Below are 46844 nucleotides of genomic sequence, written 5' to 3'. Positions count from 1 at the left end.
CAAGCTGCACCGGCCGGTTTGACTGCCTATACGGCAGTCAAACTCTACCGCGCGGGTCTGGTTTAAAGATACAAGAGAGTGGTGATGTCGGCTTTCCAGGGTTCAATTTTCATTTGTCTTGCGGCCTGATGCCAGAGTCAAATCGAATCGTCGGCTGGTTCTCGAGCTTGACGACCTCGGCCATGAACTGCACTCGGGACATTTCTTGTAGATCCTCATCCATTGATTCTCTCCGTGCCATGGAGTGCAACATCGCGCCTGACGCAAAGCTTCAGCGGACGGCAAAATGCAGAGCATCCTGGCGATCCGCTTCCCATCATTGCAGCGTCGTACCGGTGATTCGATACCGCGTAGTCACGGCATACCCGCTTCGTGGCTCAAGGCCACTTCCGCCGCCGCGCCCGCATGGATCGCCGTGGTGTCGAACAGCGGAACCGTCGCGTCCTGTGCTCCCACCAGCAGCGAAATCTCGGTGCATCCCAGGATGATGCCTTGTGCACCGCGCTCGACGAGGCGTGCCATCACGCTCTGGTACGCCTTCCGCGACGCCTCCTCGATACGGCCGAGGCAGAGTTCCTCGTAGATCACGCGATGCACGACGTCGATGTCGCCCTGCTCGGGAATGAGCACTTCGATGCCATGGCGCTCCTCCAGGCGGCCGCGATAAAAGGCCTGCTCCATCGTGAAGCGAGTGCCGAGCAAGCCGATGCGGGACAGGCCGGCCCTGCGGATCGCCATCGCCGTCGGATCGGCAATGTGCAGCAGCGGAATCCTCACCGCGGCCTCGATGGCGGGGGCGACCTTGTGCATGGTGTTGGTACATAACACGATGAAATCCGCGCCGGCGCGCTCCAGTGCCTGTGCGGCATCGGCAAGCACGGCAGCGGCTGCGTCCCAGTCGCCGCAGTGCTGCAGGCGCTCGATCTCGGCGAAGTCGACGCTGTACAGCACGATCTTCGCCGAGTGCAGCCCGCCCAGCCGGGCCTTCACGGTTTCGTTGATCTGGCGGTAGTAGGGAACGGTGGATTCCCAGCTCATGCCACCGAGCAGGCCGATGGTTTTCATCGGGATGGGACGGCACAGGATGTCATGGCGATCGTGGCCGTGCGTATATGAACTCGATGCAGAGCTAGGCGGCTTTGCGCTGTTCGGTTGCCAGCCGGACAGCCAGTCCCGCAAGCACCGTCCCCATGACGTATCGTTGAGCAGCCAGCCAGCGAGGGCTGCGGGCGAACCACAAGGCCAGCCTGGCAGCGGACAGCGCGATGCACAGATTGACCGTGAAGCTGATGACGATCTGGGTAAGCCCCAGTTGGACACTCTGTGCCAATACCGAGCCGTGCTCCGGCGAAACGAACTGGGGGAAGATCGAAAGATAGAAGACGGCGATCTTCGGATTCAGGAGATTGGTGATGAATCCCATCAGAAACAGCTTTCTCGGCGGATCCACCGGAAGATCGCGAGCCTCGAACGGCGAGCGTGCGCCCGGCCTGACAGCTTGCCAGGCAAGATAAAGAAGATATGCCGCCCCTGCCCACTTGAGCGCTTCGTATGCGAACGGAACAGCCACGAAGAGGGCCGTCACGCCGATGGCGGCAGCAAACATGTGCACCAGGAAACCGGCAATGACGCCGAACAGTGACAACACCCCGGCTCGCTTGCCCTGACAGATGGAGCGAGAGACAAGGTAGATCATGTTGGGTCCCGGCGTCAGGACCATCAGCAAGGCTGCACCGCCGAACAGCAGCAGGTCGTTCAATGGAACCATGATCGTCTTTCCGTGGGTTGCGTCGCAACGATCTTACAGGGAGTGGCTGCCGCAGGCACTCCCGTTCGCCGCCGATACGTAGGGATCAGACCGAGACCGGTTCAGCCCCCTGCCGCCACCGTCCACAGATGCGCCGCAACCAGCGCACGCCATGGCGAGAAGGCTTCGAGCCATTGCCGCGTTTCCGCCTCGCCGACCGCATCCTCCCGGCCGAGCAGCCGCCGCAGGCCACGGCGGACCGCGACGTCGCCGTGCAGCGAAGCGTCGAGCCAGCCGAAGCCGCGCAGCAGGGCGTAGTTGATCGTCCAGGGGCCGATGCCGCGGATCGCGAGCAGGCCGGCGCGGATGTCCTCGACCGGCAGGGTGCGCAGCCATTCGTCGAGCGGGAGCTGCTGCTCCCGCTCCGCGCGGGCGAGCCCGAGCAGCGCATCGGCCTTGGTCTGCGAGCAGCCTGCGGCGCGCAGCGTGGCGGCATCGAGCTGCAGCAGGCTGGTCGCGTCCGGGTAGCAGATCAGCCCCGAGGAATGGCGCCGGTCCGCGGCCTGGATCAGCCTGCGGCGCAGTGCGACCGCGGCGACCAGGCTGATCTGCTGACCGAGGATGGCCCAACTGAGAGCTTCGAAGGGCGTCGCCACCTGTGGGATGCGCAGGCCGGCATTGCGCCGGACCAGCGGCCCCAGTTCCGGATGGCCGGCGTGGGTGTGCTCGAAGGCCTCGATCGGCTGATCGAGGCCGAGCATGTGGCGCACGAGGCCTTCGAATGCTGCCTGATCCGGATCGCCCTCCCCCATGGCTCCGCCCGTCGTGCCGGATGCGTCGTCGATGAGACACTCGACCCGCACATGGCCGCACTGGAGCACCCCGCCTTCCGTGACCTCGCCCTCGAAGCGGAAGGCCATGCAGGCCGGATGCCCGGCCCAGACGAAGGCCTTGTCGAGCCCAAGCGCCGGCCCTTCGTCCAGGATGCGCTCGGCGATCTGCTGCGGGTCGCGGCGGTGAAACGCGAGCACGTCCACCGTGCGGAAGCCCGCGGGCAGCGGCAGATGGACGCTCAGGCGGGTCATGCCTCGACCCTCAGCTTGCTTATCCGCTGCTCGCGTGCGGCGAAGCCGATCCTGATTTCGCGCGCCCGCAGTTGGCCGCAGCCGGCGTCGACGTCCTGCCCGGCGGAGCGCCGCAGCTTGGTCAGGATGCGGTGCTGGTGCAGCCAGCGGGCGATCTCGGCAGCCTTTTCCCAGCTCGGCCGCCGGAAATCCAGGCCTTCCACGGCATTGAACGGAATCATGTTCATCACCGCGTACTTGCCTTGCAGCAGGCGGACGATGCCTTCGAGTTCCTCGGCACCGTCGTTGATGCCGTCGATCAGCGTCCATTGGTACTGGATCGGATAACCGGTGGCGCGTGCATAGGCTTCGCCGCGTTCGACCAGTTCTTCCGGCGTCATGCGCGGCGCACGCGGCAGCAGGCTGGCACGCAGATCGGCGCGGCTGGTGTGCAGCGACAGCGCCAGCGCGGGTTTGACCCGCATCTGCGGCAGGCGCTCGAACACGCGCGGATCGCCGACGGTGGAGAACACCAGGTTCTTGTGCGGAATCGCGCCGTCGGTGCCCAGGACCTCGATCGCCTCGACGACGTTGTCGAGGTTGTGGGCCGGCTCGCCCATGCCCATGAACACCACCTTGTGCACCCGGCGCAGGCTGCGCGCCAGCGCCACCTGGGCGACGATCTCGGCGCTGCCGAGCTGGCGCAGCAAGCCGTCCTTGCCGGTCATGCAGAACACACAGCCCACCGCACAGCCGACCTGAGTGGAGACGCACAGCCCGTCGCGCGGCAGCAGCACGCTTTCCACGGTCTGGCCGTCGGCCAGTTCGACCAGCAGGCGCGAGGAGCCATCCTCGCCCGGATGCTGTGAACGCAGGCGCGCCAGGCTTTCGAGCCTGGCGGCGATGTCCGACAAGGCCTGGCGCACGGCCAGCGGCAGAAAGTGTTCGAGCGGACGCGGTCCGCCTTCGAGCGGCTGGCCTTGCAGCCAGGCCCGCATCAGGCGGTCTTCGTGGCAGGGTTTGGCGCCCAACTCCCGCAGGCTGGCGCGAAGATCTTCGATACGCATGGAGCCGGCATGCTAGCACCGGCAGGCAGCGCCGTCAGCGCTTCGTATATAGCCCCTGCTGGGCGCCGAACCAGGCGGCGAGATCGGCCATGTCCTGCTTCGACAGGGCTTCGACCTGCACGGCCATGATCGGGTCCTTGCGCCGGCCCGCCTTGTAGTCGAGCAGCGCCTGCAGCAGATACTCGGGATGCTGGCCGCCGATGCGCGGGAAGGTCGGCAGCGGGCTGTTGCCGTCGGGGCCGTGACAGGCGGCGCAGACCTCCGCCTTTTCCTTGCCGCGTTGCGGGCTGCCGCTCACCTGCGCCGGCGCGGCGGCGGATTCGGCGGGCATTGCGCCGTAGTAGGCGGCGAGGTCGGCCATGTCCTGCTCGGACAGGCCGCCGGCAATGCTCTGCATCGTGGGGTGACTGCGATCACCCGACTTGTACACCTGCAGTGCGGCCATGATGTATTCCGGATGCTGACCGCCCAGTTTGGGGACCGGATACACCGTGGGGAAAGCGGTTCGGTAGCCATCGATGCCATGACAGCCGATGCACATGGAGATCTTGCCCTTGGCCGCCTCTGCATCGCCTTCGACTGCCGCTGCAGGCAGGGCACCGAGCGCGAACGCCAGGCCGCAAACCAGATATCGTCTCCGCATGTCGAGCCCTCCGTCGGGGTGCTGCACAAGCCGTTTCCGGCCGTCCCCATCCAATCCTGCATGGTGCCTGCAGGACTGGAACACAGCCCGGGGGAGAAACACACCCCCGGGGCTGCGGACGCGCCGCCGGTTTTTCGTAACGCTAGTCTTATAATCGTCAGGGAATAATCAGAGGAATCCCGCATGTCCACGTTGCGCTTCGAAGGTACCCGCGATTACGTCGCCACGCCCGACCTGATGCTGGCGGTCAACGCCGCCATCCGCCTGCAACGGCCGCTGCTGATCAAGGGCGAGCCCGGCACCGGCAAGACCATGCTGGCAGAGGAAGTCGCCGCCGCGCTCGGGCTGCCGCTGCTGCAGTGGCACATCAAATCCACCACCAAGGCTCAGCAGGGCTTGTACGAATATGATGCGGTGTCGCGCCTGCGCGACTCGCAGTTGGGCGACGACCGCGTCAAGGACATCGCCAACTACATCGTCAAGGGCGTGCTGTGGCAGGCCTTCGAGGCCGAGCAGCAGACCGTGGTGCTGATCGACGAGATCGACAAGGCCGACATCGAATTCCCCAACGACCTGCTGCGCGAGCTCGACCGCATGGAATTCCATGTGTACGAAACGCGGCAGACGGTGCGGGCGCGCAACCGCCCCATCGTCTTCATCACCTCGAACAACGAGAAGGAGCTGCCCGATGCCTTCCTGCGCCGCTGCTTCTTCCACTACATCCGCTTCCCCGACCGCGACACGATGCAGCGCATCGTCGATGTGCATTTCCCCGCCCTCCGCAAGCAGTTGCTGAGCGAGGCGCTGGAAGTCTTCTTCGGCCTGCGCGACATTCCCGGGCTGAAGAAGAAGCCCTCGACCTCCGAACTGATCGACTGGCTCAAGCTGCTCGTTGCCGAGGACATCCCGCCCGAAGCCCTGCGCAGCCAGGACGGCAAGACCGTGGTGCCGCCGCTGCATGGCGCGCTGCTGAAGAACGAGCAGGACATGCACCTGTTCGAGCGCCTGGTGATGATGGCGCGCAACAACCGCTGACATCGCATGTTCAAGGCCCTTCTCGACTGGCTGTTCGGACGCCGTCCCGCCGCCGCCCGGACCACCGCACCGGCGGCCGCGCGCCAGGATTTCGAGCAGCTCAACCGCAACGCGCCGCTGCGCGAGGCGGCCGGCGGCGACGCCCACGGCGAGGACGGCGCTGCCACCGTCACCTATCTGTGCCGCGAGGCGGTACTGGGGCGCGACCAGCGCATCGCCGGCTACCAGTTCATGCTGCACGAAGGCACGCGCAACCGCATCCGCCACGGCAGCCGGCGGATACACCACCTCTACGCCGAGGTGCTGGTACGCAACCTCGTCACTGCCGACATCGGCCGGCTGCTGGGCCACCGCCTGGCTTTCATCGAGATACCCGACTCCTTCCTGTCCCACCCCTGCCTGGCCGAACTGCCGGCACGGAACATCGTTCTCATCCCGATGCCCCACGCCGAAGCCGGCGGTCCCGCGGTCGACACGCTGGGCGGCGCGATGGCGCAACTGCGCCAGGCGGGTTTCCGCTTCGGCCTGCCCGACCCGATGATCTTCAGCGAGTTCGTGCCGCTGCTGCCGCAGGCGGACGTGATCGTGCTGCGAGCGCCCACCCTGGACGCACGCCGCGGCCTGCAGCTCGGCCAGATGCTTGCCGACGCCGCGCCGCAGGCACGCCTGCTGGTCCGCGACCTGCCTTCGCTGGAGGATTTCCGCTTCGCCTTCAAGCTGGGTGCCAGCCTGTTCCAGGGGCCGTTCATCACCAGCCGCGAGGACTGGAGCGAGCATGAACTCGGCCCGAACACCGCGCGCATCGCCACGCTGATCGGCCGCCTGCGCCTGGACGGCGACAGCCGCGAGATCGCCGCGATGCTCAAGCAGGACGGCGCTTTGTCGCTGCGCCTGCTGCGCTACGTCAATTCGGTGGCTGGTCCCCATGCCGAGCCGATTTCCTCGATCGAGCACACCCTGGTGATGCTGGGCCACGACCGCCTGTACCGCTGGCTGGTGCTGCTCGCCTGCAGCACCGACGGCAGCCAGGGGCGCGCCGCCGCCGCGCTCGAGACCGCGCTGGTTCGCGCGCGCATGATGGAGCTGCTGGCCGAAGACCAGCCGGTGGCGCAGCGCGAATCGCTCTTCCTGGTCGGCCTGCTGTCGCTCGCCGACGTGATCATGCAGGTGCCGCTGGAAAAGGCCCTGGCACCGCTGGCGTTGGCGCCCGACGTGCAGGCGGCGCTGCGCGACGGTCAAGGGCCGCTGCGCCCCCTGCTCGAACTCGCGATCGCCTGCGAACGCGGCGGCGCCGACAGCGAACAGCTCCAGACTGTCGCCGAACGCTGCGGCGTCACACCCAGGCAGGCCTCCCGCTGTCACATCCAGGCCTTGCTGTGGGCGATGGACATCCAGCAGTGAACAGGACGCGACGATGCTGATCGACTTCTTCCTGCATCTGAAGGCACACAAGCTGCCCGTCTCCACGCGCGAGTTCCTGACCCTGCTCGAAGGCCTGCGCGACCACGTCTGCGGACCCTCGATCGACGATTTCTACGTCTTTTCGCGCGCCTGTCTGATCAAGGACGAATCGCTCTACGACCGCTTCGACCAGGCTTTCGGCGCCTACTTCAAGGGCGTCAGCGAAATTCCCGGCCTGGAAGCCGAGCTGCCCGAGGAATGGCTGCGCGCGATGGCGAAGAAGCACCTGACGCCCGAAGAGCACGCCCGGCTCGAAAAGCTCGGCTGGGACAAGCTGATGGACGAGTTCCGCAAGCGCCTGGCCGAACAGAAAGGCCGCCACCAGGGCGGCAACAAGTGGATCGGCACCGGCGGCAGCTCGCCCTTCGGCAACAGCGGCACCCACCCCGAAGGCATCCGCGTCGGCGGCGAATCCGCCGGCAACCGCAGCGCGGTCAAGGTGTGGGACAAGCGTGAATTCCGCAACCTCGACGACTCGGTCGAACTGGGCACGCGCAACATCAAGGTCGCGCTGCGCCGGCTGCGCCGCTTCGCCCGCGAAGGCGCGGCCGAAGAGCTGGACCTCGGCGGCACCATCGCCGCCACCGCGCGCAACGCCGGCTGGCTCGACCTGCTGATGCGCCCGGAGCGCCACAACGCGGTCAAGGTGCTGCTCTTCCTCGACGTCGGCGGCTCGATGGACGACCACGTCAAGGTCTGCGAGGAGCTCTTCTCCGCCTGCCGACTGGAGTTCAAGCACCTCGAGTACTTCTACTTCCACAACTGCGTATATGAAGGTGTCTGGCGCGACAACCGCCGCCGCTTCAGCGAGCGCACCCAGCTGCTCGACCTCATCCACAAGTACAGCCCGGACTACAAGCTGATCTTCGTCGGCGATGCCACCATGAGCCCCTACGAGATCCTGCACCCGCACGGCTCGATCGAGCACATGAACAGCGAAGCCGGCGCCACCTGGCTGCGCCGCCTGCTCGACGCCTACCCCGCCGCCGCCTGGCTCAACCCGGAGCCGGAGCGCCTGTGGGAATACCGCCAGTCGATCGGCATCGTGCGCCAGATCATGGGCGAGCGCATGTACCCGCTGACGCTGGACGGCCTGGCGCGCGCGATGCAGGGGCTGTCGCGCAAGACCTAGGCCGGCTGGGGATCAGCGCAATGGCGCTCACCACTGACGGCACCGGATCGCCCGCACTGCAAGCGGCTCTCTGCCTGCGGCCCCCAAGCGGGCTGGCTTTGAATTCGTTATATACAAGCGTATATTACAATTCCTGACAGAATGTTGCGAAAGCCGGCAGCCCGCCGCTTTCATGCAGCCGGTATCGGCCGTGGATCGTTAACCTGCCCGCGGCCCGGTACGAAGCGCCGCCATGAGCGCCATTTTTTGCCAACCGTTATATACGGTTGAATATTTCGATTCATCAGGGGAGAGTCCGGAACATGAAGAAGAAGCTGTTGTGCTGTTCGATCGCGATGTGTTTCCCGCTGGCCATCCCCGGCGCCGTGCACGCCGCGCAGGACGAACGCGTATTCACGCTGGGCCAGATCACCGTCACCGGCCGGCCCGATGATGCCAGCCAGGCAGTCGGCACCAGCACCATCAGCCGCGAACAGATGGACGAGTTCGGCCGCGAGGACCTGCTCGACGCCCTCGACCTGCTGCCGGGCGTCAGCATCTCGCCGGGCAGCGGCTCGCGCAACGAAGGCAACTTCCGCATCCGCGGCTACGATTCCTGGCGCGTGCCGCTGATGATGGACGGCATCCGGCTCTACCTGCCCTACGACAACCGCATCGATATCGGCCGCTTCCTGACGCCCGACCTGTCCGAGATCCAGGTCTCGAAAGGCTATGTCTCGGTGCTGAACGGACCGGGTGGCATGGGCGGCGCGATCAACCTGGTGACGCGCAAGCCGGTCAAGACCTTCGAGGCCGAAGGCCGGGTGTCGATGCTGCTGGGCGAAGGCGGCCAGCGCGGCGGCATGACGTACTACGCCAATGTCGGCGGCAAGCAGCAGGACTGGTACTGGCAGGCCAGCTTCGAACAGCGCGACATCGATCACTGGCGCATGTCGCGCGACTACAAGTCGACCAGCATGGAAAACGGCGGCGACCGCAACCGTTCCGACTCGGACGACAAGCGCCTGAACCTGAAGCTGGGCTACACCCCCAACGGCACCGATGAATACTCGATCAACTTCGTCAAGCAGGAAGGCGAGAAGAGCGCGATCCTGAGCACCCGCCCGGGCAATCGCGACCGCGACTGGGACTGGCCCAAATGGGACGTCTGGAGCCTGTACTGGCTGTCGCACACCCAGTTGTCCGATACCACCTACCTGAAGACCAAGGCGTATTACAACCAGTTCGACAACGAACTGATGATGCACAACTTCGATACGCTCAGCACCTACGACGACACCTCGTACGGCCTGTCGCTGGAAGCCGGCACGACCTGGTTCACCCGCAACACGCTGAAGGCAGCAGTGCACTACCGCAACGACCAGCACACCGGCCAGGACAAGGAATACTCGCCCTTCTTCCTCGCGCCCAAGCAGGATGCCGAGGAAGAGACCTGGTCCTTCGGCCTGGAAAACACCTTCCATGCCACCTCCCGGCTCGACCTGATCGCCGGCGTCAGCTACGACACCCGCGATACCAAGAAGGTGGAGCAGTTCAGCAAGGGCCAGAACCCGGAATTCTTCGAGTACGAGACCAAGGACAAGTCGGCCTGGAACTACCAGGGCGCAGTGGTCTATCGCTACAGCGACTCCGGCAGGCTGAATTTCTCGGCTTCGCGCCGTATCAGCATGCCGACGATGTTCCACCGCTTCAGCTCGCGCTTCGGCGGTGCCACCTCGAACCCCGGCCTGAAGCCGGAGAAGGCGATGAACTTCGAACTGGCGCTGTCCGACAGGATCGGCGACGGCTGGTTCGGCGAGATCGCCTTCTTCCACAACGAGATCGACGACCTGATGCAGGGCGTGGACATCGAATATCCGGCCGGCTCGGGCCGCTTCTACACGCAGAACCAGAACGTCGGCAAGGGCAGCTTCAAGGGTGTCGAACTGTCGCTCAACGGTTTCATCGAGCCGACGCTGGAAGTCGGCGGCAACTACACCTACACCCATAGCGACATCGACCTGGATCGGACCGCGGTCAACAGCACGCTGACCCGCAACGAGATCCCGCGCCATGCCGGCATGCTCTATGCCAAGTGGACGCCGACGGCCCAGCTCAGCGTGATGCCCTACATCGAGTCGGCAAGCAGCCGCTGGTCGCCCCACATCATGAGCGGCAACGCCGACGTGAAGACCGGCTCCTACACGCTGGCGAACCTCAGGGTCGGCTACCAGGTGACGTCCGATCTCGACGTGTCGCTGACCGCGCGCAACCTGTTCGACAAGAACTACGAACTGAAGCACAGCTACCCGGAAGAAGGCCGCAACTTCATGCTGACCGCGCGCATCCGTTATTGATCGCCAGCGGGGGGGGGGGGGGGGGCGGCCGGGCCGCCCCCCCCCCCCCCCCCCCCCCCCCCCCCCCCCCCCCCCCCCCCCCCCCCCCCCCCACTCCCGTCTCCCTCCCTCTCCTTCAATGGAGATTCGGCATCCCGCTTTGGCGGGGTGCCATTTTTTTGTCTGCATGATGCCGGCGCCGCTGGCCCGCCCCGCTTCGCGGCCGGCCCCGGCTTCGCGGTATACTCGCGTGTTTCCAACGCTTTCGAGCCCGCACGCACACCCATGCAGGACAAATACCAGCCCGCCGCCGTCGAGGCGGCCGCCCAGCAGCACTGGGACTCCACCGATGCCTTCCGTGCGACCGAAGACGCGAGCAGGCCCAAGTACTACTGCCTGTCGATGTTCCCCTACCCGTCGGGCAAGCTGCACATGGGGCACGTGCGCAACTACACCATCGGCGACGTGCTCGCGCGCTTCCACCGCATGAAGGGCTACAACGTGCTGCAGCCGATGGGCTGGGACGCCTTCGGCCTGCCGGCCGAGAACGCCGCGATCAAGAACAAGGTGCCGCCGGCGAAGTGGACCTACGACAACATCGCCTACATGAAACAGCAGTTGCAGTCGCTCGGCTTCGCCATCGACTGGAGCCGCGAGCTCGCCACCTGCCAGCCGGACTACTACAAGTGGAACCAGTGGCTGTTCCTGCGCATGCTGGAAAAGGGCATCGCCTACAAGAAGACCCAGGTGGTCAACTGGGACCCGGTCGACCAGACCGTGCTCGCCAACGAACAGGTCATCGACGGCCGCGGCTGGCGTACCGGCGCGGTGGTCGAAAAGCGTGAGATTCCCGGCTACTACCTGGCCATCACCCAGTACGCCGAAGAGCTGCTGGGCGACCTCGACGAACTCGACGGCTGGCCCGAGCGGGTCAGGACCATGCAGGCGAACTGGATCGGCAAGAGCACCGGCGTGCGCTTCGCCTTCGGCCACGAGGTCCGCGACGAGACCGGCGAGCTGATCGGCGACGGCAGGCTGTGGGTGTTCACCACCCGCGCCGACACCATCATGGGCGTCACCTTCTGCGCGGTCGCCGCCGAGCACCCGCTGGCGACGCAGGCCGCGCGCGACAACCCGGAACTGGCCGCCTTCATCGAGAAGTGCAAGCACGGCTCGGTGATGGAAGCCGACATGGCGACGATGGAGAAGGAAGGCCTGCCCACCGGCCTGAGCGTCGTCCACCCGCTGACCGGCGAGCGCGTGCCGCTGTGGGTCGGCAACTACGTGCTGATGAGCTATGGCGACGGCGCGGTGATGGGCGTGCCGGCGCACGACGAGCGCGACTTCGGCTTCGCGCTGAAGTACGGCCTGCCGATCAAGCAGGTCATCGCCGTCGGCGACAACGCTTTCTCGACCGCGGCCTGGGCCGACTGGTACGGCTCCAAGGACGGGATCTGCGTCAATAGCGGCCGCTACGACGGCCTCGGCTACGCCGACGCGATCGAAGCGATCGCCGCCGACCTCGCCGCCGCCGGCGGCGAGAAGAAGGTCCAGTGGCGCCTGCGCGACTGGGGCGTGTCGCGCCAGCGCTACTGGGGCTGCCCGATCCCGATCATCCACTGCGAGCACTGCGGCGACGTGCCGGTGCCCGACGAGCAACTGCCGGTGGTGCTGCCGGAAGACTGCATCCCCGATGGTTCGGGCAACCCGCTGCTCAAGCGCAGCGACTTCATCGACGTCGCCTGCCCGAAATGCGGCGCGGCGGCGAAGCGCGAAACCGACACCATGGACACTTTCGTCGATTCGAGCTGGTACTACGCCCGCTACTGCTCGGCCGGCAATGACAAGGCCATGGTCGACGAGCGCGCCGGCTACTGGATGCCGGTGGACCAGTACATCGGCGGCATCGAGCACGCCATCCTGCACCTGCTGTATTCGCGCTTCTGGACCAAGGTGATGCGCGACATGGGCCTGGCCACGGTCAAGGAGCCCTTCGCCCGCCTGCTGACCCAGGGCATGGTGCTGAACAACGCCTGGCTGCACAAGCCGGAAGGCGGCGGCAAGAACTACTACTGGGAAAGCGAGGTCGAGGTCGTCCGCGACGCCAAGGGCCAGATCACCAGCGGCCGGCTGAAGGCCGACGGCACCGTGCTCGAGCACGAACTGACGACGATGTCGAAGTCGAAGAACAACGGCGTGGACCCGCAGGCCCTGATCGAGCAGTACGGCGCCGACACCGCGCGCTTCTTCATGATGTTCGCCAGCCCGCCGGAACAGACGCTGGAATGGAACGACGCCGGCGTCGAAGGCGCGCACCGCTTCCTGAAGCGGGTGTGGTCCTTCGCCCACGCCTACGCCACCGAGCTGCGCCCGGCGCTGCCGGCCAGCCCGACGCTGGGCACGGCCAAGCTGCCGGCCGAGCTGGCCGAGCTGCGCCGCGAGCTGCATCTGGTGCTGAAGCAGGTCAGCTACGACCTCGGCAAGCAGCAGTTCAACACCGTCGCCTCCGGCGCGATGAAGATGCTCAACGCGCTGGAGAAGGCGCCGCGCAGCGGCGCCGATGCCGCCGAAGTGGCCGGCGAAGGCCTGTCGATGCTGCTGCGCGTGCTGTCGCCGATCTGCCCGCACATCGCCCACGTGCTGTGGCGCGACTGCGGCTTCGGCGACGACATCCTGGACGCGCCGTGGCCCGAAGCGGCCGAATCGGCGCTGGTGCAGGACGAGGTCGAGCTGATGCTGCAGGTCAACGGCAAGCTGCGCGGCAGCGTACGCGTGGCCGCCGATGCGGGCAAGGACGCCATCGAAGCGGCCGCGCTGGCTTCCGAAGCGGCGCAGAAGTTCATGGAAGGCCGGCCGGCCAGGAAAGTGGTCGTCGTGCCCGGCCGCCTGGTCAACATCGTCGCCTGAGGACAAGGCCATGCCCCACGCTTCGATACCCACCCTGCCGGTCGCCACCGCCGCCACGCCCTCGCGCAGCCGGCGGCGCCTGCTGCTCGGCGGTGCCGGCCTCGCCGGCCTGCTGCTGTCGGGCTGCGGCTTCAAGCTGCGCGGCCCGCAGCAGCTGGATTTCGCCACGGTGCACATCAACGTCAGCGAGCTTTCGGAACTGGGCGCCAGCCTGCGCCGGCTGATCGCCACCACCGGCAGCACCACCGTCGTGGACGACCCTGAAAAGGCCGATGCCCGGCTGCAGATCCTCGCCAACAACCGCGGCCGCGAGATTCTCAGCCTGACCGGCGCAGGCAAGGTGCGCGAGTACCAACTGACGCAGACGCTGCGCTTCCAGCTGCTCGACAAGAGCGGCGCGGTGCTGCTTCCACCCACGGCGATCTCGGCGGCGCGCGAATACACTTTCGACGACTCCCAGGTGCTGGGCAAGGAGCAGGAAGAAACCCTGCTCTACAACGACATGCAGCAGGATCTGCTGCAACAGTTGATGCGCCGGCTCGCCAGTGTGCAGCGCGCGCACTGAACGCCCGGACCGGCAGCACGCCGTGAATCTGCGTCCGGCTCACGCGCCATGAACCTGCGCCCCGACCAGCTCACCGCCCAGCTCGACAAGGCGCTCGCCCCGCTGTGGCTGCTGCACGGCGACGAGCCGCTGCTGGTACTCGAAGCCGCCGACGCGATCCGCGCCGCGGCGAAGCGGCAAGGCTTCGAGGAGCGCGAGACCCTGGTCGTCGGCCAGGGTTTCAAATGGGATGCGCTGGCGCTCGCCGCCGGCAACCTGTCGCTGTTCGGCGGTGCCAAGCTGATCGACCTGCGCATTCCCGGCGGCAAGCCCGGCCGCGACGGCGGCGAAGCGCTGCAGCGCTACGCCGCCAGCCTGCCGGCGCAGACCCTGACGCTGATCACGCTGCCCGAGCTCGACTGGCAGGCGCGCAAGACCGGCTGGTTCAAGGCCGTGTCGGAAACCGGCATCTGCGTCGAACTCAATGCGCCCGAACGCGAGCGCCTGCCCGACTGGATCGGCCGCCGGCTCGCCGCGCAGAAGCAGACCGCCAGCGCCGACGCCCTCGCCTTCATCGCCGAGCACGTCGAAGGCAACCTGCTCGCCGCCCACCAGGAGATCCTCAAGCTCGGTCTGCTGCACCCCGAAGGCCCATTGAACCTGGAGCAGGTGCGGGAGGCGGTGCTCAACGTCGCCCGCTACGACATCGACATGCTGCGCCAGGCCGTGACCGAAGGCGAGCCGGCGCGTTGCGCGCGCCTGCTCGAAGGCCTCAAGGGCGAAGGCGCGGCACCACCGCTGGTGCTGTGGACGCTGGCCAGCGAAACCCGCACGCTGGCCAGCCTGTGCGCCGGACGCGACGCCGGCCAGCCGTTGCCGGCGCTGTTCAAGGCCGAACGCATCTTCGACCCACGCCGCCAGCAGACGCTCGGCCGCGCGCTGGGGCGCCTGAACCAGGGCGCGCTGCGCGCGGCGCTGATGCACGCCGCCCGCATCGATCGCATGATCAAGGGCCTGGTCGCCGGCGACATCTGGGACGAGTTCCTGCGGCTGGCGCTGCGGCTGGCACGCCGCACATAGCCCGCGGGCGACGTTCGGTGTTTTAATTGGGTTTTGGGCTGCCACGCCCTCATCTCACCAGACACCGCGATGGACATCCAGAACTACATGCAGACTCTCGGCCGCCAGGCCCGCGCCGCTTCGCGCGTGCTGGCCGCCGCCTCCACCGCCACCAAGAACGCCGCGCTGCTGGCGATGGCCGCCGAGATCCGCGCCCGTAGCGAGGCACTGCTCGCCGCCAATGCGCAAGATCTTGCCGAAGCGCGCGCCGCCGGCCTCGAGCCCGCATTGATCGACCGCCTGACGCTGACCGACAAGGGCGTCGAAGCCATGGCCGAAGGCCTCGAACAGGTCGCCGCGCTACCCGACCCGGTCGGCGAGATGACCGACATCAAGCGCCGCCCGTCCGGCATCCAGCTCGGCAAGATGCGCGTGCCGCTGGGCGTGATCGGCATCATCTACGAAGCCCGCCCCAACGTCACCGCCGACGCCGCCGCGCTGTGCCTGAAGTCCGGCAACGCCGCGATCCTGCGCGGCGGCAAGGAGGCGATCAATGCCAACCGGGCGATCGCCGCCTGCGTGCGCAGCGGCCTGCTCGCCGCCGGCCTGCCCGAGCATGCGGTGCAGGTGGTCGAGACCACCGACCGCGAAGCCGTGGGTGCGCTGATCGCGATGCCCGAGTTCGTCGACGTCATCGTGCCGCGCGGCGGCAAGGGCCTGATCGAGCGCATCTCCAGGGACGCGCGCGTGCCGGTGATCAAGCACCTCGACGGCAACTGCCACGTCTATATCGACGACGAAGCCGACCCGGCCAAGGTCGTGCCCATCGTCGAGAATTCCAAGACCCAGCGCTACGGCACCTGCAATACCGCCGAATCGCTGCTGGTCTCGCGCGGCGTCGCCGACATCTATCTCGCCGAAATCGGCCGCATGCTGGCCGGCAAGGGCGTCGAGATGCGCTGCTGCGCCGATTCGCTGGCGCTGCTGCGCGAAGCCGGCATCGACGCCGCCAAGCTCATCGCCGCCACCGAAGCCGACTGGCGCGAGGAATACCTGGCGCCGATCATCGCCATCAAGCTGGTGGACGGCCTCGACGAGGCGATCGCCCACATCAACGGCTACAGCTCGGGCCACACCGAAGCGATCGTCACCGAGAACTACAGCCACGCGATGCGCTTCCTGCGCGAGGTGGATTCGTCCTCGGTGATGGTCAATGCCTCCACCCGCTTCGCCGACGGCTTCGAATACGGCCTGGGCGCGGAAATCGGCATTTCCACCGACAAGATCCACGCTCGCGGCCCGGTCGGGCTGGAAGGCCTGACCAGCCAGAAGTGGGTCGTGTTCGGCAACGGCGAGATACGCAAATAAGACGCAAGTAAGACGAAACTGAAACACAAGCGAGTGACGCAACCGAGTCGCGCCTGATTTCCAGGCGCTCTGACGGAGCCTTCCCTGATGAAAGCACTTGTCCGTACCCTGCTGGCCGCCATCTTGCTGTCGGCCAGCCTCGCCCAGGCAGTGGAAGTGGCGGGCATCGACTTCGCACCGCAGACCCAGGTCGACAATGGCACGCTGAGCCTGAACGGCGCCGGCCTGCGCACCCGGCTGACCTTCAAGGTTTATGCGATGGGGCTCTATCTGCGCAGCCCGAGCACCAGCAGCGCCGACATCCTGCAGGACGGCGGCGAGAAGCGCATCCGCATCGTCATGATCCGGGACCTCGACGGCAAGCAGTTCGCCGACGCGATGCTCGACGGGTTGAAGCGCAACCATGACGACGAAATGCTCGCGGCACTGAAACCTTCCATAGACGCCCTGCTCGCCGCAGTGCAGGGCAGCGGCGAAGCCAAGGCCGGCACCGAAGTGATCCTCGACCGGCTCGCCAGCGGCGCGACGCGCCTGCTGATCAACGGCCAGCCGCAGGGCAGCGACATAAGCGATCCGGCCTTCTACCCCGCCCTGCTGCGCATCTGGCTGGGCGAGCGGCCGGCCGACTCCGGCCTCAAGGCGAGCCTGCTGAAACCCGCACAATAGACAGCAGGCGCGCAATGCGAACTCCGGACTCCTCGACGGACATCGATTTCGACGCGGTGATCGCACTGCCCTTCGGGCCGTTCGGCATCCGCGCAGCCGACGGCGCCGTCGGCGAACTCGTCTTCCTGCCGCCGGACACGCCGCTTCGCGCGCCGACGAACGACACCGCCCGCATCGCAGCCGAAGCCCTGCACGACTGGATCGAGCATCCGGAACAAGCCTTTCCGCTGCCGCTGCGCGAATGCGGCACGCCGTTCCAGCGCCGGGTGTGGGCGGAGATCAGCGCCATTCCGGCAGGCCGGACGCGGACCTACGGCGAACTGTCGGCCCGGCTCAGCAGCGCGGCACGCGCGGTCGGCCAGGCCTGCGGCGCCAACCCCTATCCGCTCGTCGTACCCTGCCATCGCGTCACCTCGGCCAGCGGCCTCGGCGGCTTCGCCAACGCCACCGGCGGCTGGCTGCTCGACGTCAAGCGCTGGCTGCTGAGGCACGAAGGCGCGACATGACGGCGCGCCTGGCCGCTGCCGAAGCCGGCTTGGCCGCCGAAATCCGCAGCGAACTCGACCGCTTCACCGACAGCCTGTGGCTGGAGCACGGTCTCGCGCGCAACACCCTCGACAGCTACCGCAGCGACCTCGCCCTGTTCGCGGCCTGGCTGGCGGAACGCGGCCTGTCACTGCCGCGCGCGCGGGCGGGCGAGCTTGCCGCCTATCTGGCCGAATTCAGCCTGCGTGCCCGCCCGGCCAGCCAGCGCCGCCTGCTGTCTGCCTGGCGGCGCTATTACCGTCATCTGCTCGCGAACCGCGAGATCGCCGAAGACCCGACGCTGATGCTGGACCCGCCGCTGCCCGGCCAGCGCTTTCCGAAGACACTCAGCGAAGCCCAGGTCGAAGCACTGCTCGCCGCGCCCGACCTCGGCACGCCGCAGGGCCTGCGCGACCGCTGCATGCTCGAAGTGCTGTACGCCGCCGGGCTGCGCGTATCCGAATTGATCGGGCTGAAGCTGTTTGCCGTCAGCCTGGACCAGGGCGCGCTGCGGGTGATGGGCAAAGGCAGCAAGGAAAGACTCGTGCCGCTCGGCGAAATCGCCGCCGACTGGCTCGTGCGCTACCTGCGCGAAGCCCGCCCGGCGCTGCTCGCCGGCCGCAGTTGCGACGAAGTTTTCGTCACCCGCCTCGGCAGCGGCATGACACGGCAGATGTTCTGGCGCATCATCAAGCAGAACGCACTGCTGGCCGGCATTCCCCAGGAGCGCATTTCCCCCCATACGCTGCGCCATGCATTTGCGACCCATTTGCTCAACCATGGGGCCGATCTACGCGTTGTCCAATTGCTGCTCGGCCACGCCGACATCTCGACCACCCAGGTGTATACCCATGTGGCACGTGAAAGACTCAAGCAACTGCATGCCAGGCATCACCCTCGGGGCTGACGGCGGCGCTGTTCTCCCGCCCCGCTCCATCTCTCCAGCTTTTCCCGGATTCCGATCATGAGCCGACACGATATCCGTCCGCCGGAGACTCCGGCGACCCGTTTCCTGAAACAGCACGGCCTGGCCTATTCGAGCCATCTTTACGAATACGAGGAACACGGCGGCACCGCCGTTTCTTCCCGCGAATTGAATGTCGACGAGCATGCGGTGATCAAGACCCTGATCATGGAAGACGAAAATGCCCGCCCATTGATCGTGCTGATGCATGGCGACCACAAAGTCTCGACAAAGGACCTTGCCCGCCAGACCGGGCGCAAGCACATCGAGCCGTGCAAACCCGAAGTCGCCAATCGCCATACGGGCTACCTCGTCGGCGGCACCTCGCCTTTCGGCACCCGCAAGGCCATGCCGGTCTTCATGGAGAGAAGCATTCTCGACCTGCCGCTGATCTATATCAATGGCGGCCGCCGCGGCTATCTCGTCGGCGTTCATCCGCACGACATTCTTCGAATCCTGCGGGCCGAACTGGTCGAAGTGGCGAATTGATTGCCTCGAATGGCGCGGGCACCACAATCGAATCATTCAAAATACAAAAAACCATCGTATTGTGCCGCAATTACTGGCAGAATCCGGACGTGGCTGCCCGGCACTGCTGATTCGATTGCTTGCCGGCCCAATTGTTTGCCGGCCAGACCCGGCATGAATTCATCCAATTCCAACTCGCACAACCAACGAGGACACACCATGGACCTTTCGAGCTATTCGCTTCCCGAACTGCGCCGCCTGCAGGCAAAGGTCGAGACTGAAATCCGGCGCCGCAGCGATTCCACGCGCCGCACGCTGTTGAAACAGGTGCAGAAACTGGTTGCCGAACAAGGCCTCACCCTCGACGACCTGATCGACTCCCCCGCTACCGCTGCCGCCGCGGCACCGGCCAAGACGTCTGCCACCAAGGCCAAGCGCGGCACCGCCAAGAAGGCCAAGACGCCTTCCGTCATCAAGTACCGCAATCCGGCCAATCCCGAGCAGGGCTGGAGCGGCCATGGCCGTCGCCCCCAATGGGTGCTCGACTGGCTGGCCCAGGACAAGCCTCTGGAAGAACTGGCGGCTTGAGTGCGCCGAACATGCGATGAAAAAGCCGGGCCCACGAGCCCGGCTTTTTCATTTTCTGCGGCGAAACACGCAAGGCGGCAAGCCTGCCGCAGCCCGGAATACCGATTCATTCGGACCAATGAATGCGCGGAATGCATCCATCGCCAGGTGAAATTACCCGTGCTTCAAACTTCCGCGGGTGGCGGCGCCGTGCCGTCCCGCCCACGCTGGATGAAGACCCCGACCCGACGCACGTCCTTCATCACACCGATCTTCGCCACGCGCAGTTTCACCCAGGGCGCGCCGAACTCATCGAACAGCAGCTTGACGACGAATTCGCCCAGGCTTTCGATCAAATTGAAATGGCGCTGCCCCAGTTCCTCACGAATGCGCTGGGTGACGACTGCATAATCGATGGTGTCAGCGATATCGTCCCGCTCGGCCGCAGTATCCGGAACGCCGAAGGTGAGATTGAGTTCGACCGTCTGCTGCCCGGTTTTCTCCCGTGCATAGACGCCGACCCAGGCCTTGACCCGCAACTCCTCGATGAAGATGAAATCCATGCTGGTTCCCGTTTAGAATCGCTGCGATTCTATCCTGTGCGCAGACGCCGGCCGCGGCCGAAGATGCGCTTTCGCCACGCTGTCCTGAACATTTGATGCATTCGCCTCTTCCGATCCGGAGAGGCGCGGAGCGAAGATGTCCCTCATTGCCCTGCTCCTCGGAGCCTATCTGCTCGGCTCGATTCCTTTCGCCGTCGTTACCAGCAAGCTGCTCGGCCTGGAGGATCCGCGCCGCTATGGCTCGGGCAACCCGGGAGCGACCAATGTGCTGCGCAGCGGCAACAAGGGCGCTGCGGCGCTGACCCTGATCGGCGACTGCCTGAAAGGCTGGCTGGCAGTATGGGCGGCCACCCGGCTGGGCTTCGGTCCGCAGGAAGCCGCCCTGGCCGGCCTGGCCGCCTTCCTGGGCCATGTGTTCACCATTTTCCTGCGCTTCAATGGCGGCAAGGGCGTGGCGACCGCGCTCGGCGTGCTTGCCGGTGTGGATGGGCGCATCGCCATCCTGTGCGCGCTGGTCTGGCTGGCGGTGGCGTTCACCACCCGCTATTCGTCTGCCGCGGCGCTGTCGGCTGCCGTTGCCGCCCCCGTTGCCGGACTGATCTTCCTCGGACCGCGAGCGAGTGTGCTGGTGCTGGCGGTGATGGCCGCACTGCTGATCTGGCGCCACGCCGCCAACATCCAGCGCCTGCGGGACGGCACCGAAGGCAGGATCGGCGGCAGCAAGAAACCGAAGACGGACTAAAAACCACTCAGGCTGCTGCCGCCTGCGGCGGTTTCAGCTCGGCCAGCGGCCAGCGCGGCCGGATGCGCACCGACGGCTCGCCAGCCACAGCCTCTCCGGCGGCAAGGCGCATCGCGCCGGCGAAAGCGATCATCGCGCCGTTGTCGGTGCAGAGCGCCGGCTCCGGGTAATGGACCCGTCCGCCCCGCTGCTGCAGGGCGGCATCCAGCGTCTGCCGCAGATGCAGGTTGGCGCCGACGCCTCCTGCCACGACCAGGGTCTTCAGCCCGGTCTTCTTCAGTGCCGCCAGCGCCTTCGCGCACAGCACCTCGACCACTGCCTGCTGAAACTCCGCGGCCAGATCGGCCATGCCGGCCGGATCCCAGTCGGGGCCCGAAACGACATTGAGCACCGCGGTCTTGAGGCCGCTGAAGCTGAAATCGAGATCACCCGAATGCAGCATCGGCCGCGGCAGGCGGAAGCGGCCGGCCACCCCTTGTTCGGCAAGCCGGGCAAGCTGCGGCCCGCCGGGATAGCCCAGGCCGAGCAGCTTGGCGGTCTTGTCGAACGCCTCGCCGGCGGCGTCATCGACGGATTCGCCCAACAGCACGTAATCGCCCACGCCCCGTACCCGCATCAACTGGGTATGCCCGCCGGACACCAGCAGCGCGACGAAGGGGAACTGCGGCGGATCGGCCGACAGCAGCGGCGACAGCAGGTGGCCTTCGAGATGATGGACCGGCAGCGCGGGAATGCCGCGCGCCAAGGCGAAGGCTTCGGCCACGCTCGCGCCGACCAGCAGCGCACCCGCCAGGCCGGGCCCCGAGGTGTAGGCCACGGCGTCGACATCGCGGTTTTCCAGCCCGGCCTGCGCCAGCGCCTGCTTCATCAGCACCGGCAGGCGGCGGATGTGGTCACGCGAGGCGAGTTCGGGCACCACGCCGCCATAGGCCGCGTGGAGATCGATCTGCGAATGAAGGCAGTGCGCCAGCAGTCCGGCCTCGGTGTCATACACCGCGACGCCGGTCTCATCGCACGAGCTTTCGATTCCCAGCACTTTCATGGCTTGCATCCGTTTGATTCGGTGCGCCATTTTAACCTTCGCCGGACATTTTCCGTGCACCTGGCCCTTGCCATCCGGACAGGCGTGGTTTATATTCGCCGTCTTTCTGCCCACAAGACACCCAAGGAAGTCCGCAATGCCCGGTATCCGCGTCAAGGAAAACGAGCCGTTTGAAGTTGCGATCCGCCGCTTCAAGCGCACCATCGAAAAGACCGGTGTGCTGACCGAACTGCGCTCGCGCGAGTTCTACGAGAAGCCCACCGCCGAGCGCAAGCGCAAGCTGGCCGCCGCCGTGAAGCGCAATCACAAGCGCCTGCGCAGCCAGACCCTGCCGCCGAAGCTGTACTGATTGCCGCAGCAGCCGGAGCCCGGCTGCTTGAGCTCGCCGGCTGCCCCGGCAGTCGGCCATACGCCGGAAGGAGATCGAACGAGACGATCTTCTGCCGGCGTTGTGCATTTCCGCCTGCGCAACTCGTCTACGGTCGCGTACGATGATTCCCCAGTCCTTCGTCCAGGAACTGCTGTCGCGCGTCGATATCGTCGACGTCATCGAACGCTACATCCCGCTGAAGAAGAGCGGTGCGAACTATTTCGCCTGCTGCCCTTTCCACGGCGAGAAATCCGCTTCGTTCTCGGTCAGTCCGTCCAAGCAGTTCTATCACTGCTTCGGCTGCGGCGTGCACGGCAGCGCACTCGGCTTCCTGATGGAGTACAGCGGCCTCAGCTTCGTCGATGCCGTCAAGGAGCTCGCCGGCCAGGTCGGTCTGCAAGTCCCGGACGACGGGCGCAGCGCCGGCCCCAAGGACGACGGCAGCGAACGCCTGTACGAGGCAATGAACCTGGCCGCGCGCTTCTACCGCGATCAGCTCAAACCCACCCGCCGCGCCGTCGACTACCTGAAGCGACGCGGCCTGTCGGGCGAGATCGCCGCGCGCTTCGGCCTCGGCTACGCCCCCGACGACTGGCAGGCACTGCAGAAAGTCTTCCCCGACTACCAGGCGAAGATTCTGGCCGAAGCCGGCCTGGTCATCGACAACGACCAGGGCCGGCGCTACGACCGCTTCCGCGACCGCATCGTCTTTCCGATCCATGACCGCCGCGGCCGCATCATCGCCTTCGGCGGCCGCATCCTGGACAAGGGCGAACCGAAGTACCTGAATTCGCCGGAAACCCCGCTGTTCGAGAAAGGACGCGAACTCTACGGTCTCTACCTGGCACAGAAGCCGATCCGTGACGCAGGCTTCGCCGTCGTCGTCGAAGGCTACATGGACGTCGTCGCGCTGGCGCAGTTCGGTATCGCCAACGCCGTCGCCACCCTCGGCACCGCCACCACGCCGCAGCACGTCCATACCCTGCTGCGCCAGACCGACCGCATCGTGTTCTGCTTCGACGGCGACGCTGCAGGCCGTCGCGCCGCCTGGCGCGCCCTGGAGAACGCGCTCGAATCCCTGCGCGACGATGCGACGCTGGCCTTCCTGTTCCTGCCGGCCGAACACGACCCCGACTCCTTCGTCCGCGCCGAAGGCACCGACGCCTTCCGCAAGGCGGCGACCGGCGCCAAGCCGCTGGCGCGCTTCCTGATCGAGGAGTTGCGCAGCCGCCACGACATGGATGCGGCCGAAGGCCGCGCCGCCTTCGTGCATGAGGCTGCACCGCTCGTCACCCGCATCGCCGCCCCGCTGCTGCGCCTGCAGGTGATCAAGATGGTCGCCGAGGAAAGCGGCCTGACCCAGGAGGAAGTGGAGCACGCCTTCGGCGTCATCGCCGCCAACCCGAGGCAGGGCCGCCAACGTGCGCCGCAGCCGACGGCGCCCCCGGAAGACGCTCCCCGCCCCGCCTTCCAGGGCAAGCGGCGCAGCGGCGGTCTCGCCGGCATGCGTCCCGCCGGCCGCCGCAAACCGCCCTCGACCGCCGCCACCCTGCTGCGGCTGATCATGCAACACCCGGCCTGGGCGGCGCGCATGCCGGTCGACCTGGTGCCGTCGGACAGCGCGGAAGGCCTCGCCCTGATCGCCATCATCGACATGACGAGCCTCGGCGAACCCATTCCGCCGGGCGGGCTCGGCGCGCTGATCGAACGCTTCCGCGACACCCCTCACAGCGAAACACTGTCACGCGTCGCCGCGGAACTCGTCGACGCCGAATTCGACGAAAGCATCGTCGAGACCCTGTTCGAGGACAGCCTGCGAAAACTCCACGCCGACAGCCTCTCCACCGAAATCGATGCCCTGCTCCGCCACGACCGCGAGCACGGCCTCGATGCCGCCGGCCGGCACCGCCTGGCCGAACTGCTGATGGACAAGCGCAAGCTGGCGGAAGCATCGAAAGCCTCGGATTTATAGTATAATTTTCGGTTTACCGTTTTCTTACTCCCTCACCTGAGGAGTGCTATGGCACGCGAAACAGCCAAGGATTCGCCGCGCAAGACCAGCCCCAAGGGGCGGACATCCAAAGCGAAGGACAAGGCCGCACAGGTCGTCGAAAGCCCCGTCGCCGCGCCGCTGGACGCCGAAGTCCGGCGTACGCGGCTGAAGACGCTGATCACGCTCGGCAAGGAGCGCGGCTACCTCACTTACGCCGAAATCAGCGATCACCTGCCCGACGACGTCGCCGACGCCGAGCAGATCGAAGGCATCATCGCCACCTTCAACAACATGGGCATCCAGGTCTACGACGAGGCGCCGGCCGCCGAAGACCTGCTGATGTCGGACAGCGTCGCGAGCAACGTCGACGAGGACGTCGCCGAAGAAGAAGCCGAACAGGCACTGTCGTCGGTCGACTCCGAGTTCGGCCGCACCACCGACCCGGTGCGCATGTACATGCGCGAAATGGGCACGGTCGAGCTGCTGACCCGCGAAGGCGAGATCGAGATCGCCAAGCGCATCGAGGACGGCCTGAAGCACATGGTCCAGGCCATTTCGGCCTGCCCGACGACGATCGCCGAAATGCTCGAGATCGTCGACCGCATCGTTGCCGACGAAGCCAAGATCGACGAACTGGTCGATGGCCTGATCGACCCGAACTCCGGCAGCGAAGAGGCCGCCAGCGACGACGGCAATGACGACGCCGACGCGGACGAGGCGGGCGACGACGAAAGCGACGAATCGGACGGCGACGACGACGAAGGCGACGAGGACAGCGCCGAGCGGGCCAATGCCGCATCGCTGCTGCAGCTCAAGAACGATTCGCTGGCGCGCTTCGCAGCCATCCGCGAGCTTTACGCCCAGAAGATGGACGTACTGGGCAAGAAGGGCTCGCAGGACACCCAGTACCTGCTGCTCCAGCAGCAGATCTCGGACGAGCTGCTCAACATCCGCTTCACCGCCAAGGCGATCGAGCGCCTGTGCGACTCGGTGCGCCACATGGTCGAGCAGGTGCGCGGCCACGAGCGCCAGATCCTGCGCCTGTGCGTCGACCGCTCCGGCATGCCGCGCCAGCACTTCATCAAGAGCTTCCCGGGCCACGAGACCGACCTCGAGTGGCTGAAGAACGAGATCGCCGCCGGCAAGAACTACGCCGAGAACCTGCTGCGCGCCCACCCCGCGGTGCTCGAAGAGCAGCAGAAGCTCATCGACCTGCAGGACAGGCTCGGCATTCCGCTCAAGGAACTCAAGGACATCAACCGCCAGATGTCCACCGGCGAAGCCAAGATGCGCCGCGCCAAGCGCGAGATGACCGAGGCCAACCTGCGCCTGGTGATCTCGATCGCCAAGAAGTACACCAACCGCGGCCTGCAGTTCCTCGACCTGATCCAGGAAGGCAACATCGGCCTGATGAAGGCGGTGGACAAGTTCGAATACCGCCGCGGCTACAAATTCTCGACCTATGCGACGTGGTGGATCCGCCAGGCCATCACCCGTTCGATCGCCGACCAGGCACGCACGATCCGCATCCCGGTTCACATGATCGAGACGATCAACAAGATGAACCGCATCAGCCGCCAGATCCTGCAGGAAACCGGCGCCGAGCCGGATCCCGCGACCCTGGCCGAGAAGATGGAGATGCCCGAGGAGAAGATCCGCAAGATCATGAAGATCTCCAAGGAGCCGATCTCGATGGAAACGCCGATCGGCGACGACGACGACTCGCATCTGGGCGACTTCATCGAGGACACCGCCACCCTGGCCCCGGCCGAGGCAGCGATGTACTCCGGCCTGCGCGACGCCACCGGCGAAGTGCTCGACTCGCTCACGCCGCGCGAAGCCAAGGTCCTGCGCATGCGCTTCGGCATCGAGATGAACACCGACCACACGCTGGAAGAAGTCGGCAAGCAGTTCGACGTCACCCGCGAGCGCATCCGCCAGATCGAAGCCAAGGCACTGCGCAAGCTGCGTCACCCGAGCCGCTCCGAGAAGCTGCGCAGCTTCCTCGACAGCGACCAGTAAGACGTTTTCCGGGCCTCTAGCTCATGCCTGGTTAGAGCAGCGGACTCATAATCCGTTGGTGCTGGGTTCGACTCCCAGGGGGCCCACCAGAAGCAGAAAACCGCCGATCCGCAAGGGTCGGCGGTTTTCGTTCGGGCGTTCGGAACGGAAAGGGGATTCGCTTGCGGAAGCAAGCGACAAGGGCGAACAAAGCCGTAGACGTGACGATGGGGACCGAAGTCCCCACCGGCTGTCTTGGGTAATAAGGCTTCAGCGGCCCCAGCTGTGCCGGTTAGGCGGCAACAGCGAAACGCTCATCGTTGGCGTTTGTGGTTTTGCGCGGATTACGTCCGTCGCCTCTCGGGTTGCCTGCGCACCTTTGCCCGCCCTGTCGAAACCAGTACACCCCCACCCAAACACACTCACGATCGGCACAATGCACTTGGGTGGAGGTGAGGGGAATCGAACCCCTGTCCAGAACGCCTCCGGGTTGCCGGAATTACAACCATGGGCGCTATGGTACGCAGACGGACGTGTGCGTCAAGCCCCATCCCTACCTTTCGCGGCCGGAGTTGTAAGCACAGCTGTCGCACAGCCACCCGATCGCGCAGCAAAGGCCGGCCGGGCGGCGTGCATCCATGCGGCAGATCCGCAGGCACGCTTAGGGGAAGCCCGGGGCTGGGACGAATCGGCGACTCGGGTGATAATGTCGGACTGCCGATTTAACGGATTGTATGCAATGAAGCGTGTTGACGATTTTCGCCTGAAGCTGGGTTCGCACGAGCTGGTGCCGATCATGGTGGGCGGCATGGGTGTCGATATCTCGACAGCCGACCTCGCCCTCGAGGCAGCTCGCCTGGGCGGCGTCGGGCATATTTCGGACGCGATGCTGCCGACGGTTTCCGATCGCCGCTACAACACGAAATACGTCAAGAACAAGCTTCAGCAATACAAGTTCAACGTCGCCAACTCGGACAAGTCCATCGTCCAGTTCGACCTCGGCCTGATCGCCGAAGCCACCGCGACGCACGTCAGCCGCACGATGGAACGCAAGCGCGGGACAGGCCAGATTTTCATCAACTGCATGGAAAAGCTGACCATGAACGCGCCGAAGGACACGCTTCGGGCGAGGCTCCGCGCCGCGATGGACAACGGCATCGACGGCATCACGCTGGCGGCCGGCCTGCACCTGGGTTCGTTCCAGTTGATCGAGGATCATCCGCGCTTCCACGACGTCAAGCTCGGCATCATCGTCAGCTCGCTGCGCGCGCTGCAGCTGTTCCTGAAGAAAAGCGCCCGCACCGGCCGGCTGCCCGACTACGTCGTCGTCGAAGGCCCGCTCGCCGGCGGCCATCTGGGTTTCGGCCTCGACTGGGCACAGTACGATCTCGCCACCATCGTCGTCGAGATCCGCGACTGGCTGAAGGAGCAAAAGCTCGACATTCCGCTGATTCCTGCCGGCGGCATCTTCACCGGCACGGATGCGGTCAATTTCCTCGAGATGGGCGCGGCGGCAGTGCAGGTCGCGACACGCTTCACCGTGACCCGGGAATGCGGCCTGCCGGAAGACGTACAGCAGCATTACTTCAAGGCCAGCGAGGACGAGATCGAGGTCAACCAGATCTCGCCCACCGGCTATCCGATGCGCATGCTCAAGAGCAGCCCGGCGATCGGCAACGGCATCCGCCCCAACTGCGAAGCCTACGGCTACCTGCTCGACTCGACCGGCAACTGCCAGTACATCGAAGCCTACAACCGCGAAGTCGCCGCCCATCCGGAGGCGAAGAAGGTCCGCGTCTTCGACAAGACCTGTCTGTGCACCCACATGCGCAACTTCGACTGCTGGACCTGCGGCCACTACACCTACCGGCTCAAGGACACCTCGGTGCGCGAGGAAAACGGCGACTACCGCATCCTGTCGGCCGAGCACGTGTTCCACGACTACCAGTTCAGCACCGACAGCAAGATCGCCCTGCCCGACTGACGGGCGGCAGACCGGCGTCCGGCACTCCCGCCGCCCGAACGGCCACCGGAGTGCCGAGCGCCGGGCCCAGGATCAGAAAGCCCTGCTCTGGATCAGTTCGACCTTGTAGCCGTCCGGATCTTCCACGAAGGCGATGATCGTCGTACCGTGCTTCATCGGCCCGGCTTCGCGCACCACCTTGCCGCCGCGGGCACGGATCTCGTCACAGGCCTTCTTCGCGTCCGGCACTTCGAGCGCGATGTGACCGTAGGCCGTGCCCAGCTCGTACTTGTCCACGCCCCAGTTGTAGGTCAGCTCGAGCACGGCACCGTCCTGCTCGTCCTGGTAGCCGACGAAAGCCAGCGTAAACTTTCCGTCCGGATAGTCGTGCCGGCGCAGCAGGCGCATTCCGAGCACATCGGTGTAGAAGGCGATGGAGCGATCCAGATCGCCGACGCGCAGCATGGTGTGGAGAATTCTCATGTTCAGTCCTTCCTCTGTTTGAGATTTGCCGCCGGAACCGGCCGGCGACTGGAATGGCCGTTTCAATCTTCGGCCTCGAGATTGTCGACCTGAGCGCCCGCCTGCACCGCACCGGCGGTGCCGATCACGGGCAGGCCTGCCGAGGCCTGCCGCAGGCGGGCACGTTCGGTGCGCCAAACCGGGCAGACCGATTCGACCACCGCCCAGAAACGCGGCGAGTGGTTCATCTCGCGCAGATGCGCGACTTCGTGCGCCACCACGTAGTCGATGAGTTCGGGCGGCAGATGCACCAGCCGCCAGTGCAGCCGGATGCCGCTCAGACTGCTGCAGCTGCCCCAGCGCGTGCGCGCGTTCGACAGCCTCACCGGCGGCACCGGCAAGGCCAGGCGCAGGCAGTACTCCTCGACCCGGCCACGATACCAAGCCAGCGCACGGCTCTGCAGGGCACGCAGCAATGCGCGCTCGGCATCGACCCGGGCAGGAAGATGCAGTTCCTCCATGCCATCGGCGCCCGGGCGCCATTGCGTGCGGCTCACGCCGCCGATGCGCAGCCGCATCGGGCGGCCGAACAAAGGCAGTTCGCAGCCGTCTGCCGGCACCACCACCGGCGCGCGGGAAAGCTCGGCGGCACGGCCCAGGCGGTCGAGCAGCCAGGCTCCGTGATTGCGGATGAAGGCGTCGATCTCGGCCAGCGGCGTGCGCAAAGGCACCGACACCCGCACGCCGCGGTGATCGACCTGCAGGGCCAGCGTGCGCCGTGCCGGCGAACGCCTCAGCACCAGCTCGACACGTTGCCCACCCAGCTCGATCCGGTGCGCTTCCTCGCTCGCCGCCGCGCGGCGCGCTCGTTTCAAGCCTTGTCCTGCCACTCCAGCCCGCGCGCATCCAGTTCGGCCTTGATCGAGGCCATCGCCGCCGCCACGCGCTCGGCTGCCCCTTTCATGCCCAGTTCGAGCGAGCGGCGCTGCCCTTCTTCCGCCAGCGTGGGCAGGCTGAACAGCGTCGCATCGGGGAAGTCGGCGGTGATCTGCCGCATCAGACCGATCAACTGGCCTTCGTAGGCGTCCCAGACGGTGATCGCCTGCTCGATATAATCCTCGGCGTGGTGCAGGTGGGCGTATTCGGTATCGAGCACCCATTCGACCATCGGCCAGGCCATCTTCGGGAAGCCCGGCGTGAAATAGTGCTTGCGTATGGAAAAGCCCGGAATCCGGTTGTAGGGGTTCGGCACGATCTCGCTGCCACGCGGATAAACCCCCATCTGCAGGCGTTCGGGCGTGGTTTCGTCACCGAAGCGGGCGCGAATCTCGGCCTCCGCCTCCGGGTGCAACTCGAGCTCCAGGCCGAGCGCGGCGCCGGCCGCCTCGCGCGTGCGGTCGTCCGGCGTGGCGCCGATGCCGCCGAAGCTGAAGACGACGTCGCCGGTGGCAAAGGTCTGGCGCAGCGTGTCGGTGAGCTGCTCGAAGTCGTCGCCGCAGTAGCGCGCCCACGACAGCTTGAGGCCGCGCGCGCCGAGCAGTTCGACCAGCCTGGCCAGATGCCTGTCGCCGCGGCGGCCCGACAGGATCTCGTCGCCGATGATCAGGGCACCGAAATTCATTGCGGAATCTGCTCCCGGCCGGGCGCTTCGGCATCGAGCAGGGTCACACCGCGCACCAGGCGGTCCTGGCGCAGCCGGTCGAGCAGGTAATGGACGAAAGCCAGACCGGCATAGGCCGGCGCAACGAGGTTCACCACCGGCACATAGGCCAGCAAGGCGCTGCCGCCGCCCAGCAGCAGCATCTGCGGCCGCCAGTCGCGGCGCAGGCGGTTCAGTTCCTCGTTGTCGGCATGCAGCATCAGTGCGTCGTAGCCGAAGGCACGCTGGTTCAGCCAACCGGTCAGGAAGACCGAAGCCAGCAGGCCCACGCCGGGGATCAGCCAGAAAGGCAGCGACACGATCAGGGCGATCAGGAACAGCACGCCGGCAAGGATCGAATTCCAGGCGCTGCCCAGGTTGGAACCGCCCTTGCGTTGCTCGATGTCGGCATAGTCGCGGCGGGCGACGCGCTCCAGCATCATCGGCAGCGCGATGGCGGCGACGATCAGCGCTGCGGTGACATAGACCAGCGGCACCAGGGCCAGCGCCACCGCAATCTTGACCAGCACCAGGGTCACGGCGGCCGTCGCCTCGGAAGCCGAAATCCAGGTGCCGACGAAGCTCCAGCCCCCCACCCAGGCGAAGATCCAGTCCGTCACCGGCACCCAGGCGAGCACCGCAACGACGGTCCAGATCATCATCGACACCAGGCCCGGCCACAGCAGGTGCCAGAAGATGTCGCGCTGGAACAGGCTGCGCGTGGCGCGGCCAAAAGCGATCAGGATCTCCTTCATGTCTCCCCCGTGCCCGGCGTGTTCAACGCGGCATGCCCGGCAAGCCACCCGGCATCATGCCTTTCATGGCACGCATCATCTTGTGCATGCCGCCCTTGGAGAACTGCTTCATCACTTTCTGCGTCTGCTCGAACTGGTTCAGCAGGCGATTCACTTCCTGCACCGTCACCCCCGCGCCGGCGGCGATGCGCCGCTTGCGGCTGGCCTTGAGGATTTCGGGCTTGGCGCGCTCGAGCGGCGTCATCGAGTTGATGATGCCTTCGATCCGGCCGATCGCCTTTTCTTCCGCGCCGCCCTGCAACTGCCCGGCAGCCTGGGCGAACTGCGCCGGCAGCTTGTCCATCATCGAAGCCAGGCCGCCCATCTTGCGCATCTGGCCGATCTGCTCCTTGAAGTCGTTGAGGTCGAAACCCTTGCCGCTCTTGAGCTTCTGCGCGAAGACGCGCGCCTTTTCCTCGTCTACGCCGCGGCGCGCCTCCTCGACCAGGCCGAGGATGTCGCCCATGCCGAGGATGCGGCTGGCCATGCGATCAGGATGGAAAGGCTCGATTCCGCTGAGTTTTTCGCCGACACCGGCAAACTTCAGCGGCTTGCCGGTGACGTGGCGCACCGACAGCGCCGCGCCGCCGCGCGAATCGCCGTCCAACTTGGTCAGCACCACGCCGGTCAGCGGCAGCGCCTCGTTGAAGGCGCGCGCAGTATTGACTGCGTCCTGGCCGAGCATGGCGTCGACCACGAACAGAGTTTCGATCGGCGACACCGCGGCGTGCAAGGCCTTGATCTCGGCCATCATCGCCTCGTCGATGGCCAGGCGGCCGGCGGTATCGACCAGCAGCACGTCGACATGGTGCTTGCGGGCATAGTCCAGCGCAGCCTGCGCGATGTCGACCGGCTGCTGCCCCACGGCCGACGGGAAGAACTCGACGCCCGCCTGGCCCGCCACCGTCTTCAACTGCTCGATCGCCGCCGGGCGATAGACGTCGGTGGACACCACCAGCACTTTCTTCTTCTGCTGCTCGTGCAGCAGCTTGGCGAGCTTGCCGGTCGTGGTGGTCTTGCCTGCGCCCTGCAGGCCGGCCATCAGCACCACCGCAGGCGGCTGGACGGCGAGATTCAGGCCCTCGTGGGCGCTGCCCATCAGGCTGCGCAATTCGTCGTGCACGACCCCGACCAGCGCCTGGCCGGGAGTCAGCGAGCCGACGACCTCCTGGCCCACCGCCTTTTCCTTGACCTTGGCAATGAAATCCTTGACCACCGGCAGCGCGACATCGGCCTCGAGCAGCGCCATGCGCACCTCGCGCATCGCCTCCTGGATGTTGTCTTCCGTCAGGCGGGCCTGGCCACGCAGGGTCTTGACGACCTTTGACAGCCGCTGGGTGAGATTGTCGAGCATGTGCGAGAAGCCTTCGTCCGGGGGTGACTTGGAGTAAACTGATGTCCTGCTATGCGCTCAATTCTACTTCATCTGATTCCCGCCTCGCTTTACGCCGGCGTCGGCATCGCGTACTGGCGCAGCTACACTGCCGCACGCGCGCCCGCAGCGAAAGGCCAGTCGTGCATGTCGTTGCGCGAGCGCCTGTTCCTGCTGCTGACGCTGATCGCACACGGCGCAGCCCTGCACACGGCGATCTTCCCGGACGGGCAGATGCGCTTCGGCTTCGGCGTGGCGATGTCGCTGATGGTCTGGCTGGCAGTCTGCTTCTACTGGGTCGAGACACTCTATACCCGGCTGGACGGCCTGCATACGGTGATCATGCCGGCCGGCGTGGTGGCGAGCATCGTGCCGCTGATCTTTCCGGGCGAGCACGTTCTCGCCAACGCGGCCTCGCCCGCGTTCCGCGCCCATTTCGTCATCGCCATGCTGGCCTACAGCCTGTTCACCCTGGCTGCGCTGCACGCGATGCTGATGTCGATCGCCGGGCGCCAGTTGCACAATGCCCGCTTCAGCCGGCTGCTGGCGGGCCTGCCGCCACTGCTGACGATGGAAGCGCTGCTGTTCCGGCTGATCTCGATCGCCTTCGTGCTGCTCACGCTGACGCTCATCAGCGGCGTGATGTTCTCGGAGTCCCTGTTCGGCCAGGCGTTCCGGGTCGACCACAAGACGGTCTTCGCCTTCGTCTCCTGGCTGCTGTTCGGCGGACTCCTGCTCGGCCGCCAGCTATGGGGCTGGCGCGGCCGGACCGCGCTGCGCTGGACCCTGGCCGGCTTCGTCGCGCTGATGCTCGCCTACGTCGGCAGCCGCTTCGTCATCGAAGTGGTGCTGCAGCGGACGGGCTGAACCCGGTTCCGCCAACGCATCCGTGACGATGAGCACGGAGCCGGTTCTGATGCCGTATTGAAGCCTTTACAAGGCCTGAGCTGGAATGCAACATCGACCGCAATTCAATAGGGCACGGCATGGCGGCAAATCCTCAATCAGCCCTGAGCGGCTTCGCTCGGGCTCTCGTTCAGCACGGGCGCATCTCCGAAGCCGACGCGATCGCCTGTACTCCGCGGAGCGCCGAAGGCGCCAACGCCTTCATGCTCGAAGTCGCGCAGCGCGGCCTGCTGTCCGCCGCGGCGATGGCCCGCTTCGCCGCCGACACCTTCGGCTATCCGCTGATCGACATCGCCGCTTTCGACAAGGCGATGTTCTCGGCGGACGCGGTCGACCGCAAGCTGATGCAGAAGCATCAGGTCGTGGCCCTGGCCAAGCGCCAGAACCGCATCACGCTCGCCCTTGCCGATCCGTCCAGCATGCGCGCGCTGGACGAGATCCGCTTCCAGACCGGCATGCAGCTCGATCTGGTGGTCGCCGAAGCCGACAAGCTCAAGCGCGTGGTGGACGGATTGTCGGAATCCGCCTCCGAGACGCTGAAGGAACTCACCGGCGACGATTTCGACATGGACCTCCTCAACCAGGAGGCGCCGGGCGAAGCACAGGCGGAAGAAGAAGCCAGCAACGATGTCGACGACGCGCCGGTCGTCCGCTTCATCCAGAAAGTGCTGATCGACGCGATCAACGAAGGCGCGTCCGACGTCCATTTCGAGCCTTACGAGAAGTACTACCGCATCCGCGTGCGCACCGACGGCACGCTGCGCGAGATCGCCCAGCCGCCGCTGGTGCTGAAGGAGAAGATCGCCGCCCGCATCAAGGTCATCTCACGCCTGGACATCTCCGAGAAGCGCATTCCGCAGGACGGACGCATGAAGCTGGTGCTGTCCAAGAACAAGGCCATCGATTTCCGCGTGTCGACGCTGCCGACGCTGCACGGCGAGAAGATCGTGATGCGTATCCTCGACCCGAGCTCGGCGATGCTCGGCATCGACGCCCTCGGCTACGAGCCGGACCAGCGCCAGGCCCTTCTCAGCGCCATCGAACGCCCCTACGGCATGATCCTCGTCACCGGCCCGACGGGCTCCGGCAAGACCGTATCGCTGTACACCTGCCTCAACCTGCTGAACAAGGCGGGCGTCAACATCTCGACCGCGGAAGATCCGGCGGAAATCAATCTGCCCGGCATCAACCAGGTCAACGTCAACGAAAAGGCCGGGCTGACTTTCGCCGCTTCCCTGCGCGCCTTCCTGCGCCAGGATCCGGACGTGATCATGGTCGGCGAAATCCGCGACCTCGAAACCGCCGAGATCTCGATCAAGGCCGCACAGACCGGCCACCTCGTGCTGTCCACGCTGCACACCAACGACGCACCGACCACGCTCGAACGCCTCAAGAACATGGGCGTGGCGCCGTTCAATATTGCCTCTTCAGTGATCCTGATCACGGCGCAACGCCTGGCGCGGCGGTTATGCTCCTGCAAGAAACCGGCCGACATACCGATCGAAGCGATGCTGGAAGCCGGTTTCACGGTGGAAGACCTCGACGGCAGCTGGCAGCCCTATGGACCAGTGGGTTGCGAGCGCTGCAAGGGCAGCGGTTATAAGGGACGGGTTGGCATCTACCAGGTCATGCCCATCAGCGAGGAAATTGCCCATATCATCATGACGGGCGGGAACTCGATGGACATCGCCGCACAGGCCGAACGCGAAGGCGTGCGCGACCTGCGCAAGTCCGGCCTGCTCAAGGTCAGGCAAGGCGTTACCTCACTCGAAGAAGTGCTGGCCACGACCAACGAATAAGGCAAAGGAAGTTCGATCACATGGCAACCGCAAGCCGGGCAGCGCGTCAGACGGAGCCGAAAGAGCATCTGTACAACTGGGAAGGCAAGGACAAGACCGGCAAGATCGTCCGCGGCGAAATCCGCAGCAACGGCGATGCCCTCGTTCGCGCCATGCTGCGCCGGCAAGGCATCCTGGTCACCAAGGTCAAGCAGCAGAGGATGTCGCGGGGCGGCAAGATTTCCGACAAGGACATCGCGCTGTTCACCCGCCAGCTGGCGACGATGATGAAATCCGGCGTGCCGCTGCTGCAGGCCTTCGACATCGGTATCAAGGGCTCGGGCAACCCTGCGCTGGCGCGCCTGCTCAACGATGTCCGCACCGACGTCGAGACCGGCTCCAGCCTGTCGCAGGCCTTCTCCAGGCACCCGGTGCATTTCGACAGGCTGTTCTGCAACCTCGTCAGCGCGGGCGAACAGGCCGGCATCCTCGACAGCCTGCTCGACCGCATCGCCACCTACAAGGAAAAGATCCTCGCCATCAAGGGCAAGATCAAGTCCGCGCTGTTCTACCCGATCGCCGTCATGGTGGTGGCCGCGCTGGTCATCTCGGTGATGATGCTGTTCGTCATCCCCGAATTCAAGAGCGTCTTTGCCGGCTTCGGCGCCGACCTTCCGGCGCCGACGATGATCGTGATCACGATGTCCGACTTCTTCGTCGACTTCTGGTACATCGTCCTCGGCATACCGATCCTGGCCATCGCCGTCATCGGCTGGCTCTACAAGCGCTCGCCGGCGATGCAGATCGCGGTCGACCGCATGGTGCTCAAGCTGCCGGTCGTCGGTGCCATCATCCGCAAGGCCACCGTGGCGCGCTGGACGCGGACGCTGTCGACCATGTTCGCCGCCGGCGTGCCGCTGGTGGAGGCGCTCGACTCGGTGGGCGGCGCCTCGGGCAACCACGTCTACCTGACGGCGACGCGCGAGATCCAGAGCGAAGTCAGCACCGGCACCAGTCTCACCGTGGCGATGCAGAGCTCGGACGTGTTCCCGACCATGGTGGTGCAGATGGTGTCGATCGGCGAGGAGTCCGGCCAGCTCGACGCCATGCTCGGCAAGGTCGCCGACTTCTTCGAGCAGGAGGTCGACGAGGCCGTCGCAGGCCTTTCGCAGCTGCTCGAGCCGATCATCATGGTCTTCCTCGGCACCGTGATCGGCGGCCTGGTGGTCGCGATGTACCTGCCGATCTTCAAGCTCGGCTCCATCGTCTGAGAATTCCATGCTGGACGCGCTGCGCGACCCTGCCGTCTTCACCGTACTGGGAGCCCTGCTCGGGCTGTTCGTCGGCAGCTTCCTCAATGTGGTGATCCATCGCCTGCCCAGGATGATGGAGCGCGAATGGCATGCCCAGGCGGCGGAACTGCGCGGCGAACCGGCGCCGGCAGCCGAGCGCTTCAACCTCGCCACGCCGCGCTCGCGCTGCCCGCATTGCGGGCATCTGATCGGCGCCTTCGAGAACATTCCGATCGTCAGCTATCTGGCGCTGCGCGGCCGCTGCCGCCACTGCGGTGCCGGCATCAGCAAGCGCTACCCGATCGTCGAGGCCTTCACCGCCGCCCTGTCGGCCTATGCCGCCTGGCATTTCGGCTTCGGCCTCGCTGCGCTCGGCGCCCTGCTCTTCATCTGGGCGATGGTGGCGCTTGCCTTCATCGACCTCGACACCCAGCTGCTTCCCGATGAACTGACGCTGCCGCTGCTGTGGCTCGGCCTGCTGTTCAATCTGGGCCATACATTCACCGATCTGCCGAGCGCGGTCGTCGGCGCGATGGCCGGCTATCTCGCGCTGTGGTCGGTCTATTGGGCCTTCAAGCTGCTGACCGGCAAGGAAGGCATGGGCTACGGCGACTTCAAGCTGCTGGCGGCGATCGGCGCCTGGCTGGGCTGGCAGGCGCTGCCATTGACGATCCTGTTCTCGTCGCTGGTCGGTGCGCTGATCGGCATCACGCTGATCGTCATCGCCCGCCGCGGCCGCGACATTCCGATCCCCTTCGGCCCCTATCTCGCCGCGGCAGGCGTGATCGCGCTGTTCTGGGGCGAAGCCCTGAGCTCCCGCTACCTCGCCGTGCTGTAGCCCGGCGCAGGCGACAGCACCGAGGCATCGCCCGCCCGTTCTTGAAACTCCCGCCGCCCGCCCCCATCTGCCGCCTTGCTCCGCTGCCGCGGACTTCGACTTTTTCCTTATGCTGCATTGCGTTAGACTTGCGCACTTGTTTTCGGGAGCCTGTCATGCCCATCTACGAATATCGTTGCCCGGATTGCGGTTTCCAGAAGGAACACCTCCAGAAAATGAGCGACAACCCGCTCTCCACCTGCCCTTCCTGCGGCGCCGCCAACTATGCCAAGCTGCTGTCGGCCGCCGGTTTCCAGTTGAAGGGCAGCGGCTGGTACGCGACCGACTTCAAGAGCGGCGGCACCAGTAGCAGCAGCACGTCGAGCGGCACCGGCAGCAGCGCGCCTGCCGCCCACAGCTGCTCCGGGGGCGGCTGCGGCTGCCACTGAGCGTCGGGCCGTTCCAGGCCGGGCCGGGCCACGTTCGGCCTCGCCTGGCCGGAGCGTGCCGAACCGGGCTGCGCCAGGCAGGACCCTACCCAGCCGGCTTGCGCCGGGCGCCCCTTGCAAAGAGATTCCGTGAAGAAATACTTCATCACCGGCCTGCTGATCTGGATTCCATTGGTGATCACCTTCATGGTGCTCGCCTGGATCATCGGCACGCTCGACCAGATCCTGCTGTGGCTGCCCAACGGCGCCCAGCCCCGGGCATGGCTGGGCTTCGACATTCCGGGCGTCGGCATGCTGATGAGTCTGCTGGTGGTGTTCCTCACCGGGCTGATCGCCGCCAACGTGCTCGGCCAGAAGCTCGTCCAGGTGTGGGAAGCCCTGCTCGCCCGCATTCCGGTGGTGAAGTCGATCTACTACGGCGTCAAGCAGGTGTCGGACACGCTGTTCTCCAGCAGCGGCCAGGCCTTCCGCAAGGCGCTGCTGGTGCAGTACCCGCGCCGGGGTTCGTGGACGATCGCCTTTCTCACCGGCCAGCCCGGCGGCGACGCGGCCAGGCACCTGCAGGGTGACTACGTCAGCATCTACGTGCCGACGACGCCGAACCCGACTTCGGGCTTCTTCCTGATGATGCCGAAGGAAGACGTCATCGAGCTCGACATGAGCGTCGACGAGGCGCTCAAGTACATCATCTCGATGGGCGTCGTCGCCCCGCCCTCACGCCTGCCGGAGCAGGCAGCCCTGCTCAACGAATAACACCTTTTCTTTCAGACCTCCTTGCGGTGCCCTGCGCCGCCATCAAGACCAGCCGGAACCCATCCATGCGAACTCACTACTGCGGCAAAGTCACTGCCGCCGACCTCGACCAGACCGTCACCATCTGCGGCTGGGTGCACCGCCGCCGCGACCACGGCGGTGTCATCTTCATCGACCTGCGCGACCGCGAAGGCCTGGTGCAGGTGGTGTGCGATCCCGACCGCGCCGAGATGTTCAGGACCGCCGAATCGGTGCGCAGCGAGTTCGTGCTGAAGATGAGCGGCAAGGTGCGCCGCCGCCCGGCCGGCACCGAGAACGCCAACCTGACCTCGGGCGAGATCGAGATCCTCTGTCATGACATCGAGGTGCTCAACAGCGCCGCCACGCCGCCCTTCCAGGTCGACGACGAGAACCTGTCCGAGACCGTGCGCCTGACCAACCGCGTCATCGACCTGCGCCGTCCGCAGATGCAGAAGAACCTGATGCTGCGCTACAAGACGACGATGGCCTTCCGCCGCTTCCTCGACGCCGCCGGCTTCATCGACGTCGAAACGCCGATGCTGACCAAGAGCACCCCCGAAGGCGCGCGCGACTACCTGGTGCCCTCGCGCGTGCATCCGGGCCAGTTCTTCGCCCTGCCGCAGTCGCCGCAGCTGTTCAAGCAGTTGCTGATGGTCGCCGGCTACGACCGCTACTACCAGATCGTCAAGTGCTTCCGCGACGAGGATCTGCGCGCCGACCGCCAGCCCGAATTCACCCAGGTCGACCTCGAGACCTCGTTCCTGAATGAAACCGAGATCACCGCGCTGGTCGAGGAAATGATCCGCTTCGTGTTCAAGGAAGCGCTCGAGGTCGAGCTGCCCGCGCCCTTCCCTCGCATGAGCTACGCCGAAGCGATGCGCCGCTACGGCTCGGACAAGCCCGACCTGCGCGTCACGCTCGAACTCACCGACGTCACCGACGCGGTGCAGGACGTCGCTTTCAAGGTCTTCAGCGGCCCTGCCAGCTCCGGCGGCCGCGTCGCGGCGATGCGCGTGCCGGGCGGCGCCAGCCTGACGCGCGGCGAGATCGACGAATACACCAAGTTCGTCGGCATCTACGGCGCCAAGGGCCTGGCCTACATCAAGGTCAATGACGCTTCGCAACCCAACGAGCAAGGCCTGCAGTCGCCGATCGTCAAGAACCTCCACGAAACCGCGCTGCGCACCATTCTCGAACGCACCGGCGCGCAGTCGGGCGACCTGATCTTCTTCGGCGCCGACAAGACCAAGGTCGTCAATGACGCCATGGGCGCGCTGCGCACCAGGCTCGGCCATGAAAAGGGCTACGTCACCGGCCAGGCCTGGTGCCCGCTGTGGGTGGTCGACTTCCCGATGTTCGAGTACGACGAGGACGACAAGCGCTGGACCGCCTGCCACCACCCCTTCACCAGCCCGAAGGACGAGCACCTGGAGCTGCTGACCAGCAACCCGGGCGAATGCCTGGCTAAGGCCTACGACCTGGCGCTGAACGGCTGGGAAATCGGCGGCGGCTCGGTCCGTATCCACCGCGCCGACGTGCAGGCCAAGGTGTTCGAGGCGCTGAACATCGGTGCCGAGGAACAGCAGGCCAAGTTCGGCTTCCTGCTCGACGCGCTGAAGTACGGCGCGCCGCCGCACGGCGGCCTGGCCTTCGGCCTCGACCGCATCGTCACGATGATGACCGGCGCCGAATCCATCCGCGACGTCATCGCCTTCCCGAAGACGCAGCGCGCCCAGTGCCTGCTGACCGACGCGCCGGGCGAGGTGGATGAGAAGCAGCTGCGCGAACTACACATCCGCCTGCGGCAGAAGGTCGAAACCCAGGTCGAGATCGGCAAGAGCTGAGCGACAAGCGCCGGCCCACCCGGCACCTGCCGCCAGCGCGGGCTTCACGACCTTTCACGACGATGGATGAAAGGCCGTGAAGCCCGCGCCGTTTCAGATTTCGCCCGGGATGACGTAATCTTCGCCTGAGGCACGCACCGCGTGCATTTGGCGCCAATACAGATGCTTCTTCCGAGCGAGCTCGAAGTTCTCGTCGTCGAAAGCCAATCCACCATGCGCACACAACTGCGCACGATGCTGGCATCCATCGGGATCGAAACCGCCCACTACGCGGTATCCGCCACTGCGGCGATCAAGCAGCTGCGCGAGCAGCGCTACGACCTGATCCTGTGCGAGTACAACCTCGGCGAAGGCCAGGACGGCCAGCACCTGCTGGAGGACCTCCATGCCCACGGCATCCTCCCGCCCGACACGGTGTTCGTCATGATCACCGCCGAACGCAACAACGAGCGCGTCACCAGCGCCTGCGAACTGACGCCGAACGACTACATCCTCAAGCCGCTCAATGCCGAGACGCTGCGCGTGCGCCTGCTGCGCGCCTTCCAGAAGCGCGATGTCTTCCTGCCCGCCTGGCAGCTGATGCGCCTCGGCGACCCGATCGGTGCAATCGAATACTGCCGCATCGCCCGCGACGAGAACCCCCAGTACCTGACCGATCTGATGCGGCTGCAGGCGCAGTTGCACGTCGGCATCGGCCAGCTCGACGAAGCCGAAGCACTGCATCACGAGATCCTCGGTTCGCGCAGCATTCCGTGGGCCGAACTGGGGCTTGCGCGCATCCTCGTGCTGAAGAAGCGCCATGTCGAAGCGGAAAGCATCCTCGTCGACCTGCTCGCCCGCCACGACCGCTTCATCGCGGCCTACGAGCTGCTCGCCCGCATCCAGGAGGAGACCGGGCGCCCGCACGAAGCCTGTGCCACGCTCGCCACCGCGACGGAAAAATCCCCCTATCGCATGGCCCGCCTGCGCCGCCTCGGTACTCTGTCGCTGGCCATCGGCAATCCCGCCGGCGCCGAAGCCGCGCTTGCGGAAGTGGTCGGCAAGGGGAAATACTCGGCGTTCCGCGATCCCGAAGACCACGTCCGTCTCGTCCAGGCCCAGCTTGCCCTGGACAAGATCGGCGACGTGCAGGAGACGATCGCGGACCTCGACCGCAGCATGGGACGGCAGCCGAAAGGCGAAGTGTGCAAGGCGGTATGCAATGCGCTCATCCATGCCCACAAGCAGGATAGAGGCAAGGCGCAGCAGGCGCTCAAGGCCGCGATGCTGGCCGGCGGCACGATCCGCGAGCTTTCGGTCGAACTGCGCCAGGACCTGATCAAGACCTGCTTCGAACAGGACATGCAGGAACAGGCCAGCGAGCTCGCCGCCGATCTGCTGCGCAGCTCGGCCGACGAGCGCACCATCGAAACCACCCGCGCCGTGCTCGACACCCGCGGACTCGGGCCGTTGTCCCGGGAGATCGAAGCGCGCGTGCAGGCCGAAGTCAAGACGCTCGTCACCACCGGCGCCGAAAAGGCCCGCGCGGGCGATTTCGACGGCGCCGTGAGCGAGATGATGAGCGCCGCGCGCAAGCTGCCGGGCAATCCGCATGTGCTGTTCAACGCCGCGCTGGCGCTGTTGCGCCATATCGAGCACCGCGGCTGGAACGACGCCTTCGCCACCCAGGCCCACGGCTTCATCCAGCGCGCCCAGCGCCTGTCGCCGGCCAACCCGCGCCTGACGGCGATCACCGGCTTCATGCACGACCTGATCAAGCGCTACGGCATCCGGCCGGAAAAAGTCATGACGCGGGTCATCCGCTCCTCCTGACGCCCAGCCATGATGCGCACCCTGCTGCTCCGCCTGAGCGCTCTCGCCCTGCTCGCCCTCGCGGGCTGCACGCCCGCCTCGCCCGACAAGGGCGCGCACGCCGGCATTCCCTCCGAAGCCTTCGAGACCATCGCCCTGATCCAGCAGGGCGGGCCTTTTCCCTACCGCAAGGACGGCACGGTGTTCCAGAACCGCGAAAAGCTGCTGCCCTTGAAGCCCCGCGGCTGGTACCGCGAATACACGGTGCCCACCCCCGGCGCACGCGACCGCGGCGCACGCCGGATCGTCGCCGGCGGCAAGCCGCCGGAAATCTTCTACTACACTCCGGACCACTACCGGAGCTTCCGCCAGGTGGAACCGCGCCCATGACGCCGAACCGCCCCTCCGCGCCGTCCGCCGCGGATCCGCTCATCCTGCGGATCGATCTCGCCGGCTGCACCGGCAAGACCGAACTGCTCGACCGCTTCGCCGCGGCACTGCACTTTCCCGCCTGGTTCGGGCACAACTGGGATGCGCTTGCCGACCTGCTCTGCGACCTGTCATGGCTGCCGGCATCGCCCCGCCATCTCGTGCTGGCCGGGCAGGCCGAGCTGCAGACGGCCGACCCGGAAAGCCACGCCACCCTGCTCGAGATTCTCGACGACAGCATCGCCTACTGGTCCGGCACCACCACACCGCTCAGCGTCGCCATCGAGGAAGGTGGACGGAGCAACGATCCTGAGGCCTGAGCGGCCGCGCCTGGCCGGCCGCACCTAGCCAGCCGCTGCCCGCTCCTTGGCGGCGACGAGTTCGGCCAGACAGGCCGGGCAGTAGCACGCCCCGGTGTCCGGCACGGTCTCCGCCGCCGGCACCGCAAAAGCCGGCGGAAAGGCGACACACCAGCACACCTCCTCGCCGGCCCGCATCCCACAGCTGAAAACGGCCCCGCAGCGCGGACAGACATTGCCCGGCGGTGCCTCATTCACAACCTGCTCCATGAAGCTCGAACCTCTCTTCGCCAATCGTGGCCCGAATGATAGACCGGAGTCCAGGCATCCCCCTGGATCTCCCTCTTGAATCATGTCCACCCGCTCCCATATTCGTATCGAGGCCGGAGAGACTGCCGGCCAACTCAAGCAGAAGGAGACCAAGCGATGAGCAACAATCTGACCCGCAGTGTCGATCCGCTGGAAGATTTCTTCCGCGGCTTCTTCGTCCGCCCGGTGGATTTCGGTGGCGGCGCACTCGCCAGCGCCGGTGGCGAAGCGCCCCAGATGCGTGTCGACGTCAAGGAAAGCAGCAGTGGTTACGAAGTCCATGCCGAGCTGCCCGGCATGAAGAAGGAAGACATCCACGTCCACATCGACGGCCCGGTGGTATCGATCACTGCCGAACGCAAGCAGGAGAAGGAAGTCAAGGAAGGCGAAAAAGTCCTGCGCACCGAGCGCTACTTCGGCAAGGTGTCGCGCAGCTTCCAGCTCGGCCAGGAAATCGACGAGGAGAAGGCGTCCGCCAGGTTCAACGACGGCGTCCTCGAACTGTCGCTGCCGAAGAAGGCCGAAGCCCAGGCCAAGCGGCTGAGCATCGACTGAAGCCGGGCACGAGCCCGCAACTGCAGGCCCGTCACTTCCTCACGGAGCGGGAGTGGCGGGCCTGCTGCCATTCCTGCAACAGCCCGCGCCAAACCACGGGCGGCACAGTAAACTGGGTACTTTCGTTCCCACTGCAACCGAGGACGCCCCATGACCGATACCCGCGCCGCCGACACCGTCAGCCCGGCCCGCAAGGCCGAAATCCTTGCCGAAGCCCTGCCCTACATCAAGCGCTTCTTCGACAAGACCATCGTCATCAAATACGGCGGCAACGCGATGACGGATCCGAAGCTGAAGGACTGCTTCGCCCGCGACGTCGTGCTGCTGAAGCTCGTCGGCCTCAATCCTGTCGTGGTGCACGGCGGCGGCCCGCAGATCGAGAACCTGCTGGCCCGCGTCGGCAAGAAGGGCGAGTTCATCCAGGGCATGCGCGTCACCGACGCCGAGACCATGGAAGTGGTCGAGATGGTACTGGGCGGCCAGGTGAACAAGGAGATCGTCAACCTGATCAACCAGGCCGGCGGCAAGGCCGTGGGCCTCACCGGCAAGGACGCCAGCTTCATCCGCGCCAAGAAGCTGCTGATGCAGAAGCTCGACGCCCCGGCGGGCGACCTGGTCGACGTCGGCCAGGTCGGCGAGATCACCAGCATCGACCCGAGCCTGATTTCCTTCCTCGACAAGGGCGATTTCATCCCGGTGATCGCACCGATCGGCGTCGGCGAAGAAGGCGAGACCTACAACATCAACGCCGACGTGGTCGCCGGCAAGCTGGCCGAGATCCTGAAGGCCGAGAAGCTGGTGCTGCTGACCAACACGCCGGGCGTGCTCGACAAGAGCGGCAAGCTGCTGACCGGCCTGACGCCGCGCGAGATCGACGAACTGGTCGCCGACGGCACCCTGTCCGGCGGCATGCTGCCCAAGATCGGCTCGGCGCTGGATGCGGCGCGCAACGGCGTGAAGTCGGTGCATATCATCGACGGCCGCGTCGAACACTGCCTGCTGCTCGAGATCCTCACCGACCATGGCGTCGGCACGATGATCAAGAGCAAGTAAGCGCAAAGAAAAGCCCGCCCCGCGGCAAGCGCGGGGCGGGCCTTCGTCGTCCAGAATGAAGCTCAGACGCGATAGTAGTCGCGGTACCAGGCGATGAAGCGCCCCACCCCGTCCTTGACGCTGGTGGCCGGTGCAAAGCCGGTCCATTCGTTCAGCGCATCGGTGTCGGCATAGGTGGCCGGCACGTCGCCGTCCTGCAGCGGCATGAAGTTCTTCTGCGCCGTCGTGCCCAGCGCCTCTTCGATGGCCTCGACGAAGGCCATCAGCTCCACCGGATTGTTGTTGCCGATGTTGAACACCCGGAACGGCGCCTTGCCGCGGCCCGGATGGGGATTGTCCGAATCGAACGCGGGGTCCGGCTCGGCAGTGTGATCCAGCGTGCGGATCACGCCTTCGACGATGTCATCGACGAAGGTGAAGTCGCGCCTCATCTTGCCGTGGTTGAAGACGTCGATCGGCCGGCCTTCGAGAATCGCCTTGGTGAACAGGAACAGCGCCATGTCCGGCCGGCCCCACGGGCCATAGACGGTGAAGAAGCGCAGGCCGGTGGTCGGCAGGCCGTACAGATGGCTGTAGGTGTGAGCCATCAACTCGTTGGCCTTCTTGGTCGCGGCGTAGATGCTGACCGGATGGTCGACGCTGTCGGCCTCGGAGAACGGCATCCTGGTGTTGCCGCCATAGACGCTCGAACTCGACGCATAGACCAGATGCTGCACCTTGGAATGGCGGCAGCCTTCGAGGATGTTCATGAAGCCGACGACATTGCTGTCGATGTAGGCATGGGGGTTCTGCAGCGAATAGCGCACGCCGGCCTGGGCGGCGAGATGGATCACGCGGTCGAACCTTTCCTCGGCGAACAGCCGCTCCATGCCGGCGCGGTCGGCCACGTCCATCTTGATGAAGCGGAAACCCGCATGCGGCGTCAGGCGGGCGAGACGCGCCTCCTTCAGCGTCGGGTCGTAGTAATCATTGAGATTGTCGAGGCCGACGACTTCGTCGCCACGCTCGAGCAGACGCAGGGAGGCATGCATGCCGATGAAGCCGGCGGCACCAGTGACAAGAACTTTCATGGGGCTCTCAGAAAAAAGGCAGGAAATCCGAAGGACTCCGATTATCGCATGCCGCCGTGACATGCCGCGCCATTGAAACACCGCTGCCGCCATCCTTGCTTATACTTGCGTGACCGATTCATCACCCGACTCGATGCTGACCCACCTCCCCTACACGCTGCTGTGGATTCTTGCCCTGCCTCTCGTGCTGTTGCGCCTCGTCTGGCGCGGGCGGCGCCAGCCGGGCTATCTCAGGCACCTCGGCGAACGCTTCGGCCGCTACGCGGTGCGTGCGCCGACCCGGGTCATCTGGGTGCACGCGGTGTCGGTCGGCGAGACCCGTGCCGCCGAACCGCTGGTCAAGGCGCTGCTGCAGCGCTGGCCGGAGCACAGCATCCTGCTCACCCACATGACGCCGACCGGGCGCGAAACCTCGCAGAGCCTGTTCAGCGGCAATGCACGCGTGCTGCGCTGCTACCTGCCTTACGACCTCGGCTGCTTCGCGCACGCCTTCCTGCGCCACTTCCGCCCCCAGTTCGGCGTGATCATGGAAACCGAGCTGTGGCCCAACCTGCTGGCCGCCTGCCGGCGGCGCAGGATCCCGGTGATGCTCGCCAACGCCCGGCTTTCGGAACGCTCGGCGAAGCGCTATGCCCGCCTGCCGGCACTGAGCGCGCTGACGATGGGCGCGCTGAGCGCGATCGGCGCCCAGACCGCGGCCGATGCGGCACGCCTGTCCGCACTCGGCGCCCGCCGCGTGCTGGTCACCGGCAACATCAAGTTCGACATCACCCCACCCGAGGATATCGACACCCGCGCCGGTCTTTTCCGCAGCCGCATCGGCCAGCGGCCCGTGCTGCTCGCCGCCAGCACCCGCGACGGCGAAGAAGAGCTGCTGCTCGAGGCCTTCGCCCGCCTCGCCCCGCCGGAAGTGCTGCTCGCGCTCGTGCCGCGCCACCCGCAGCGCTTCGACGAAGCGGCACGGCTGGCGGCCCGCCGCGGCCTGAAGCTGCAGCGGCGTTCGGA

The 46844-nt window shown here is 66.0% G+C and carries 46 protein-coding genes, 1 tRNA gene and 1 other RNA gene (1 of these 48 running past the window's edge); 32 read left to right on the top strand and 16 right to left on the bottom strand.

The genetic code is table 11. From position 1 onward, the window contains the following. Window positions 1-354: 354 nt before the first annotated feature. The 5 genes from NX068_RS09175 to NX068_RS09155 form a co-directional block, all read right to left on the bottom strand. Entirely contained in the window at window positions 355-1065 is a 711-nt protein-coding gene (locus tag NX068_RS09175; protein ID WP_263460962.1) for an aspartate/glutamate racemase family protein, read from the bottom strand. A 64-nt stretch (window positions 1066-1129) separates the two neighbouring features. Then, window positions 1130-1768 (bottom strand): LysE family translocator, encoded by a 639-nt coding sequence (locus tag NX068_RS09170; RefSeq protein ID WP_263460961.1) that lies wholly within the window; start codon window positions 1766-1768, stop codon window positions 1130-1132. A 101-nt stretch (window positions 1769-1869) separates the two neighbouring features. Continuing rightward, the gene (locus tag NX068_RS09165; protein WP_263460960.1) at window positions 1870-2832 is read right to left on the bottom strand and encodes a DNA-3-methyladenine glycosylase 2; all 963 of its coding nucleotides are present in this window, start codon (window positions 2830-2832) and stop codon (window positions 1870-1872) included. Continuing rightward, window positions 2829-3878 carry an RNA methyltransferase gene (locus NX068_RS09160; RefSeq protein WP_263460959.1) on the bottom strand — a complete coding sequence of 350 codons (1050 nt, stop codon included), beginning with the start codon at window positions 3876-3878 and terminating at the stop codon, window positions 2829-2831. The genes NX068_RS09165 and NX068_RS09160 overlap by 4 nt, the downstream gene beginning before the upstream one ends. Before the next feature lie 34 nt (window positions 3879-3912). Continuing rightward, window positions 3913-4521, bottom strand: coding sequence for a c-type cytochrome (locus tag NX068_RS09155; RefSeq protein WP_263460958.1), 609 nt, complete (start codon window positions 4519-4521; stop codon window positions 3913-3915). Window positions 4522-4704: 183 nt separating this feature from the next. On the opposite strand from NX068_RS09155, the gene NX068_RS09150 reads away from it, so the two are divergent. The 12 genes from NX068_RS09150 to ybaK all read left to right on the top strand — a co-directional run bounded on the left by NX068_RS09150 (window position 4705) and on the right by ybaK (window position 18986). Then, window positions 4705-5556 carry an AAA family ATPase gene (locus NX068_RS09150; protein WP_263460957.1) on the top strand — a complete coding sequence of 284 codons (852 nt, stop codon included), beginning with the start codon at window positions 4705-4707 and terminating at the stop codon, window positions 5554-5556. Between the two features lie 6 nt (window positions 5557-5562). Then, a complete protein-coding gene (locus NX068_RS09145; protein ID WP_263460956.1) occupies window positions 5563-6957 on the top strand; it encodes an EAL and HDOD domain-containing protein in 1395 nt (464 codons plus the stop codon). Window positions 6958-6970: 13 nt separating this feature from the next. Beyond that, the gene (locus tag NX068_RS09140) at window positions 6971-8149 is read left to right on the top strand and encodes a vWA domain-containing protein (RefSeq protein ID WP_263460955.1); all 1179 of its coding nucleotides are present in this window, start codon (window positions 6971-6973) and stop codon (window positions 8147-8149) included. Between the two features lie 302 nt (window positions 8150-8451). Then, window positions 8452-10485 carry a TonB-dependent receptor plug domain-containing protein gene (locus NX068_RS09135; protein ID WP_263460954.1) on the top strand — a complete coding sequence of 678 codons (2034 nt, stop codon included), beginning with the start codon at window positions 8452-8454 and terminating at the stop codon, window positions 10483-10485. Window positions 10486-10749: 264 nt separating this feature from the next. Then, window positions 10750-13371: a leucine--tRNA ligase gene (gene leuS / locus NX068_RS09130; protein ID WP_263460953.1), complete on the top strand. Its 2622-nt coding sequence runs from the start codon at window positions 10750-10752 to the stop codon at window positions 13369-13371. 10 nt (window positions 13372-13381) lie between these two features. Continuing rightward, a complete protein-coding gene (locus NX068_RS09125; RefSeq protein WP_263460952.1) occupies window positions 13382-13936 on the top strand; it encodes an LPS-assembly lipoprotein LptE in 555 nt (184 codons plus the stop codon). 48 nt (window positions 13937-13984) lie between these two features. Next, window positions 13985-14995: a DNA polymerase III subunit delta gene (gene holA / locus NX068_RS09120; RefSeq protein ID WP_263460951.1), complete on the top strand. Its 1011-nt coding sequence runs from the start codon at window positions 13985-13987 to the stop codon at window positions 14993-14995. A gap of 69 nt (window positions 14996-15064) precedes the next feature. Next, window positions 15065-16342 (top strand): glutamate-5-semialdehyde dehydrogenase, encoded by a 1278-nt coding sequence (locus NX068_RS09115; protein ID WP_263460950.1) that lies wholly within the window; start codon window positions 15065-15067, stop codon window positions 16340-16342. A gap of 87 nt (window positions 16343-16429) precedes the next feature. Next, complete coding sequence (locus NX068_RS09110; RefSeq protein ID WP_263460949.1) at window positions 16430-17008, top strand: chalcone isomerase family protein; 579 nt, start codon at window positions 16430-16432, stop codon at window positions 17006-17008. Between the two features lie 14 nt (window positions 17009-17022). Further along, the gene (locus NX068_RS09105) at window positions 17023-17514 is read left to right on the top strand and encodes a methylated-DNA--[protein]-cysteine S-methyltransferase (RefSeq protein WP_263460948.1); all 492 of its coding nucleotides are present in this window, start codon (window positions 17023-17025) and stop codon (window positions 17512-17514) included. After that, window positions 17511-18440, top strand: a complete 930-nt coding sequence (gene xerD / locus NX068_RS09100) for a site-specific tyrosine recombinase XerD (RefSeq protein WP_263460947.1) — start codon at window positions 17511-17513, stop codon at window positions 18438-18440. Before NX068_RS09105 ends, xerD begins: the two co-directional genes overlap by 4 nt. 57 nt (window positions 18441-18497) lie before the next feature. Then, window positions 18498-18986, top strand: a complete 489-nt coding sequence (gene ybaK, locus NX068_RS09095) for a Cys-tRNA(Pro) deacylase (RefSeq protein ID WP_263460946.1) — start codon at window positions 18498-18500, stop codon at window positions 18984-18986. Between the two features lie 32 nt (window positions 18987-19018). Here ybaK and NX068_RS09090 read toward each other — a convergent pair whose 3' ends face one another. After that, window positions 19019-19153, bottom strand: coding sequence for a hypothetical protein (locus NX068_RS09090; RefSeq protein ID WP_263460945.1), 135 nt, complete (start codon window positions 19151-19153; stop codon window positions 19019-19021). A gap of 31 nt (window positions 19154-19184) precedes the next feature. On the opposite strand from NX068_RS09090, the gene NX068_RS09085 reads away from it, so the two are divergent. Then, a complete protein-coding gene (locus NX068_RS09085) occupies window positions 19185-19553 on the top strand; it encodes an H-NS histone family protein (RefSeq protein ID WP_263460944.1) in 369 nt (122 codons plus the stop codon). Between the two features lie 164 nt (window positions 19554-19717). On the opposite strand, the gene NX068_RS09080 is transcribed toward NX068_RS09085, so the two are convergent. After that, window positions 19718-20095 (bottom strand): dihydroneopterin aldolase, encoded by a 378-nt coding sequence (locus NX068_RS09080; RefSeq protein ID WP_068637491.1) that lies wholly within the window; start codon window positions 20093-20095, stop codon window positions 19718-19720. 136 nt (window positions 20096-20231) lie between these two features. Between NX068_RS09080 and plsY the strand changes: the two genes are divergently transcribed. Continuing rightward, a complete protein-coding gene (gene plsY / locus NX068_RS09075; RefSeq protein ID WP_263460943.1) occupies window positions 20232-20837 on the top strand; it encodes a glycerol-3-phosphate 1-O-acyltransferase PlsY in 606 nt (201 codons plus the stop codon). A gap of 7 nt (window positions 20838-20844) precedes the next feature. On the opposite strand, the gene tsaD is transcribed toward plsY, so the two are convergent. After that, on the bottom strand, window positions 20845-21879 hold the full coding sequence (gene tsaD, locus NX068_RS09070) for a tRNA (adenosine(37)-N6)-threonylcarbamoyltransferase complex transferase subunit TsaD (RefSeq protein WP_263460942.1): 1035 nt from the start codon (window positions 21877-21879) through the stop codon (window positions 20845-20847). 136 nt (window positions 21880-22015) lie between these two features. Between tsaD and rpsU the strand changes: the two genes are divergently transcribed. The 4 genes from rpsU to NX068_RS09050 all read left to right on the top strand — a co-directional run bounded on the left by rpsU (window position 22016) and on the right by NX068_RS09050 (window position 26353). Continuing rightward, the gene (rpsU, locus tag NX068_RS09065) at window positions 22016-22228 is read left to right on the top strand and encodes a 30S ribosomal protein S21 (protein ID WP_002924646.1); all 213 of its coding nucleotides are present in this window, start codon (window positions 22016-22018) and stop codon (window positions 22226-22228) included. A 142-nt stretch (window positions 22229-22370) separates the two neighbouring features. Beyond that, window positions 22371-24221, top strand: coding sequence for a DNA primase (dnaG, locus tag NX068_RS09060; protein ID WP_263460941.1), 1851 nt, complete (start codon window positions 22371-22373; stop codon window positions 24219-24221). A gap of 48 nt (window positions 24222-24269) precedes the next feature. Continuing rightward, the gene (gene rpoD, locus NX068_RS09055; protein ID WP_263460940.1) at window positions 24270-26264 is read left to right on the top strand and encodes an RNA polymerase sigma factor RpoD; all 1995 of its coding nucleotides are present in this window, start codon (window positions 24270-24272) and stop codon (window positions 26262-26264) included. A 10-nt stretch (window positions 26265-26274) separates the two neighbouring features. Then, window positions 26275-26353 (top strand) — tRNA-Ile (locus NX068_RS09050). A gap of 112 nt (window positions 26354-26465) precedes the next feature. Here NX068_RS09050 and ssrA read toward each other — a convergent pair. Beyond that, window positions 26466-26801, bottom strand: a transfer-messenger RNA (tmRNA) gene (gene ssrA, locus NX068_RS09045). Between the two features lie 181 nt (window positions 26802-26982). On the opposite strand from ssrA, the gene NX068_RS09040 reads away from it, so the two are divergent. Then, a complete protein-coding gene (locus NX068_RS09040) occupies window positions 26983-28227 on the top strand; it encodes a nitronate monooxygenase (protein WP_263460939.1) in 1245 nt (414 codons plus the stop codon). Window positions 28228-28299: 72 nt separating this feature from the next. On the opposite strand, the gene gloA is transcribed toward NX068_RS09040, so the two are convergent. The 5 genes from gloA to ffh form a co-directional block, all read right to left on the bottom strand. Next, complete coding sequence (gene gloA, locus NX068_RS09035; protein WP_263460938.1) at window positions 28300-28689, bottom strand: lactoylglutathione lyase; 390 nt, start codon at window positions 28687-28689, stop codon at window positions 28300-28302. A 62-nt stretch (window positions 28690-28751) separates the two neighbouring features. Further along, window positions 28752-29543 (bottom strand): M48 family metallopeptidase, encoded by a 792-nt coding sequence (locus NX068_RS09030; RefSeq protein ID WP_263460937.1) that lies wholly within the window; start codon window positions 29541-29543, stop codon window positions 28752-28754. Continuing rightward, the gene (locus NX068_RS09025) at window positions 29540-30289 is read right to left on the bottom strand and encodes a competence/damage-inducible protein A (protein ID WP_263460936.1); all 750 of its coding nucleotides are present in this window, start codon (window positions 30287-30289) and stop codon (window positions 29540-29542) included. Before NX068_RS09025 ends, NX068_RS09030 begins: the two co-directional genes overlap by 4 nt. Then, a complete protein-coding gene (locus NX068_RS09020; protein ID WP_263460935.1) occupies window positions 30286-31062 on the bottom strand; it encodes an EI24 domain-containing protein in 777 nt (258 codons plus the stop codon). Before NX068_RS09020 ends, NX068_RS09025 begins: the two co-directional genes overlap by 4 nt. A 22-nt stretch (window positions 31063-31084) precedes the next feature. Beyond that, a complete protein-coding gene (gene ffh / locus NX068_RS09015) occupies window positions 31085-32455 on the bottom strand; it encodes a signal recognition particle protein (protein WP_263460934.1) in 1371 nt (456 codons plus the stop codon). Between the two features lie 51 nt (window positions 32456-32506). Between ffh and NX068_RS09010 the strand changes: the two genes are divergently transcribed. The 10 genes from NX068_RS09010 (at window position 32507) to NX068_RS08965 (ending at window position 42873) form a co-directional block, all read left to right on the top strand. After that, on the top strand, window positions 32507-33340 hold the full coding sequence (locus NX068_RS09010) for a cytochrome C assembly family protein (RefSeq protein ID WP_263460933.1): 834 nt from the start codon (window positions 32507-32509) through the stop codon (window positions 33338-33340). Window positions 33341-33459: 119 nt separating this feature from the next. Then, window positions 33460-35178 (top strand): type IV-A pilus assembly ATPase PilB, encoded by a 1719-nt coding sequence (pilB, locus tag NX068_RS09005; RefSeq protein WP_263460932.1) that lies wholly within the window; start codon window positions 33460-33462, stop codon window positions 35176-35178. Window positions 35179-35198: 20 nt separating this feature from the next. After that, a complete protein-coding gene (locus NX068_RS09000) occupies window positions 35199-36428 on the top strand; it encodes a type II secretion system F family protein (protein ID WP_263460931.1) in 1230 nt (409 codons plus the stop codon). Window positions 36429-36435: 7 nt separating this feature from the next. After that, entirely contained in the window at window positions 36436-37287 is an 852-nt protein-coding gene (locus NX068_RS08995) for a prepilin peptidase (RefSeq protein WP_263460930.1), read from the top strand. A gap of 155 nt (window positions 37288-37442) precedes the next feature. Beyond that, complete coding sequence (locus NX068_RS08990) at window positions 37443-37715, top strand: FmdB family zinc ribbon protein (RefSeq protein WP_263460929.1); 273 nt, start codon at window positions 37443-37445, stop codon at window positions 37713-37715. A gap of 129 nt (window positions 37716-37844) precedes the next feature. Further along, complete coding sequence (locus NX068_RS08985; RefSeq protein WP_263460928.1) at window positions 37845-38468, top strand: DUF502 domain-containing protein; 624 nt, start codon at window positions 37845-37847, stop codon at window positions 38466-38468. A 65-nt stretch (window positions 38469-38533) separates the two neighbouring features. Beyond that, on the top strand, window positions 38534-40333 hold the full coding sequence (aspS, locus tag NX068_RS08980) for an aspartate--tRNA ligase (RefSeq protein WP_263460927.1): 1800 nt from the start codon (window positions 38534-38536) through the stop codon (window positions 40331-40333). A 162-nt stretch (window positions 40334-40495) separates the two neighbouring features. Further along, window positions 40496-42145, top strand: coding sequence for a tetratricopeptide repeat-containing response regulator (locus NX068_RS08975; protein ID WP_263460926.1), 1650 nt, complete (start codon window positions 40496-40498; stop codon window positions 42143-42145). Window positions 42146-42154: 9 nt separating this feature from the next. Then, window positions 42155-42514, top strand: a complete 360-nt coding sequence (locus tag NX068_RS08970; protein ID WP_263460925.1) for a guanyl-specific ribonuclease — start codon at window positions 42155-42157, stop codon at window positions 42512-42514. Continuing rightward, window positions 42511-42873, top strand: coding sequence for a barstar family protein (locus tag NX068_RS08965; protein WP_263460924.1), 363 nt, complete (start codon window positions 42511-42513; stop codon window positions 42871-42873). Before NX068_RS08970 ends, NX068_RS08965 begins: the two co-directional genes overlap by 4 nt. Before the next feature lie 24 nt (window positions 42874-42897). On the opposite strand, the gene NX068_RS08960 is transcribed toward NX068_RS08965, so the two are convergent. Further along, complete coding sequence (locus NX068_RS08960; RefSeq protein ID WP_263460923.1) at window positions 42898-43122, bottom strand: cysteine-rich CWC family protein; 225 nt, start codon at window positions 43120-43122, stop codon at window positions 42898-42900. 156 nt (window positions 43123-43278) lie between these two features. Between NX068_RS08960 and NX068_RS08955 the strand changes: the two genes are divergently transcribed. Both NX068_RS08955 and argB read left to right on the top strand, forming a co-directional pair. Beyond that, window positions 43279-43716: an Hsp20/alpha crystallin family protein gene (locus NX068_RS08955; RefSeq protein ID WP_263460922.1), complete on the top strand. Its 438-nt coding sequence runs from the start codon at window positions 43279-43281 to the stop codon at window positions 43714-43716. A gap of 150 nt (window positions 43717-43866) precedes the next feature. Beyond that, on the top strand, window positions 43867-44769 hold the full coding sequence (gene argB / locus NX068_RS08950) for an acetylglutamate kinase (RefSeq protein WP_263460921.1): 903 nt from the start codon (window positions 43867-43869) through the stop codon (window positions 44767-44769). Between the two features lie 62 nt (window positions 44770-44831). Here argB and NX068_RS08945 read toward each other — a convergent pair whose 3' ends face one another. Next, complete coding sequence (locus NX068_RS08945; protein ID WP_263460920.1) at window positions 44832-45839, bottom strand: NAD-dependent epimerase; 1008 nt, start codon at window positions 45837-45839, stop codon at window positions 44832-44834. 133 nt (window positions 45840-45972) lie between these two features. Between NX068_RS08945 and waaA the strand changes: the two genes are divergently transcribed. Beyond that, window positions 45973-46844: the 5' portion of a lipid IV(A) 3-deoxy-D-manno-octulosonic acid transferase gene (gene waaA, locus NX068_RS08940; RefSeq protein ID WP_263460919.1), read on the top strand. Its footprint extends 388 nt past the window's final position; the window shows 872 of its 1260 coding nt (coding positions 1-872); its start codon is at window positions 45973-45975; its stop codon lies off the right edge, out of view.

The organism is Thauera carbonicopians (assembly GCF_025699485.1).
In the GTDB taxonomy this organism is placed as follows: domain Bacteria; phylum Pseudomonadota; class Gammaproteobacteria; order Burkholderiales; family Rhodocyclaceae; genus Thauera.
Note: the sequence above shows the minus strand (reverse complement) of the source record. Positions and strands in the feature narration are given on the sequence as shown.

Excerpts from the sequence above, each read along its gene's own strand:
- NX068_RS09175 (WP_263460962.1), bottom strand. The coding sequence starts at position 1,065 with ATGAAAACCATCGGCCTGCTCGGTGGCATGAGCTGGGAATCCACCGTT.
- NX068_RS09170 (WP_263460961.1), bottom strand. The coding sequence starts at position 1,768 with ATGGTTCCATTGAACGACCTGCTGCTGTTCGGCGGTGCAGCCTTGCTG.
- NX068_RS09165 (WP_263460960.1), bottom strand. The coding sequence starts at position 2,832 with ATGACCCGCCTGAGCGTCCATCTGCCGCTGCCCGCGGGCTTCCGCACG.
- NX068_RS09160 (WP_263460959.1), bottom strand. The coding sequence starts at position 3,878 with ATGCGTATCGAAGATCTTCGCGCCAGCCTGCGGGAGTTGGGCGCCAAA.
- NX068_RS09155 (WP_263460958.1), bottom strand. The coding sequence starts at position 4,521 with ATGCGGAGACGATATCTGGTTTGCGGCCTGGCGTTCGCGCTCGGTGCC.
- NX068_RS09150 (WP_263460957.1), top strand. The coding sequence starts at position 4,705 with ATGTCCACGTTGCGCTTCGAAGGTACCCGCGATTACGTCGCCACGCCC.
- NX068_RS09145 (WP_263460956.1), top strand. The coding sequence starts at position 5,563 with ATGTTCAAGGCCCTTCTCGACTGGCTGTTCGGACGCCGTCCCGCCGCC.
- NX068_RS09140 (WP_263460955.1), top strand. The coding sequence starts at position 6,971 with ATGCTGATCGACTTCTTCCTGCATCTGAAGGCACACAAGCTGCCCGTC.
- NX068_RS09135 (WP_263460954.1), top strand. The coding sequence starts at position 8,452 with ATGAAGAAGAAGCTGTTGTGCTGTTCGATCGCGATGTGTTTCCCGCTG.
- leuS (WP_263460953.1), top strand. The coding sequence starts at position 10,750 with ATGCAGGACAAATACCAGCCCGCCGCCGTCGAGGCGGCCGCCCAGCAG.
- NX068_RS09125 (WP_263460952.1), top strand. The coding sequence starts at position 13,382 with ATGCCCCACGCTTCGATACCCACCCTGCCGGTCGCCACCGCCGCCACG.
- holA (WP_263460951.1), top strand. The coding sequence starts at position 13,985 with ATGAACCTGCGCCCCGACCAGCTCACCGCCCAGCTCGACAAGGCGCTC.
- NX068_RS09115 (WP_263460950.1), top strand. The coding sequence starts at position 15,065 with ATGGACATCCAGAACTACATGCAGACTCTCGGCCGCCAGGCCCGCGCC.
- NX068_RS09110 (WP_263460949.1), top strand. The coding sequence starts at position 16,430 with ATGAAAGCACTTGTCCGTACCCTGCTGGCCGCCATCTTGCTGTCGGCC.
- NX068_RS09105 (WP_263460948.1), top strand. The coding sequence starts at position 17,023 with ATGCGAACTCCGGACTCCTCGACGGACATCGATTTCGACGCGGTGATC.
- xerD (WP_263460947.1), top strand. The coding sequence starts at position 17,511 with ATGACGGCGCGCCTGGCCGCTGCCGAAGCCGGCTTGGCCGCCGAAATC.
- ybaK (WP_263460946.1), top strand. The coding sequence starts at position 18,498 with ATGAGCCGACACGATATCCGTCCGCCGGAGACTCCGGCGACCCGTTTC.
- NX068_RS09085 (WP_263460944.1), top strand. The coding sequence starts at position 19,185 with ATGGACCTTTCGAGCTATTCGCTTCCCGAACTGCGCCGCCTGCAGGCA.
- NX068_RS09080 (WP_068637491.1), bottom strand. The coding sequence starts at position 20,095 with ATGGATTTCATCTTCATCGAGGAGTTGCGGGTCAAGGCCTGGGTCGGC.
- plsY (WP_263460943.1), top strand. The coding sequence starts at position 20,232 with ATGTCCCTCATTGCCCTGCTCCTCGGAGCCTATCTGCTCGGCTCGATT.
- tsaD (WP_263460942.1), bottom strand. The coding sequence starts at position 21,879 with ATGAAAGTGCTGGGAATCGAAAGCTCGTGCGATGAGACCGGCGTCGCG.
- rpsU (WP_002924646.1), top strand. The coding sequence starts at position 22,016 with ATGCCCGGTATCCGCGTCAAGGAAAACGAGCCGTTTGAAGTTGCGATC.
- dnaG (WP_263460941.1), top strand. The coding sequence starts at position 22,371 with ATGATTCCCCAGTCCTTCGTCCAGGAACTGCTGTCGCGCGTCGATATC.
- rpoD (WP_263460940.1), top strand. The coding sequence starts at position 24,270 with ATGGCACGCGAAACAGCCAAGGATTCGCCGCGCAAGACCAGCCCCAAG.
- NX068_RS09040 (WP_263460939.1), top strand. The coding sequence starts at position 26,983 with ATGAAGCGTGTTGACGATTTTCGCCTGAAGCTGGGTTCGCACGAGCTG.
- gloA (WP_263460938.1), bottom strand. The coding sequence starts at position 28,689 with ATGAGAATTCTCCACACCATGCTGCGCGTCGGCGATCTGGATCGCTCC.
- NX068_RS09025 (WP_263460936.1), bottom strand. The coding sequence starts at position 30,289 with ATGAATTTCGGTGCCCTGATCATCGGCGACGAGATCCTGTCGGGCCGC.
- NX068_RS09020 (WP_263460935.1), bottom strand. The coding sequence starts at position 31,062 with ATGAAGGAGATCCTGATCGCTTTTGGCCGCGCCACGCGCAGCCTGTTC.
- ffh (WP_263460934.1), bottom strand. The coding sequence starts at position 32,455 with ATGCTCGACAATCTCACCCAGCGGCTGTCAAAGGTCGTCAAGACCCTG.
- NX068_RS09010 (WP_263460933.1), top strand. The coding sequence starts at position 32,507 with ATGCGCTCAATTCTACTTCATCTGATTCCCGCCTCGCTTTACGCCGGC.
- pilB (WP_263460932.1), top strand. The coding sequence starts at position 33,460 with ATGGCGGCAAATCCTCAATCAGCCCTGAGCGGCTTCGCTCGGGCTCTC.
- NX068_RS09000 (WP_263460931.1), top strand. The coding sequence starts at position 35,199 with ATGGCAACCGCAAGCCGGGCAGCGCGTCAGACGGAGCCGAAAGAGCAT.
- NX068_RS08995 (WP_263460930.1), top strand. The coding sequence starts at position 36,436 with ATGCTGGACGCGCTGCGCGACCCTGCCGTCTTCACCGTACTGGGAGCC.
- NX068_RS08990 (WP_263460929.1), top strand. The coding sequence starts at position 37,443 with ATGCCCATCTACGAATATCGTTGCCCGGATTGCGGTTTCCAGAAGGAA.
- aspS (WP_263460927.1), top strand. The coding sequence starts at position 38,534 with ATGCGAACTCACTACTGCGGCAAAGTCACTGCCGCCGACCTCGACCAG.
- NX068_RS08975 (WP_263460926.1), top strand. The coding sequence starts at position 40,496 with ATGCTTCTTCCGAGCGAGCTCGAAGTTCTCGTCGTCGAAAGCCAATCC.
- NX068_RS08970 (WP_263460925.1), top strand. The coding sequence starts at position 42,155 with ATGATGCGCACCCTGCTGCTCCGCCTGAGCGCTCTCGCCCTGCTCGCC.
- NX068_RS08965 (WP_263460924.1), top strand. The coding sequence starts at position 42,511 with ATGACGCCGAACCGCCCCTCCGCGCCGTCCGCCGCGGATCCGCTCATC.
- NX068_RS08960 (WP_263460923.1), bottom strand. The coding sequence starts at position 43,122 with ATGGAGCAGGTTGTGAATGAGGCACCGCCGGGCAATGTCTGTCCGCGC.
- NX068_RS08955 (WP_263460922.1), top strand. The coding sequence starts at position 43,279 with ATGAGCAACAATCTGACCCGCAGTGTCGATCCGCTGGAAGATTTCTTC.
- argB (WP_263460921.1), top strand. The coding sequence starts at position 43,867 with ATGACCGATACCCGCGCCGCCGACACCGTCAGCCCGGCCCGCAAGGCC.
- NX068_RS08945 (WP_263460920.1), bottom strand. The coding sequence starts at position 45,839 with ATGAAAGTTCTTGTCACTGGTGCCGCCGGCTTCATCGGCATGCATGCC.